The following is a 56,946-nucleotide window of genomic DNA, read 5'->3' on the forward strand; positions in this document are numbered from 1 at the left end:
GCTTTTGGGATAGATAGTGGTTTGGCGATTACTATCAGATCAAATTCAGAGCATGTTTTCAAGTTTTATTCCTTAAGATCCAACCTATGAATAATGCTTAAATACAAAAAAGGCTCGTAAAAACGAGCCTTTAAAAATTATTCCAATCTAAATTGGTTTAATTTGTACTTATACGTTGAACAGGAAGTTCATTACATCGCCATCTTTAACAATGTACTCTTTACCTTCTTGACGCATTTTACCTGCTTCTTTTGCGCCACTCTCACCTTTAAAGGCAACGAAGTCGTCAAAAGCGATAGTTTGCGCACGAATAAAGCCACGCTCGAAGTCTGTATGGATTTTACCTGCGGCTTGCGGTGCTGTTGCACCTACAGGGATTGTCCATGCACGTACTTCTTTTACGCCAGCTGTAAAGTATGTTTGTAATTGCAGTAATTCATAACCACCACGAATAACAAGGTTAAGACCCGGCTCTTCTAAACCAAGATCAGCCATAAATTCAAGCTTGTCTTCTTCATCTAGTTCAGAAAGCTCAGATTCAATAGCGGCACATACGGGTACTACAATAGCATCTTCTGCTGCGGCAATAGCACGTACGCGGTCAAGGTAAGGGTTATTTTCAAAGCCATCTTCTGCAACGTTAGCAATATACATAGTTGGTTTGATAGTTAAGAAGTTAACAGAGCTGATAGCTGCTTTTTCTTCTTTAGTTAAATCTAAAGAACGTAAAGTTAAGCCTTCATCAAGATGCACTTTTACTTTTTCAAGTACGGCATTTTGCTCTTTAGCGTCTTTATCGCCACCTTTTGCTTTTTTCGCGTTACGGAAAAGAGCTTTTTCAGCACTATCCATATCAGAAAGTACTAACTCGGTGTTAATTACGTCAATATCGTCTGCAGGGTCAATTGTACCCGCTACGTGAATGATGTTTTCGTCTTCAAAACAGCGAACTACGTGACCAATAGCATCAGTTTCGCGAATGTTAGCTAAAAACTGATTACCAAGACCTTCACCTTTAGATGCGCCTTTTACTAAACCTGCAATATCCACAAATTCCATACTTGTTGTAAGGATGCGTTGCGGATTTACAATTTTAGCGAGCTCGTCTAAGCGAGGATCTGGCACAGGCACCACACCTGTATTAGGCTCTATGGTACAAAAAGGAAAGTTAGCGGCTTCAATACCCGCTTTGGTTAATGCATTGAAAAGCGTCGATTTACCCACGTTAGGCAAGCCAACGATGCCACATTTAAAACCCATAGTAAGATACCTTAGTTTAGAATTCGTTTAAACGGTGTACTTGGACCCAAGTTACTAGGGTTTAAACGAATGTAGTCTGTTTTGTGCTTTTAACACACCATCTTTTGCAAGTATTTCCATACAACGAACTGCTTCATCAACAGCGGCATCCATTTTTTCTTGATCGTCTTTGGCTGCTTTACCAAGCACCCAACCGGTGACCATTTCACGATGCCCTGGATGACCTACACCTATACGTAAACGCATAAAGTCTTTTTGATTTGCCATTTTTGCAATAATGTCTTTTAAACCATTATGACCGCCATGCCCGCCGCCTTTTTTTAATTTGGCAACGCCTGGGTCTAAATCCAACTCATCATGGGCAACTAAAATGTCTTCCACTGGGATTTTGAAAAAATTAGCTAAACTACTGACCGCTTTACCACTTAAATTCATGTAAGTAGTGGGGATCAATAATTTGAATTCTTGGCCTTGAATGATCACTTTACCTGTAAGGCCGTGATATTTAGGATCGTATTTTAGAGTGCAGTTGTAGCGTGCAGCGATTTGCTCGATGAACCAAGCACCTGCATTGTGACGTGTGTTTGCGTATTCGGGGCCTGGATTAGCCAGACCCACAAGCATTTGAATAGAATTCAAGGTTGCGAGACCTTAAATATTATTCTGCAGCGTCTGAAGCGTCGTCTTCAGTTGGAGCTGCTTTGTTTGCTTTGATAGTCAGGATAGACTGATCATGGCCTTCGCCTTTACCTAAATCTACAGAGCTAACGCCTTTAGGGAAAGTAAGGTCAGAAATATGAACCGAATCGCCAACTACAAAGTTAGACACATCAACTTCGATAAATTCTGGAAGTGCTTTTGGAAGACATGAAATTTCAACTTCAGTTAACTGGTGAACAACAGTTGCACCTAGTTTTGTCACGATATCTTCACCGATGAAGTGAAGAGGAACTTTAGTTTGGAATGTATGAGTAGCATCTACACGTTGGAAATCAAGGTGAGTAAGCTTAGGCTTGAATGGGTGACGTTGAATATCTTTTAAGATAGCTTCAACAGACTCGCCGCCTATGTTTAGTGTAATGATGTGAGTGTAAAAACCTTCATCTTCTTGCGCTTTGATCATATCTTTATGAGCAAAAGTAAGAGATAGAGCTTCTTTATCTGCTCCGTAAAGGATTGCAGGTACTTTGTCTTCGCGACGTAGGCGGCGGCTCGCACCAGTACCAGTTTCTACGCGAAGTTCAGCGTTATAAGTGTAAGTTTTGTTAGACATGATGTCTCCAATAATTATAAGTGTAGGGCCTTTGCGACCAAGGACCCCAGCCAAAAGGCGCGCTATCATACCACCGCGTACTTGTAAAATATACATCGCTTACAAAAAAAGCGCCAAAAGGCGCTTTTATATTCAGAAATGTTTGATTTTAGTGTTCGAACATCGCTGAAATAGATTCTTCGTTACTAATACGACGAATAGTCTCTGCTAGCATATCTGCAAGAGTAAGTACTTTAACTATATCAAGCGCTTTAAGTTCTTCAGATAGAGGTATTGAGTCAGTTACAATCACTTCGTCAATTACTGAATTACGTAAGTTTTCTGCAGCTTTACCAGAAAGAATAGGATGCGTAGCGTAAGCAAATACACGCTTTGCGCCATGTTCTTTAAGTGCTTCAGCAGCTTTACACAATGTACCACCGGTATCAATCATATCATCTACGATAATACAATCACGACCTTCAACATCACCAATAATATGCATTACTTGAGAAACGTTTGCTTGTGGGCGACGTTTATCAATAATAGCTAAATCGGTATCGTTTAATAGTTTTGCTATAGCACGAGCACGTACAACACCACCAATATCAGGAGATACAACAACAACGTCATCAAAATGACGGGCTTTCATATCTTCAAGTAATACAGGGCTGCCAAATACGTTATCTACTGGTACATCAAAGAAGCCTTGAATTTGCTCAGCGTGTAAATCAACCGTAAGTACACGGTCAACACCTACGCTTGATAGGAAGTCAGCAACAACTTTAGCAGTAATTGGTACACGGGCAGAACGTACACGACGATCTTGACGGGCATAACCGAAATAAGGAATAACGGCAGTAATACGACCTGCAGATGCACGACGTAAAGCATCAACCATAACGATAAGTTCCATTAAGTTATCGTTTGTAGGGGCACAGGTTGATTGCAATATAAAAACATCCGAGCCACGAACATTTTCATTTATTTGAACACTGATCTCACCGTCACTAAAACGGCCTACAACAGCATCGCCTAATTCAATATATAAACGTTTTGCAACTTTTTGAGCTAACTCAGGTGTTGCGTTACCAGCGAAGAGCTTCATGTCAGGCACGGTTGGGTTCCTCAGGCACTGAAATTTTGGACTAACGGGCAATGATAAATACCACTGCGGGTTAACTTATGATTACTTTTACGTTACTTCATTGATCGAATATAGCGGCTAACTCCGTATGAGCAGGGGAGACATTAACGCTTGAGGCGATAAATCCCTGCCAAGTATGGGGGAGGTTAGCAAGTACATCTTGTGCTTGAACTTGACTAGCAAATTCTACAAAACAACATGAACCTGTTCCGGTCATCTTCGACGGGGCGTATTTTAGCAACCACTGGAGGGTTTTTTCAACCTCGGGACAAAGCTTTTTAACTAAAGGCTCACAATCATTAGTCAAAATATGCTGTTTCCAGTCGCCTAATATTTTAGGTGTGTCACGTTTTAGCTCAGGATGAGTAAATATTTTAGCGGTACTTACATGCTGATTTGGATGTACTACACAGTACCATTTTTGTTCTAGTTCTACTTGGTGCAGTTTTTCGCCAATGCCGTGTGCTATGGCGCTTTGACCATGTATGAACACGGGAACATCTGCTCCTAATTGTAAGCCTAAATGAGCAAGTTCATCCAAACTTAACTGTGTTTTCCAAAGTTTATTGAGCGCTAATAATGTAGTTGCGGCATCTGATGAACCACCTCCAACACCGCCTCCCATTGGTAGGCGTTTAATTAAATTTATTTTTACACCAAGCTCCGTTTTGCTCTTAGTTTGTAATAATAAGGCAGCTTTATAGATGAGGTTGTCTATTAAAGGGATATCTTTAGTATCACCCTCTACTGAAATTGTGGATGTGTGCACTAGTTCAAAACTAAGTTCATCTCCAAAATTCAAAAAAGTAAATAAAGTTTCTAGCTCATGATAGCCATCTTCACGACGCCCGTTAATGTGTAAAAATAAGTTGAGTTTTGCCGGAGCAATTAAAGAAAAAGACGTTTTGGTATTCATATTAATTAAATTGCCAGTCATAGAGTTGAATTTTGATTCTAATGCTTTGGTGTTTGAGCGTTAGTTTGGTTGGAACCCAATAACCTTTAGTTTGCATATATGCACTGTAATCTATTTGCCATTTTTTACCGGTGTTATCAAACCAAAGTACTTGTTTAGCGCGACCGAGTTGATCAACTATTAAGCTTTGATCGTCAATAGTACCTTTTAACCAACTATCGGCATTATTTACAGGTAAAGTAAAACCAGTTAAACGTTTAAGAAGTCGCGCAGCATCAGTATCAAAATACTCTTCGCCATCAAATTCTAGCTCAGCACCTTTTTCGGTTTGTTTAAGCGACAAAATGCGCGTACCAATAAAAGTAGTCAGTACTAAATTGTTACTATTTTCCCTTTGTTGCCAATTTAAATTTGCAGATTGGCGCTCATCAGGGCTTATAAAAGCAAGTTTTCCTTCTACTTGCCAAGTTTTTTGAGCTGCAAGGCGAGGTTTCCAATCATCGTAAGTTGTTGTTATTTTGTTTGTTTGTTGCGTGCAACCACCTAAAAATAAAAAAAAGGTAAATAAAATTAAATATTGTCGAATCAAATGTCGTTCCTTACTTTCCATATTCCGCTGATTTTTGGTAAAATTGCCGCCTTTAAAGTAGGGCTCAGCAATATTTGGCAAATATGACCATAATAGCACTTGGTATAAATCACAAAACCGCATCCGTAGACTTACGTGAAAAAGTGGCTTTTTCGCCTGAGCAAATATCAGAGGCGTTGCAACAATTAAGTGGTCACGCTGCGTTTAGTGAAGCGGTGATCGTTTCTACCTGTAATCGAACCGAAATCTATTGTAGCCTTGCTCAGCAAAAATCCCAAACACTGTTGCATTGGTTAGCCAGTTTCCATGGTTTAGATGAACAAGAACTGAGTAGCAATATTTATTGTTACGAAGGTAATGATGCAATAAATCATTTAATGCGTGTTGCCTGTGGTTTGGATTCTTTAGTATTAGGTGAACCACAAATATTAGGGCAAATAAAGCAAGCTTATAATAGTGCTAAAACACATGATGCCATTGGTGTTACGTTTGATCGGTTATTTCAAAAAACTTTTTCGGTTGCAAAAGAAGTCAGAACCGAAACAAACATTGGTGCAAGTGCTGTGTCGGTCGCGTTTGCGGCAGTTAATTTAGCAAAACATATTTATGGCAAGCTTGATCAGACCAATGTGTTATTAATTGGTGCAGGCGAGACCATTGAGCTGGTAGCTAAGCATTTATATCAAAATGAGCCTAAAAAAATAACGGTAGCTAATAGAACAATTGAACGTGCGCGCAGCCTTGCTGATGAAGTGTCGGCAGATGTGATTGCGCTTGCACAGTTGCCAGAGCGTTTACATGAAGCCGATATAGTGATTAGTTCTACAGCCAGTACGCTTCCTATTATAGGTAAGGGTGTGGTTGAACAGGCTCTCAAACAGCGTAGAAATAAACCGATGTTGTTTATAGATATCGCTGTACCACGCGATATAGAAAGCCAAGTAGGCGAGCTCGATGCAGCCTATTTATATTCAGTTGATGACTTACAAACTATTGTAAGCGAAAATATGGCAGCGCGAGAGCAAGCTGCTGAACAAGCACAAATTATTATAATTGAACGCACTAAAGAATTTGCAATGTGGATGCGTTCACTCGATTCGGTAGATTTAATCCGCCATTATCGAAATGATGTACAAACAATAAAGTCTGAATTAGTAGAGAAGGCGGTTAGCCAACTCTCTAGTGGTAAAGATGCAGAAAAAGTAATTTTAGAGTTGGCCAATAAATTAACCAATCGCTTAATGCACGCGCCTACACGTGCTATACAAGATGCAGCGAAAAAAGGTGAAGTGGCGCAGCTAAACCAGTTGAAAAAAATGTTAGGTATTGATCAGGAATAACCGTTAAATGAAAGAGTCTGTTTATAATAAATTAGAAACCTTAGTAGAACGCTACGAAGAAGTACAAGCGCTGCTAAGTGACCCGTCGGTCATTAGTGATCAAAATCGTTTTCGTGGGCTTTCAAAAGAATATTCTGAGCTTGAAGAGATTGTAAAAACGTTTTTAGTTTATAAAGAAACGCAAGATGATTTAGCCAGTGCAGAAGAGATGCTTAAAGATTCGGATCCTGAAATGCGTGAAATGGCGCAAGAAGAATACAAAGAAGCTAAAGCACAAATTCTAGCAATTGAAGATCAAATTCAAGTATTGATGTTGCCAAAAGATCCACGCGATAACAATAACGTGTTTGTTGAAGTTCGTGCTGGAACGGGCGGCGATGAAGCGGCGATTTTTGCCGGCGATTTATTTCGTATGTACAGCCGTTACGCAGAAACTAAAAAATGGAAAGTAGAAGTTGTGAGCACCAATGAAGGTGAGCACGGTGGTTACAAAGAAGTGATTGCGAATATTAGTGGCGAAGGTGTTTACGGGCAATTAAAGTTTGAATCAGGCGTACACCGCGTACAACGTGTGCCAGAAACTGAGTCACAGGGGCGTGTTCATACCTCTGCTTGTACCGTTGCGGTAATGGCAGAAGTACCAGAAGCAGAAGCGATACAAATTAATACTGCAGATTTAAAGGTTGATACATTTCGTGCATCAGGCGCAGGTGGTCAGCACGTTAATAAAACAGACTCTGCTATTCGACTTACACATATACCTACCGGTGTTGTGGTTGAGTGTCAGGATCAACGTTCACAGCATAAAAACCGTGCTAAAGCGATGTCAGTACTTGCAGCTCGACTGCAACAAGCTGAAGATGAAAAACGCCATGAAGCAGAGGCTTCTGAGCGTCGTGATTTAGTAGGTAGTGGTGACCGTTCTGAGCGTATTCGTACTTATAACTATCCTCAAGGTCGTATTACCGATCACCGTATTAACCTGACACTTTATCGTTTAAACGAAGTAGTAGCGGGTGATTTAAGCTGTGTGATCGATCCATTAATGCAAGAGCATCAAGCTGACTTATTAGCGGCTATGGGCGACGAGTAGTCGTGAGCCACACTCTTGAACAAGCAATTGCTGCAGGAGCTAATTTATTAGCTTCAAGCAGCGAAAGTGCTAAATTAGACGCACAAGTTTTGCTTCTACATATTCTTCAAAAACCACGCAGTTACCTTTTTACTTGGCCAGAGCATGAGCTTAACGCTGAGCAGCAACAGCAATTTGAACTGTTTTGTCAAAGGCGTTTAAATGGCGAACCCGTTGCGCATATTACTGGGCAGCGTGAATTTTGGAGTTTATTACTCGAAGTTAATGCAACAACTTTAATACCTCGACCAGATACTGAAACATTGGTAGAGCAAGCACTTGAAATGGCTGTACCTGCTACAGCAAAAGTACTTGATTTAGGCACTGGCACCGGTGCAATTGCCTTAGCGCTTGGAAGTGAAATGCCAAATTGGCAAATTACAGCTGTAGACAGAGTCAGTAATGCAGTAAATTTAGCAATGCGGAATCAACAACGCTTAGGTATTAATAATGTACACGTTAAGCAAAGTGACTGGTTTAGCGCTTTACTAGGCGAAAAATTTAATTTAATTGTAACTAACCCTCCTTATATTAAGCAAGATGATATACACCTTGTTCAGGGGGATGTTAGGTATGAGCCATTATCAGCATTAGTAGCAGATGATGCAGGAATGTCTGATATAAAACAAATAATTACACAATCGCGTGACTATTTGCTATCTAGTGGCTATCTTTTAATAGAACATGGTTTTGAGCAAGGCGAAGCTGTTCGTTATTTTTTTGAAAAAATGGCGTTTGTAAATATTAAAACAGTGAAAGACCTTGGTAACAATGACCGCGTAACACTTGCACAGTGGCCTTAGATAATAACAATTGCCTGCTCGTGCGTTAAATAATGCCATGAAGGAATTTTTATTATGATGGGTGATTTTTTATTTTCAGATGAGCCAGAAGAAGTAGTTAGCGATATAGAACAAGGCACATGGAAAGTATTAATCGTTGATGACGAGCCTGAAGTTCATGCTGTTACAAAGCTAGCATTGAGCGATTTTGAGTTTCAGAATAAGCGTTTAGAGTTTATAAGCGCTTATTCTGGTGCAGAAGCAAAACAGTTAATTGATGAGCATACTGATGCCGCAATTGTATTGCTTGATGTTGTTATGGAAACTGACGACGCAGGTTTGCAAGTTGCTAAATATATTCGTGAAACGGCTCAAAATAATCATATCCGTATTATTTTAAGAACGGGTCAACCAGGACAAGCTCCTGAGCGTCAAGTTATTGTTAATTACGATATTAATGATTATAAATCTAAAACCGAATTAACCGCACAAAAGCTATTTACAGTTATTATGTCGAGCCTTCGTTCATATCGCGATATTATTTCTATTGAACAATCGCGAGAAGGGTTAGAGAAAATAATTAAGGCATCAAGAGATATTTTCTCAGCGCATTCAATAGAGAGTTTTATTGAAGGTGTTATGCTGCAGTTATCTTCACTTTTAGGCATTGCTGATCAAGCAATGTATGCAACTACATTAGTTGCTCAAAACCCAGGGATAAATAATAATAAAAAACTAATAGTTTGCTCTGGCACAGGTGATTTTGAACAATGTGAAGGCAAAGAATTAGAAGAAGTACTAAAAGAAGATCAGTTAAGTGCTTGCGAACAAGCACTTAACAATAAATCTATTGTGTACAAAGATAATTATCTTTTTGCTTATTGCAGCAGTGAATATAATCATAACTCAATGTTATTTATATCAGGTATTCCAAAAAGCTTAACAGATACGCAGCGTCATTTAATTGAGATTTTTTCACAAAATGTACAACTAGCGTTTGAAAATGTGCAATTACAATCTGAAGTCGAAGCCACGCAGCAGGAGTTAGTTTACAGGTTAAGTGAAGCAGTAGAGCAGCGCTCTACTGAAACAGGTAATCATGTTAAACGTGTTGCACATATTTGTCATATATTGGCACAAGGGTACGGTTTATCAAAACACGATGCAGATTTAATTCGATTAGCATCGCCATTACATGATGTAGGTAAAGTGGGCATTCCTGATGCGGTTTTAAACAAACCAGCAAAGTTAGATGCTCAAGAGTGGGAAGTAATGAAGACCCATACAGATAAAGGGTATACTATTTTAAAAGGCTCACCGCATGAGATTGTTAGTACGGGTGCAATTATAGCTAAAGAACATCATGAAAAATGGGATGGTTCAGGTTATCCGCAAGGCTTAAAAGGAGAAGATATCAATGTTTTTGGACGAATAGTTGCATTAGCTGATGTATACGATGCACTTCGCCACAAACGCTGTTATAAAGAGCCTTGGACATTACAAAATGTAGTGGATGAAATTAATGAACAGAAAGGCTCTCATTTCGACCCTAAGCTTGTAGAAATATTTAACGATAAGCTTAATGAGTTAGAAGCGGTGCTTACCCGTTTTCCAGATTAATTTTAAAAAACAGAAGTATAGGGGCATATGGATTATTTAGCAGTAAAACACTCACACATGGCAATAGCTTTGTTAAGTGTTATTTTATTTTATGTTCGTGCATTTTCGCGAATGGGTAGTGGCAAAATAGCAAAAAATAAAGCGGTAATGATTGGCAGTCACAGTATAGATACGTTGTTATTAGTGTCTGCACTTACGCTTATATTTATGGCTAAAATAAACCCGTTTGAACAATATTGGCTATTAGAAAAAATAGTATTAGTAGTTATATATATTGGTATTGGGGCTAAAAGCGCCAGACAAACTAAAATGACAGCTAAAGTTGCTTACATTTTAGTTAATACCGCTGTTATTTTGGCTATAGGCTATTTAGCTACGTCTAAATCAGCTTTTTTATTGTAAGTAATATCTGACTATTTGAGTTTTATAATTCTTTTGTAAAGCTCAAATACGACTCCCTCTCAGAAAACATTCAAAAACACCTCTATATTGGTATATAGCTTTAAAGTTAGGTAAACTACGCTTTCGTTTTCTCAAAATGTTGCAGTATTGATGACCACCCTCGGGTTTGATGAACATGATGAATCTTATATTGATGATGCTTATGACGAATTTACGCCGCCGGTTATTTATCGTTGTATAAAAGCAGAGTCTAAATGGGACCCTCAAATAGACTTAACGACAAGTTTTGAAACTTTAACTGACTTTGAGCAGCAAATAGATGCGCTTTGTTTAAAAGCGAGTGATGAGCATGAGTGCCTTGATCAATTGTTAGATACTTTTTACAGTAATTGGTTATTTAGTGCATCTAGCCTAAAAGTACCTGAGCATAAACTAAATAGTTTAAGTTATACGTTAACTATGCGTAGCGGGTCTCCAACTACTTTAGCCATATTACTTTGTCACTTTTTACAACACGCTAAGCTAGATGCCAGTATGAGCCTAAACCAAGGTGAAATTGCTGTGCATGTGGCGATTAGTGATGAGGAAGGGTATGTAATTGAGCCAAGTACTGGTCAACAAAGCTGGTATATCATTCCTGAAAATGCTGATGAAGATGACGGTCAAGAACAAGAGCCATTAGAACTCATTTTTAATGATGAAGTGTATAAACTATTTTTAGCACAACAAAAGTGGTCTTTTATCAGCGAAAGCAAATTTGGTCATGCTTTGACCTGTGTGGAAATGCTTATGGAGTTAATTGGCGACGACCCGTACGAAAGACGCGACAGAGGTTACTTATTAAATCAACTTGATTGTCCTAAAATGGCACGTGATGATTTACAGTTTTTTGTTGATGAATGTCCGGATGATCCCGCTATTGAGATTATTCTGCATCAAATTGAAGAATTAGAAGATAATAATAAAACTCACCATTAAGGTACGTTTACTTTCAAGATTAATTTGAAATGTTGACGTGCCAAAATAATAGGAATAATTATGGTTGAAACCCAAAGTGCATTAATAACTAATGATGCCGTTGTGCTAGGTTTGCTTGCTGTTATTTTAGGATTTATTTTTAAAACCTCGAGCAGTGAACGACCAGCTTTAAAAACATTTTATAAATATGTACCTGCTTTATTGCTGTGTTACTTTTTGCCATCGTTATTGAATACATTTGGGATTGTTGATGGTAACAAATCTAATGTTTATTACGTTGCCTCACGTTATTTATTACCTGCCTGTTTAATACTTCTTACAATTAGTATTGATTTAAGAGCCATTATTAACTTGGGACCCAAAGCACTCATTATGTTTTTAGTAGGCACATTGGGTATTGTTATTGGTGGTCCGTTAGCTATTTTAGTTGTTAGCGCATTTGATCCAAGTATTGTTGGTGGTCATGGTCCTGATGCAGTTTGGCGTGGTATGACCACGGTTGCTGGTAGCTGGATTGGTGGTGGTGCTAATCAAGCATCAATGAAAGAAATGTTTGAAGTGGGTGGCGATATATTCTCGGTAATGATTACTGTTGATGTAATAGTCGCTAATATTTGGATGGCTGTTCTATTATTAATGGCAGCTAATCATAAAAAAATTGATGCAGCTACTGGTGCCGACACCAGCGCAATTGAAGATTTAAAAAAGCGTGTAGAAGCTTATCATGCAGAACATGCGCGAATTCCAACACTTAACGACTACATGATGCTACTTGCAATTGCATTTGGTATTACTGGTTTAGCACACTTTTGTGCTGACTTTTTAGGACCTTACTTTGGTAACACTTATGAGTGGGCAAAAGAATACAGCTTAAACAGTAAATTCTTCTGGCTGATTGTAATATCAACGACAATAGGTATAGGTTTATCGTTTACTAAAGTTAGGCAAATAGAGGCCTTTGGCGCTTCAAAAGTGGCTTCTAGCTTTTTATATATTTTAGTTGCATCGATTGGTTTACACATGAATGTAACTGCTATTTTTAATAACCCCGGGTTATTTTTAGTTGGTGCAATTTGGATGTTAGTTCATGCAAGTATAATGTTAGTAGTGGCGAAACTAATTAAAGCACCATTGTTTTATATGGCTGTGGGCTCACAAGCTAATGTAGGTGGTGCTGCATCAGCTCCGGTAGTTGCATCAGCATTTCATCCATCGCTTGCGCCTGTAGGTGTATTACTTGCGGTATTGGGTTATGGCGTAGGTACTTATATGGCCTATATTTGTGGATTAATGATGCAAGCAGTTGCACCATAAGGAATTAAAATGAAAGACCAAATTATTAAGATTAATGAGATTGAGCTGGCAAACAACAAACCATTTGTATTGTTTGGTGGTATTAACGTATTAGAATCTCGTGATTTAGCGATGCGTGTTGCAGAGCATTACGTAGAAGTAACAACTAAATTAAATATTCCTTATGTATTTAAAGCGTCATTTGATAAAGCAAATCGCTCATCAATTAATTCTTACCGTGGACCAGGAATGGAAGAAGGTTTAAAAATATTTGAAGAGATTAAAAATACTTTTAATATTCCACTTATCACCGATGTACACGAACCACATCAAGCAGCGCCAGTTGCTGAAGTAGTTGACGTAATACAGTTACCTGCTTTTTTAGCACGTCAAACTGATTTAGTTGTAGCAATGGCTAAAACAGGTGCAATTATTAATGTAAAAAAACCACAGTTTTTAGCTCCACACGAAATGCGCCATATCATTACTAAATTTAATGAAGCGGGTAATAATAATATTGCTTTGTGTGAGCGTGGTTCAAGCTTTGGTTACAACAATCTTGTTGTCGATATGCTAGGTATGGATGACATGAAGGCAATGGCACCTGTTATTTTTGATGCAACACATGCTTTACAACGCCCTGGTGGTCGTACTGATTCAGCAGATGGTCGTCGTGCACAAGCAGCAGAACTTGCTCGAAGTGGTATGGCATTAGGTATTGCAGGTTTATTCATTGAAGCGCACCCTAATCCAAATGAAGCCAAATGTGACGGTCCGTGCGCACTTGCACTTAGTAAATTAGAAGGTTATCTATCGCAAATGAAAGCGGTAGATGATTTAATCAAAAGCTTTGCACCTCTTGATACAAGTGCAAACGACTTATAATTAACTACCTATATACTTAGGTAACAGTAAAAGAGCGACTAAGGTCGCTTTTTTTACGCCTTAAATATACTCTTTCTTAGCATAGGTATATAATTCACCGCATAAGAAAAACTAATTCTAAGCTTGGTTATCATGTCAAGACGAGTACCTCCATTAAACGCACTAAAGGCTTTTGAAGCTGCAGCGCGCCATTTAAGTTTTACAAAAGCTGCCGAAGAGCTTTATGTAACGCAAGCGGCTGTAAGTCATCAAATAAAAACACTTGAAGAGCATTTAGGCTTGAAGCTGTTTTTACGAAAAAACCGCTCGTTATTGTTAACTGAAGAAGGGCAAGGCTACTTTCTCGATATTAAAGAGATTTTTACGCAGTTAATCGACGCGACAGAAAAGCTATTAGCGCGTGGTGCTAAGGGCTCGTTGACTGTAAGCCTAACGCCTAGTTTTGCGATTCAATGGCTTGTGCCACGCTTGAGTTTATTCAATGAATTACATCCAGAGATTGATGTGCGAATAAAAGCACAAGATCAGGATGAAAACTCATTAACTGATGACGTAGATATCGCTATTTATTATGGACGTGGTCATTGGAGTGGTGTGCAAACCTATAAACTGCACACTGAGTATTTAGTGCCATTGTGTAGTCCCATGCTTTTAGGAGGTCCCAAACCGCTTGATCAGCCAAGTGATTTAATTCATCACACTTTACTGCACGATACCACTCGTAAAAACTGGAAAACATGGATGAAAACAGCTGGTGTGCGTAACGTACAAGTAAACCAAGGACCTATTTTTAGTCACTCATCTATGGTGTTGCAAGCTGCAGTTCATGGTCAAGGTGTGGCAATTGGTAATAGTGTTTTAGCTAAACCTGATATAGACGCCGGACGATTAGTTATTCCTTTTAATCACAGTTTAGAAAGTAAAAATGCATATTATTTAGTGCTTCGCGAGTCGCAAACTGAGCTGGGTAAAATAGTGTCGTTTAAAGAATGGATGCTGAGTTTAGTAGAACAAGAGCAAGAGTATTAATATGATGGAATGGTTTAAAAGTAAAACGCAGCCAGCCATAGCCCAGTTTATTTTTGCTCATGGAGCAGGGGCGGGTAGCGACTCCGATTTTATGCAAAATATGGCAACCCTTTTAAGCGATCAAGGTATTGATGTTGGCTTATTTGATTTTGAATACATGCAAATAGCTAAGCAAACTAATAAACGCAGACCACCAGAGCGGGCGCCAAAGTTGTTAAGTTATTATGAGCAAGTACTTAGCCAGGCACAACCAAATTTACCGTTGTTTATTGGCGGTAAATCAATGGGAGGGCGAATGGCGTCAATGCTTGCCTGTTCAACAGAGCATCCTGTTTTAGGCGTACTGGCTTTTGGTTATCCGTTTCATCCTCCGGGTAAACCAGAAAAGCTACGCACAGATCACTTTGCCGATATAGTTTGTCCATTTTTAGTACTGCAAGGTGAGCGAGATACATTTGGTACTCGAGAAGAGCTAGCAACATTGCCTATGCCTAAACAACCTCAATATATATGGTTAACTGATGGTGACCACTCACTTAAGCCTCGTAAAAAAAGCGGTATTACTGAACAACAAAATAGAGAGACTGCTGCACTTGGCGCAGTTGAATTTATTAAAAAGTGTGTGAATTTAAATTTAGAAGGTAACCAATGATTAAATTATTTTTAATGACGGGCAGTATTTTTTGTATGCTTTCGGTCATGCTTGGGGCCTTTGCAGCCCATGGGTTAAAAAGTCGATTATCAGAGTATTCACTAGGCGTTTTTAAAACGGCAGCAGAGTATCAAATGATGCATGGACTTGCGCTTATTGCGGTTGCTGTTTTAATAAAATGGGGCATTAACCTCAGTTGGGCTGGTGGCTTTTTTATAGCAGGCACTGTCCTTTTTAGTGGTAGTTTATATTTGCTCGCGTTAACAGGTATGAAGTGGCTTGGTCCAATAACCCCGTTAGGTGGATTGTGCTTTATAATTGGTTGGATTGTTATTTTAGTGCAAGTTGCACGATTTAAGTTTTAAAGATTTTAAGGGTTAATATGTCTAGTGTTGTGATTTACTGTCGTAGTGGTTTTGAAAACGATGCCGCTGCTGAAATAACGTTTCACGCTGCGGAGCAAGGTTTTGCAGGCTATGTTAAAGCAAAACCAAATACGGGTTACGTTGTTTATGAGTGTTTTGAAGCGCATCACAGCGACGAAATAATCAAAAAAGTTGATTTTAAAGGTATGGTGTTTGCGCGCCAATGGTTTGCCGGTACATTATTAGAAAATATGCCAGTAGAAGACCGAGTTGGCGCAGTTGTAAATGCCGCAAAAGATTTTACATTGTGCTCAGAGCTACGCGTAGAAACCCCTGACACAAACGAAGGTAAAGAGCTTTTAACATTTTGTAAAAAAATCTCAACGCCACTTAAAAAAGCCCTCGAAAAACAAAATACTGTATTGCGAGAACCAAAAGCAAATCGTCCAGTAATGCATGTTATGTTTTTAACAAACAACACCGCGTATGTGGGTTACTCATACAGCTTTAATAACTCTCCATTTTTTATGGGTATTTTACGTCTTCGTATGCCAAGTGACGCACCGAGCCGTTCAACGTTAAAACTAGATGAAGCGTTTAATGTATTTATTCCTGAGCAACAGCGCGAGTCACGTGTTGCAGCTGGTATGCGTAGTGTTGATTTAGGTGCCTGCCCAGGAGGCTGGACTTATCAACTTGTTCGCCGTGGTATGTTTGTAAGTGCGATTGATAATGGGCCTATGAACGACGATTTAATGGAAACAGGGCAGGTTAAACATTTTAGAGCCGATGGCTTTAAATATCGCCCTGAAAAAAGAAATATTACATGGTTAGTGTGCGATATGGTGGAAAAACCAACCAAAGTGACTACGCTAATGATTGATTGGGCGGTAAATGCGTATGCAAAAGAGTTTATATTTAACTTAAAACTCCCTATGAAAAAACGTTTTGATAGTGTTTATGAATGTCTTTCTATGATCAGAAAAGAACTTGAAAAACAAGGTATTAATTACGAGTTGCAAGCTAAGCATTTGTACCATGACCGTGAAGAAATAACCGTTCATTTAAACGTTACCAAAGTACCCCAAAATTTATATAGTTAATAAATAGAAGCTCAAAAGTGGTAAAAAATAATTTGCAAAAATGATTTCGCTTAATTTTTTATCACTCGTATTGAATGGCTGCGGTGGAAGTGGAGAGAGGAAGGTGATTAAGTAGATACTTCAAACTCTCCACAAATAAAGCACCGGATTCAAATAAACCAACCAGAACTACACACCAATAAAAAATAGCATTGCAGCACAAAGTTATACAATTATAACTTTGGATGGTGAAACCTTTTTGGTAATTTGTAAATAAGTAGTAATAAGTTATATAACGTAGAAAGCTTGCAAACAATGAGCAATAAACTGATTAGTTACATAAAAGAGAATAAATCAAAAACAGCTATAATTGCCGAGCTTAAAATAATTAAAGAGTGGTAATGCCTGAGAGTCAAATTTTGTAAAGTAAGTATTATTTGCAGCCCACTCATTTTGCTTAATGCTTGCGCTGAAAAAGATGCAAATAAGCGGTGGTTAATAGATACACTTTATTATAATAGGTAAGTAACTAACTGGCTCGGTAAAAATACCATCATGAAAAAACGGTATTATTAAAAATACACTCTGGTTGCTCATGTTATTTATTAAATAAAGCGAATTGCTATAACTAGATTGTATTTAATTATTAACCATAAAAAACCAGCGCAATTTGCGCTGGTTTTTTGTTACTTGGTTAACACTAAGCTTATATTATTAAGCCGCATCTTCCTTTTTAGTTACGCTGTTACGTGCGGCTTTACCTGCTAATAAATCAGCAGGGTCAAAGTCGTCTACGTTAATTACATCTAAACGAGATTGTTCAACTGCAGCTAGTTTATCGGCTTCAGCCTGACTTAAAATGCCCGCTTCAAGACCCATTTGCGCTACTTTATCAAGCTGGAAGAATGGGAGTTTAAGACCTTTTTCCTTGCATACACGGTCAAATAATGGCTCAACAGCAAGTACGTCTTTAAGCGTTTGCTCTTGACGACCTACAAGGTTGAGTGGCTCATTTGTTAGGTATACGTAGCTTGCTAAACGGTTACGCGTTTCGCTAGGTACTTGTAGTAGCTGTGCAAGTTTATGCTCAAGTTGGTCTGTTGGTTTACGAACCGGGCGACCAAACGGGAATAACAATACTTTTAATACGGCGCGTAGTGGAGCCGAAGGCATGTTATTAATTAAATCAGCAAGTGCACGTTGGCAATGGTAAAGGTGATCTTGGCAACTCCATTTTACTAGGGCAAAATCTTCTTTTTTACGGCCTTCGTCGTTGTAACGCTTAAGCGTTGCAGACACTAAGTACAAGTAACTAAGTAAGTCACCTAAACGCGCTGAAATACGTTCTTTACGTTTTAGTGAACCACCAAATACTGCCATGCTAATGTCTGACATAAGAGCAAGTGATGCACTAAAGCGTGACGCTATACGGTAAAACTCAGCTGTTTCATCGTTGTATGGCACACTTGTAAAGCGAGCGCCCGTAAGTGCAAGCCACTTAGTACGTACTAGGTTCGACATGGTAAAACCAATATGACCCATTAGTGCTTTATCAAATACATTAAGCGCTTCTTCGCGGTCTTCAATTTCGCACGCACCTAGCTCGGTAAGTACAAATGGATGACAGCGAATAGCACCTTGACCATAAATAATCATATTACGGGTCAAGATGTTTGCACCTTCAACGGTAATGGCAATAGGTGCACCTTGATAGCCACGACCTAAATAGTTATTTGGCCCAAGCATGATGCCCTTACCGCCAAGTACATCCATTGCATGAATAGTTGCATCGCGCATTTGCTCTGTCAGGTGGTATTTAATAATGGCAGAAACAACCGATGGTTTTTCGCCTAAATCAACAGCACCCGTAGACATACTAACCGCCGCATCAGAGCTGTAAGCGTAACCCGCAAGTTTAGCTAGCGACTCTTCAACACCTTCCATTTTACCAATCGGTAAGCGGAACTGGCGACGAATTCGGCTATAAGCACCTGTCGCAATCGCAATCATTTTAATGCCACCGGCAGAGTTTGACGGCAATGTAATTGCGCGACCAACCGATAAACATTCAACCAGCATACGCCAGCCTTGACCAGCCATATCTGGACCACCAATAATATAATCAAGTGGTACGAAAATGTCTTTACCGCGAGTAGGACCATTTTGAAATGGAACGTTTAGTGGGAAGTGTCTTCGACCAATTTCTACTCCAGGAGTATCCGTTGGAATAAGTGCACATGTAATGCCTGGCTCTTTATTATCGCCAATTAAGCCATCTGGATCTTGTAATTTAAACGCAAGACCAAGTACCGTAGCAACTGGGGCAAGTGTAATGTAACGCTTGTTCCACGTTAAACTAACACCCACAACTTCTTCGCCATTCCATTGCCCTTTACACACCACACCGTAGTCTGGAATTGAGCTTGCATCAGAACCCGCTTCTGGCGACGTTAATGCAAAACATGGAATTTCTTGACCGCTCGCTAGGCGAGGTAAGTAATGATCTTTTTGCTCTTTTGTACCATAGTGTTGTAATAATTCACCTGGGCCTAAAGAGTTCGGTACACCAACAATTGACGAAAGTAATGTTGATTTACTTGTTAGTTTTTGAAGTACACATGACTGTGCAAATGCAGAAAACTCTAAACCGCCGTATTCTTTTTTGATGATCATGGCAAAGAATTTATTATCTTTTAGATATTGCCATACATCTTGAGGAAGGTCGGTTAGTTCGTGCGTTGCTTCCCAATCGTCCAACATGCTACAAACTACTTCAACAGGGCCATCAACAAAGGCTTGCTCTTCAATAGTAAGTTTAGGAACTGGGTATTGGTGAAGTTTTTTCCAATCTGGGTTACCGCAAAATAAGTCGGCTTCCCACCACGTTGTACCGGCATCAATAGCTGACTTTTCAGTATCAGACATGCTTGGCGTTACTTTTTTAAACGTAGCAAAAATTGGTTTTATAATATATTGCTGACGAATGCCAGTAACAGAAAGAGGAACCGCGATGATCAAAAAGATCAACCAGCTAATTAAACCAAAAGCACCTGCAAAGGTACCGATTAATAATGTTATAGCTGAAACACCAATTGCTGTGTTCCAACTTGCTCTGTGGTAAACCGCTGTGCAAAGCAGCGCGATTAATACCAGTGTAAATATGAGTGTCATTTTTATTCCTTAATAGAGGTCAGACCACCTCACTTAGAGTAGCGCTAGTAACAGTAATTTTCAAGTACATAAGAGAGTTAAATTGCAGTAGAAAGTAACTTAAATACGATATTTGATTACCTGACAAAGGAACACTTAATAACTACTGTATAGTCAAAGTATTAGGTGCCAGTATTGTTAACGTAAAAATAAATAAATCTAATAGCAAAATGACACTTTTTAAGTAAGTATAACTGTTATAGCGAGCTGCAAATTAGTGTACGCTTAATAAAAAATATAACGCTATTTATTTTAATGTATGGTTTTTAAGGGTTATTTTATTAATGTGTGAATTACTTGGTATGTCAGCGAATGTGCCTACCGATATCTGCTTTAGTTTTTCGGGTCTTTTAGAGCGTGGTGGTAATACAGGTCCTCATAAAGATGGCTGGGGTATTACGTTTTATGAAGGTAAAGGCTGTAGAACGTTTAAAGATCCTGAGCCGAGTTATCAATCTGAAATAGCAAAGCTGGTTAAAGCATACCCAATTAAAAGTGTGTCGGTAATTAGCCATATTCGCCAAGGTAACCGTGGACGAGTGTGCCTTGAAAATACTCACCCTTTTACGCGAGAGTTATGGGGGCGTGAAATCACTTACGCTCATAACGGGCAGCTATCTAATTATCATGATTTAAAACCGCAGTATTATCGACCAGTTGGTAACACCGATAGTGAACTCGCCTTTTGTTGGTTACTTGATAAAATTCGCGAAAAATACCCTAAACGCCCAAGTAATATAGCGTCAGTTTTTAGATACGCCGCTAAGCTTTCGCATACCCTTCGTGAAAAAGGCGTATTTAATATGCTGCTAACCGATGGGGTATTTGTATTAGCGTATTGCACTAATAACCTACATTACATAACTCGCCGCGCACCATTTGGTAAAGCAACGCTTATTGATGCAGATATGGTGGTCGATTTTCAAAAAGAAACCACACCAAACGATGTAGTGACGGTAATAACAACAAGACCTTTGACGAATGATGAGCGTTGGCAAAAAATGGAGCCGGGGGAGTTTGCATTGTTTAAAATGGGTGAGCTGATTTAGCCCACCTATTTTAAATATTAGCTTAACTTTGGTTTAATTAAACTTAGTTAGCTTCTTGAGGTTGTTGTGCTGTAGCTGGCGCAACGGCTGTTGGTGATGTAACTGTAAATGAGTTCATTTGAACTTCAAATTGTTCCATTCCTTTTTCGCCTTTCCACATGCGTACAAGCATGTAATCCATTTCGGGTGCAAACCAAGCAAGCGCTTGGCGTTTATCGTTATCGTACAAACGCTTCACTTTAATAGCTTCTACATTACCAATAGGAAGTGAAATCATTTCTTTGCCTACAACTTCAAAGTTGTAGTCGCGGCGATGACCCTTTTTATCAACTAAAGGATACGAAAAGCTCGTTTCACCCTTTTTTAACCCTTCACGGACTTGTACCTGATACGAAATTGCATCTTGAAAATCATCAGTCCATTCGCATTCTAGTGGGTATTCACTATTACTGCTGGTCACTACTTTATTTTCAGAATCAAAATCAATTTTATAATCTTTATCTGGACCAGTACCAGTGCGGATCATACTGTAATGATGCGGAGAAACCTTGCCATCTATAAACGTAAATTTTGATGTTTCTTGGCGAGAATCTGAAAAAATCATCCATTCAATATTGCTATGATAAGTAAGCTGGTATGAGTCATCGCTCAACTTTTTGAGTTCGCGTACAGCTTCACCATGATTTTTACCTTTACGCAAAATATCATAGTTGGCTTCATACTGCGTTAGTTCGCCTGCAATAAGGCTTGTAGGAAGTAAAGTGCCTACACATAATAGCAAGGCACTTATTTTTTTATTGTGGGTAGTGCGCGCCGTGTGCAGGAAGTTGTTTTTCGTCAAGAACTGCATAATCTGCTTCCATAGTAAGTCTGTGTTCACTGAACCATTTGACCACCAAAGGATAAATTACATGCTCTTGTTCATGCACGCGCTTTGCTAATGTATCTGCTGTATCGTCCTTGAGTACAGGTATTTGCGCCTGAAGAATAACGGGACCGCCGTCTAGCTCTTCAGTAACGAAATGTACACTTACGCCATGAATGTCATCTTTTGCATCAATTGCTCTTTGGTGGGTATTCAGCCCCTGGTACTTAGGCAACAAAGATGGATGAATGTTCAACATTTTTCCAATATATTTTTGCACTAAGCTAGGAGTAAGAATACGCATAAACCCAGCTAATACAACTAGATTTGGCATAAAAGAGTCGATAACGTTCATTAATTGCGCATCGTACGCTTCGCGCGAGTCAAAATCTTTATGACTCAGCACTTTTGTAGCAATACCTGCTTGTTTTGCACGCTCGAGGCCATAAGCGTCTGCTTTATTACTAATAACAGCCGCTATATGTCCGTTTATCTCGCCACGTTCGCAGGCATCTATGATGGCTTGTAAATTAGAGCCACTACCTGAGATTAAAACTACCAGACGAGTCGGTGCCATTACTTAGCACCACCTACAATTTCAACTTGCTCTTCGCCTGGTGCTGCATCTTGAATTTCACCAAGGTGCCATGCATTTTCGCCCAAGTCTTTTAGCATTGTTAAGCTTTGCTCAAGTTTGTCTGCAGGGACTACTAAAACCATGCCTACACCACAGTTAAATGTACGGTACATTTCGTGTGTAGTAATATTGCCGTTTTCTTGTAACCAATTAAAAATTGGTGGCCACTGCCAGCTATCACCTTTAACTACAGCTTTTGCTGAAGCGGGTAATACGCGTGGAATATTTTCCCAAAAACCGCCGCCAGTAATATGCGAAAGCGCATGTACGTCAACGTTTTTAAATAACTCAAGTAAAGGTTTTACGTAAATACGCGTAGGCTCAAGTAAGGTTTCGCCTAATGTTTTACCTTCAAAGTCAGCGCTTGTATCAGCATTTGACACTTCAAGTACTTTACGAATTAAAGAGAAGCCATTTGAATGAGGACCGCTTGAAGCAAGTGCAATAAGCTGATCGCCTGCCGCTACTTTTGTGCCATCAATAATTTTTGATTTTTCTACAACGCCGGTACAAAAGCCTGCCATGTCGTAGTCTTCACCATCATACATACCTGGCATTTCAGCTGTTTCGCCACCAATTAGGGCACAACCTGAAATTTCACAACCTTTGCCAATACCTGTAACTACGTCAGCTGCTGTGTCTATATCTAGTTTACCAGTTGCATAGTAATCTAGGAAAAACAGGGGTTCAGCACCTTGAACAATTAAGTCGTTTACACACATTGCAACTAAATCAATACCAACAGTATCGTGTTTTTTTAAGTCGATTGCTAAACGTAGTTTAGTACCAACGCCATCTGTGCCTGCAACTAATACTGGTTGCTTGTAGCCTTCAGGAATTTCGCAAAGTGCGCCAAAACCACCAATTCCGCCCATTACTTCAGGACGACGAGTTTTTTTAACTACGCCTTTAATACGCTCAACAAGTGCATTACCAGCGTCGATATCTACGCCCGCGTCTTTATAGCTTAGAGACTGTTTTTGTTCGCTCACAGGTTTTCCTCAAAATAGTTGTTTTGGGTTGCTTAGAAACGCGCGTATTTTACAACAATTGCAAGGTCGCGGCTAGCTCAAATGTAATTTTGAAATAATTAACAAGGACAGTTGTCCGCTGTCTGTTGTTTAAATAAACAAAAAAACGCCAGCAGGCGTTTTTTTAGTAATTAAAGACGTTAAATTAACAGCTATGCTTTTGCGGTTAATATGGCTCGAAGTGGAGCGGGGTAACCTTCAATTGTTTTACTTGTATCGTTTGGATCTAAAAAGTCTATTAACGATTCGTTTTCCATCCAATCGGTTTTGCGTTGTTCTTCAAGCGTGGTAATAGCGCAATCTTTTATTTGCACGTCTTTAAAGCCAACGCGTTCCATCCACAGTTTTAATGCTGCAGTACTTGGAATAAACCAAACGTTGCGCATTTTAGCGTAGCGGTCGGTAGGGACTAATACTGTGTTTTCATCACCTTCAATTACTAGCGTTTCAAGTACGAGTTCGCCGCCGGGGCGAAGCTGGGCTTTTAACTGTGCTAAAAAGTCGATAGGTGAGCGACGATGATAAAGTACGCCCATCGAAAAAACCGTATCAAACGCTTTAAGCTCAGGTAATGCTTCAACGCCTAGTGGTAGTAAATGCACGTTTTCGTCTGGGTTGTAGTGTTTAATTGCTTGAAACTGACATAAAAATAAATCAGACGGATCAATACCCACTACAAACTCTGCGCCTTCACCGCGCATACGCCATAAATGATAACCTGAGCCACAACCAATATCTAATACGGTGCGACCTTTTAATGGCTCAATATGAGGCAGGAGTCTGTCCCACTTCCAATCACTGCGCCACTCTGTGTCTATTTCAATACCGTGCACACTAAATGGACCTTTGCGCCATGGCATCATACGTTTTAATAAATGCATGGTTTGCTTTTGCTCGCCATCACTCATTTCGCCAGCGGCGCCAATTTCTACCTTAGTAGAAATATCAACGTGCGAAGTTGCCACCTCTGGTAAGTTTTTAAGTACTTTTTGCCATTTAGGTAAATCGCCATGGCTTGCCTCTAACTGCCAATGTTTTAATTGTGCAGGGAGGGTTTCTAGCCAGTGACTAAGTGGGCTTTGTGCGATAGATGCGTAAAATTGGTTAAACCATTGAGACATGGATGACTCTCTTTATTTAATTGCTACCATTGAGCAAAAATTAAAACATTGATACCACACTTGAGTTTGGCTAAAACCAATATCTTGTAAGCGAGTAAAGTGAGCGCTTAGTGTATCTGGGCGCATAACGTTTTCGATGGCGGTACGCTTTTGGCTTATTTCAAGCTCAGAGTAACCATTGTGTCGTTTAAAGTCGTGGTGCAAATCAATCAATAAATTGTCGCATTGCTCGTTTTGCGCTTTAATTTTTTCGCTTAACAGCAATACACCACCTGGTTTTAAATTAGCGTATATTTTTTCAAGTACGGCTTGGCGCTGAGCATGAGGAATAAACTGCAGCGTAAAGTTCATTGCTACTACTGAGGCGTTTTGAATTTCAAGCTCGTTAATATCGCCTAATGTAACAGTAACAGGCACGTCTGATTTAAAACCTTGTAAATGTACCTTACAACGCTCAACCATAGCTTGGGAGTTATCTACCGCTATTATATGGCAGTTATCGGTGCGAATATTACGGCGCATGCTAAGCGTTACTGCGCCAAGTGAGCAGCCTAAATCATAAAGATTTGAGTTACTTTGCGCGTATTCACCGGCAAGTTTACCCATTGTACTCACAATAGTTGCGTAGCCAGGTACCGAGCGCTGGATCATGTCTGGAAAAACTTCGACTACATTTTGGTCAAAGCTAAAATCTTTTACTTGTTGCTCAGAGGCATAAATACTGTCTTTTATGGTCACGAAGGCAGTCTCTTTATAAATAATGGCGCTATTTTAACATTTTATACTGGATAGTCAGTGATAAATTCAGTAGCTTGACTAGAATTATGAATAATAAGTATAAAAGAGAAGATTAAATGAGCAAAAGTAAGGTCATCAGCACAGACGATATATTAGCAACCCTTTGTCATTCAGTGACAGGCGTACTCACATCAGCCAGCGGTAACGGTATTAGCTACTCAGCTATGGTGCAAAAAATAACACGTACATGTATGCGACCAGATATTGGCTGCTTTGTTTTATTTGACGGCGGTTTTACTGGGCTCGTAATTACCAACTTTACTTCGCAAGCGGCGATGGAAATTTATGGCGATTACATGCGTAATATGGGTATGCCTGAGAATGAAATAGCGCATAGCCATTTATCAGACGACGTATCAAACGTATTAGGCGAGTTGATGAACCAAATTGTGGGCGACTTTACGTCTAAAGTGCGTGAGCAGCTTCATACTTCAATTACACAAAATCAGCCAAAAATGATGGCAATAAACAAGCAAGTGCAAATATCGGTAGATACCACGATGGATCGCCCGCAAGCCCGCCGCGTAACATTCACCACAAGTAAACAAAATATCTTTTACTTGGAATTAGCTATGGATAAAACAGAGTTTATTAAATTACACGACTTTGATATTGCAGAAGCACTAGACCCAGATGACATAATTGAAAACGAAGCGAAAAAGAAAGCTGAAAAAGAAAGCGCAAAGGCTAAAGACGTTGTGCAAGACGATGTAGATGACGATTTTATGGCAGGCTTAGGGCTGTAACGTTTTACGTAGGTTGGGTAGAGCGAAGCGAAACCCAACGTGCTTTTGAGTTGGCAGTTTGAAGCTATCAGCAGAAAAGTTACTTAAAAACGCGATTTGATATCGCGTTTTTTATTCTTACATTTCAATTTTTTAGGCCAAAGTGTTTTTCTCTATGGCAGTTAGGGCAAAGAGCTTGGGCATTTTTAACTGTATCACCACCACCATGCGCAAGTTGTACTATATGGTGCACCTCAAGGTAGGGAGTCATATCTTTTTTACGTTGAAACGGAGCTGCTTTACCACAGTATTCGCAATGTCCTTTTGCTCTAAGTAATACAGCCGCAACTACATGAGGATTGCGGTTAAAGACTTCAATTATGGCGAACTTTTTTTCTACTTTAACAGATGAAGCTAATATTTCATTTCTGCATTGCTCAGACAATAATGCTGACTTTTTTACTTGTTCCTCAAAAGCTATAGTATGGATAGAGTAATCAATCAGGTTCTCATATTGCTCAATGTTATTATATTTCGAAACAATTTGCCTTAATTTGATTACATTAGTATTACGGATAGCCTCATAATAGGTTATGTGTTTTCTAACTGATTTTATTGCATTATTGAAGTTAACTTCGCTTCCATCTTTTTTTATATTCGAAAGATAGTAATCAATACCTGTGGCACTGAGAGCACGCTTAAATACATTGCCTTCAATTATGCACTTATAGCTATTTATATAATCTTTTGCTGAACTATTATTGAAACCTTCTTCAGTAACTAAGTTAGCCACAGCATGATCAAGCTTCAAGTCATTATTATAAACCTGCTTTGCTAATTCATAAGCAGCTTGAATATTATCAATGGTTATTTTGTTAGACATATTGATCTAAAACTTTTTATTGTAATAGTACTACGTAGAGTGAACATAGCATGATTGATGATATTTAGTAATTTTGTTAGCTGCTTGCACTTTCTATTGATAATCCTAGGTTTATTTAATGAGTTAAATACGGATTCTCTCCCATCGCCACTACCACACAAAATATCCTTAAATCTAATTCCAATTGGTGATACTGCGGTTCCATATGGCAGCAAAGTTGATAAAAGCCTTTGTTATGGTCTTTTTCTTTAAAGTGGGCGAGCTCATGTACCACTAACGCTTTTAATAACGGCTCGGGAGCGCGGAGCAAGTCGCTGTTTATCGCTAAATCGTGCTTACGGGTTTTACCTTGCATTCGATACGTATGTGTACCGAGTGCATTGGTGACCATATCGCCTTGCTTTTTAAAAGCAGCGCGCCCAAATGGTGGCGCATTTTTTAAATATTGTTTTTTAAGCTCGGTTGCATAGCTATAAAGTAGTTTATCGCTGGTAATAGTGTGTGCTTGCGGATACTTTTTAAGTAAGTAGTCACATATATTTTTGTTATTTATAAGGCTTAATACTTGCTCAACAATGTTAGCTGGGTAACCGGTAAAGTAACGTGCGTATTCACTCATTATTATTTCTCTGTCGTTTTACTTTTAAAAAAGTGCTTGCTGGTGGGCTTCTTTTTCGCCAGTAAATGGGTTTAATGCTTTGTGATTATAACCAAGGTCTTTACAAAACTGCCTTGCTAATAATGGCGCTTCTCGGTTATCTGCCGTATGAAAAAACACATAGGGCGTTTTTCCTTCATCAAGCCATTGTTTTACTTTACTCAGCCACGGTTTATAAAAGGGTTTATAGTCGTTTTGTAAATCGGCGATAACAAAGCGCGCCATGGGTTGCGTGCTTGTAGCAATGGCATGCACGGGTAAATGCGGCTTTTTTTGTTGTGCGTCTATTAGCGCTTCGGTTGTTGGTTTTACCGCAAATAGGGCGCGAGTATCCATTGATATGCGATTTATGTTGTTTGCCATTAATAACTGATTAAGCGCTATTTCGGCTTCGCCCTTTTGAAAAAACGCAGTATGACGTACCTCTACACCGTAATTAACCTCTTTTGGTAATAGGCTAATAAATTGGGCGAGTTTGGGTAAGTCACCAGGACCAAATGCTTTAGGTAATTGCAGCATGATTTGCCCGGTTTTTTCTAAAATAGGGGTAAACAAGTTAAGCCAATCAGTAAGCTCGGTTTGAACATTAGTTAGGTGCAGCTCGTGGCTAAAGCGACGATTAAACTTAAAAGTAAATTTAAAATCGTCGGGTACGCTGTTTGCCCAGCGCAATACGGTGCTTGGCGAAGGATCAGCGTAAAAGCTGGTATTGCCTTCAACAGAATTAAAGTGTTGTGCGTATTGGCTAAGCATATCGGCGTTTTTACATTGGCTTGAAAATAAATTGCCTTTCCATGCATTACTCGACCACTGCGGGCATCCAATATATAACATACAAACTAGCGCCTTATTATAAAGTGGCGATAGTGTAGCAAATAACAAAACGAGCTGCTGTAAATTCAGGGGCAAAAGCGGCACACGCCCTAGCATCTTAATGTTAGTTGAGTATAATGCAGGGCTTAATTTGATTATTTTTAGATTGCTAGCGGCTTTATTTGTATTGTGGTGACCTGTTTTTTAAATCACACGCCTTAAAACAAATAAGTTTAGCCGTTTAAGCCTTTTATCTGACAGGAAAACTATGCGCTCTATATATTGCGGACAGCTAAATAAAACTCACGTAGATCAAGAAGTTGAACTATGTGGCTGGATCAACAAACGACGTGACCTTGGTGGACTTATCTTTGTCGATTTACGCGATAGAGAAGGTTTAGTACAAGTTGTATTCGACTCTGACATTGAAGAGTTAATGAGTTCGGCTAACACACTTCGCCAAGAATTTTGTGTTCAGTTAAAAGGTATTGTTCGCGCACGCCCAGACAGCCAAGTAAATAAAGACATGGCAACAGGGGAGATCGAAATTTTAGGTAAAGAGCTTAATATTATTAACCGCTCTGAGCCATTACCGCTTGATTTTAACCAAGTAAACTCTGAAGAGCGTCGTTTAAAATACCGCTACCTAGACCTACGTCGTCTAGAAATGAGTGACCGTATTAAATTACGTGCTAAAGCAAGCAGCTTTGTTCGTCGCTTTTTAGATGAAAACGGCTTTTTAGACATCGAAACACCAGTACTTACTAAAGCAACGCCAGAAGGCGCGCGCGATTACTTAGTGCCAAGCCGCGTTCATAAAGGTAGTTTTTACGCATTACCACAGTCTCCACAGTTGTTTAAGCAATTGCTGATGATGTCGGGTTTTGACCGTTACTACCAAATTGTAAAATGTTTCCGTGATGAAGATTTACGTGCCGATCGCCAACCAGAATTTACCCAAATAGATATAGAGACCTCTTTCATGAGCTCTGATCAAGTACGTGGTATGACTGAAAAAATGATCCGCGAGATGTGGCAAACATTGCTAAACGTTGATTTAGGCGATTTTCCAATCATGCCTTACAGCGAGGCAATGAGCCTTTACGGTTCTGATAAGCCAGATTTACGTAACCCAATGAAATTAGTTGATGTTGCAGATTTAGTTAAAGACGTAGAGTTTAATGTTTTCTCAGGTCCGGCTAACGACGAAAAAGGTCGCGTTGCTGTGTTAACTGTACCGGGTGGCGCTAAGCTTTCTCGTAAACAGCTTGACGATTACACTAAGTTTATTGGTATTTACGGCGCTAAAGGCATGGCGTGGATGAAAGTAAACGACCACACTGCAGGCGCTGAGGGTGTTCAATCACCAGTGGCTAAGTTTTTAAGCGAAGACGTAATTACTAAATTACTTGAGCGTACTAATGCACAGTCTGGCGATATCATTTTATTTGGTGCCGATAAGCGCAACACAGTAAATGAAGCAATGGGCGCACTGCGCGTTAAGATTGGTGTTGATTTAGAAATCACTAACCTTAATAGCTGGGCACCACTTTGGGTTGTAGACTTCCCAATGTTTGAAGAAGATGACGAAGGCACATTACATGCTGTACATCATCCATTCACTGCACCAAAAGACATTAACGCCAGTGAGCTTGAAGCAAACCCAGCCAGTGCTATTTCAGATGCCTACGATATGGTATTAAACGGCTACGAAGTTGGTGGCGGTTCGGTACGTATTCATAATGCAGATATGCAAGAAACTGCATTTAGAATTTTAGGTATTAACGAGCAAGAGCAACAAGACAAGTTTGGTTTTTTACTTGATGCACTTAAATACGGCACACCACCACATGCTGGTTTAGCATTTGGTCTTGACCGTTTAGCAATGCTTTTATGTGGTACCGATAACATTCGTGACGTTATTGCTTTCCCTAAAACAACACAAGCGTCGTGTTTATTAACTAACGCGCCAAGCAAACCTAACCTTGACTCGTTAGCTGAACTTGCAATAAGTGTTGTAGAAAAAGCGATACCTAACGAAGAGTAATCTTGTTTCGCTTTTTTGAGCTAAATTTAAAAACCCTTAAGTTATATGCTTAAGGGTTTTTTTATGGTTAAATTTATAGCAGAGTGTGTTTTAAACGAACAGATGAAAAGGAATTATTATGTCGATCAATGCAACCTTATTTGGTGAGTTTTTAGTTTTTATTATTGTGCTGTGTATTCCTATTTTTGCTGTAATTAGCTACAAAATAGGTAAGCGTAAAAGTACTATGCCAGGTGTTTTAGCTTTTGTGGGTGGCTGTTTAGCGCTATTTCCACTATTTGCTTTGATTTTTATTGCAGTGCTTACGCTTAAAAAAGATTTACCTAAAAGTAATGGCTACACGGGTTAAATTTAATAGGTGAATTGTGTTGTTAAGTAACAATAACCAGTATTTTGATGAGCAATTTAATGCTTTGCAGTACGCAGAGCAGCTAACTGAAAACTCTGAGTTTGAAGAGTGTATATTTATCGATTGCGACTTTTCAGGCGGGCAGTTTAAGCATTGCCGATTTATAGAATGCAGTTTTAAAAACTGTAATTTATCGTCACTAAACTGGAACTACAGTTCGCTTGAAAATGTAAGTTTTAGCCACTGTAAATTAAATAGTTTGCAATGGGCTGATGTAGATTGGCCAGCGCTTAGTATTAACGCACCGGTGAGTTTTAATTATTGTGAGCTCAGTCATAGTTCTTTTTTTGAATTAACTCTCAAAGCCCTCAAACTAACACACTGCTTTGCCAAAAATGTTGATTTTAGACACGCTGATTTAAGCGGTAGTGAATTTACAGGAACAGATTTTCGCGATAGTGAGTTTTTTCAAACCAATTTAACAAAATGTGATTTTGTAGGTGCTACAGCGTTTAATATAGATTTGAATAATAATATTTTAGCGAATGCTAAGTTTGATCGCTTCGAAGCACTTAATTTGCTTACCAGCCTTAATATAGAACTATGTGATTAACTAAATATCTAGAAGCGACAGCTTAGCTGGGCTTCTAGATACTGCGTGACTGCGTAATTAACGGCTTGGACCATTTTTATTACGTGCACTGGCAAGTTGTCTTGCGATTTCTAATAACGCAGGTGAAATATCTTCAGCGCCATCTTTAATTAGTTTTGTAACGTCACCTGACGAAAACAAACCGTCACGTGGTGATTTAATACCTAACTCGCGAACAAAATCCTTCGTTTTACCTGTGCTGCCTGTTTCGATGAACTTAAAAATAATACGTTCATTGTTGTTTTTAGCAGGTGCTTTTAGTGTTTCGATTTCGTCATGTATCTCGGTTAGTTTGTCTTCTAGGATTTCTATACGTTCTTGGATGCTATTGTATGATTTCATTTATTGGATCTTTTACTAAATATATTAAAACAATGGCGACTATTATCGCATAGTTTGACAATAGAGAACGCAAACCTATAAAGTAAAAGTTATTTTTAATTAAAAACAATAATTTATATAAGTTTAATCATGAAAAAAACACTTAAAAAGCTTTTTATATTAAGCACACTAACCTTAACCACATCAATAATAAGCACTACAAGCTATGCAAACGACGATGTTATAATCGATAAAAGCCGTAGCCGCGCTATTCCTATCAATATTACATTACCAAGTAATAATGCTAAGTGTACAGCGCAAGAAAAATGCCCTGTGGCGTTTATTAATGCGGGCTACGGTATCAGCCATAACGAATATACGTTTGCTAGTAATGTGTTTAATCAGCGCGGATACTTAACAGTAGCCGTTGCACATGAATTAAAAACCGACCCTGACCTTAATCGTGAGCAACCTTACTTAACCACTCGCGTGGAAAACTGGCACCGTGGCGTGGTAACGCTTAAGTTTTTAGTTAATGAGCTAGCGAGTAAATACCCAACGTATGATTTTACAAAACTCGCCTTATTTGGGCACTCAAACGGCGGTGATATTTCAGCGTTATACGGCTCTATTTATCCTAATGAAGTGAGCACTATTATTACGCTCGATCATCGCCGCATGTTGATCCCACGCAATAAAAATATTCGCGTGCTTACACTTCGCGGTAGTGATTACCCAGCAGATGCAAATGTATTGTTGAACGATTCAGAGCTGGATAAGTTTCCTGTTAAGCAAATACTCATAGAAAAATCGCGCCATAACGATATGTACGATGGCGGGCAAAAATGGCTGGTGGATAGAATGAGTAAAAATATCGAGATATTTTTAGGTAATTAGCCAAGATATAATCAAGCCAACTTTAAGCTGGCTTAATATAAAGGTTTAAGCTGACACAAAATTTTGAGTGGTATTAAACAAAGCATGTATATTATTGCAGGTTACCCTTGCGGCGTAGCAAACTGTTTTATTGGTCGTTCTTTTATTTCCATATCTTCAGTAGGCATAGCTAAAAGTGAATATCTGGTTCTTATGGTAATGATATCAGCAAATTTACCGTTAATGTACAAGTTGACGAACGGTGTAATCGTACTTACTAAGTATTTTTTTTCAGGGTTTAAAGCAAACTTTTCTTCCATGCCTTTTAGCTCAATAAACTTTACTTCAAGCGGTTCGAACTCTATAAAGGATAATTGCTTGTGAGCACGCCGCCGTCCTTGTATAGGTTGTTCAGGGACTTTTGCACCTGGATTTTTCGCTCTTAATGAGAAGTATTCATCCACTTCATATATAAACATTGAGTTTAAGTCGATTCCCTGCTTATCGAAAGCGAGAGAGCTTAGCTTAACTTGATAAGGCGTAGTATTCGCCAATCTTATACTAGTGATACATTTAGTATCTAGATGACAAAATGTATAAGAGGATGCAGCAATAGGACCTTCGATAATTTCTTCAGAGTTGGCAAAAGTAGAGTAACTAATTAAAAGAAATATAATATTTACTAAAATTTTCATTGGGCTGCTCGCACTGCATTTTCAAAAAGATATGCCGAATATAGTAAGGTATCTCTGTCTTCATTGGTTTGATAAATTTGTGCATTTTGAGCAATGAAATTAAGATCCTTTATAGCCGTTCTTGCGTTATAAGCTGTATCTTCAGAAGTCCAGACTGCGTGGCTAAACTCATGAACAACAGTATCTACTTTTCCATTTGTACCCGCTTTAAAAAAAACTATTACCAAACCCAATAATACCATATCTTTCATAATAAGTTGCATCACCATATACAGCGCATTTATAAAGTTTTTGTGGGGTCAAATGCATAGAACCGATAAGGTTAGCTACTTTACGGGCTTGGCGAATTAAAAAGGTTCTTGTTGCTTCAAAATTTGTAGGGTTTATATAACCATATTGCATCATAATGTTTTTGAATTTTTCTTTGTCCTTTTTATCTGCGTTAGCAGGGTTGTGCAATATATTAATAAAAGTTGTTAATGCTTTTGGAGTAATTAGCATAGCTAATTCAATTTGGTTCAGCTCAGATAGAGTTAACTCGATACCTGTTTTGTTTGTTGCTTCATAAATTGAAAAGTTATTGCGTTCGTAGTAAGTATTTTTATTCATACCTATCCTTGGTTGTTTAATATAATTGTAAGCTACTAAAACCGTACCTATTATTCAACCCCTTATATTTCATTTAGAGTTTAAGTCTGCTTTATTAACAACTTCATATAACGCAGTAATAACTGCGCTATATTAATTTTATGGTAGTTACTCTACCAGTTCACTTACAATAATAGGGTTGTTATGTAGTGTTTTATGCACCGGGCATTTGTCGGCTATTTCGAGTAAACGTTGGCGCTGTGGCTCAGTTAAATCGCCACGCAAAGTGATTTTACGGGTAATAGCTTCAAGGTTACCTGTTTGCTCACAATCGTCGCAATCTTTGTTGTAATCGCGAGTGTGATTAAGCTCTACTTTTACATGCTCTAGCGGTAAGTTTTTGCGTGTAGCATACATGCGTAGTGTCATTGCTGTACAGGCACCAAGCCCGGCTAATAGGTGATGATACGGATCTGGGCCTAAATTTTTACCGCCTACTTTTATTGGCTCATCTGCAAGCCAAGTATGATCTTTGGTGCTTACATGTTGTGTAAATACGTGATCTTTTTCTTCGACGAGTACGTTACCATCACTTAATTTTGCACTGTATTTTGTTTGATCATATTTAACGTAGCGATTTGCCCACGTAGCAATAATTTGCGCGGCGTAGTCTGCATCGTTTTTATTAGTTAAAAGGTGATCGGCGTTATCTAGGCTAATAAAGCTTTTAGGGTGTTTAGCTGACGCATAAATTTTTTCGGCTTCACTAATGTTTACAGTTGCATCAATAGGGGAGTGCATTACTAATAATGCGCGCTTAAGTTTACTGATGTGGCTTTTACCGTACTTGGCTATATCATCTATAAATTGTTTTTTGATGGTAAATTCGCGACCCGCTAAACTTACTTTAGCTTCGCCAGCTTCGTTAATTTCATCAAGGTGAGCTGCAAAGTTATGCGCTACGTGTTGCGCGTCAGATGGCGCACCAATTGTAGTTATAGCTGAAACCTCTGGTATGTGCTCAGCAGCAGCTAATACTGCAGCGCCACCTAAACTATGACCAATAAGTAGTTGTGGTGCTTCAAAATGATCACGCAGGTGATTGGCTGCTGAGACTAGATCTTGAATATTTGACGAAAAATTACTGTTGGCAAAGTCGCCATCGCTATTACCTAAACCAGTAAAGTCAAAACGCAGTACGGCAATCCCTTGTTGTGTTAATGCACGGCTTATACGTGTTGCAGCAGCAACATCTTTACCACAGGTAAAACAATGAGCAAATAACGCATAAAACTTTACGTCACCAGAGGGAAGTTCGAGTTGACCAGCAAGTTCTAAGTCGCCGCTTTTAAAAGATACTTTTTGTCGCATGGGTAGCCTTATTTATACTAATAAAATACATTACAATACTAGACCAGATATAAGTGCGAAACCTTACAAATACAACATTTTTTTATAAATTGATCTTGATCAAGCATAAAGCTGCTGGTGGCTCTTTGAGGACATATGTCCTTATGTTTTTGAGGCCATTTGTCTATCCTCACATAGCGCTATAATGAAGGCTTTGCTACTTTATATAATTAATATTAATTATATAAAAAAGATGATCATTCTATCGCATTAAATAGCTCATTCACTGCGTTAAAAATTATTTATATAGAACAGCTATATAAATAATTCGCCTTGATATCGCGCTATTTTCTTAGCGCTATAATAGATCACTAATTTATGCAATTGATATAATTTAGCACGATTAAAAGCAACTCACTTCACACAACCTATTCACTGGAACGTACAATGCAATTACCTACTGTTGATTATAAAGCTCCCGATGCGGCTGCACAATTTGTTGAATCGTTAAGAAATACTGGTTTTGGCGTTTTAAAAAACCACCCAATCCCACAGTCTTTAGTTGAGTCTATTTACAAAAACTGGCAAGACTTTTTTAACTCAGAGCAGAAGCAAGACTTTTTATTCTCTAAAGACACTCAAGATGGTTACTTTCCGCCTTCAGTATCTGAAGTAGCGAAAGGCTTTACAATAAAAGACATTAAAGAGTACTTTCATGTGTACCCTAAAGGACGTGTTCCTGCAGAGCTTGAGGCTGATGTGCGTGAATACTACCGTTTAGCGAGTGAGTTTGCTGGTACCTTGTTAAATTGGGTTCAGGCTGAATCTCCAGCTGATGTACGCGCTAAATTTTCGATTGATTTAAAAGACATGATTGCGGGTTCGGAACAAACATTGTTACGTATTTTGCATTATCCGCCAATGACAGGTGATGAAGAGCCAGGTGCTATTCGCGCAGCTGCTCATGGTGATATTAATTTATTAACTGTGTTACCTGCATCTAACGAACCTGGTTTACAAGTTCAAAAAACAGATGGTGGTTGGTTAGATGTTCCATGTGATTTTGGCAGCTTAATTATTAATATTGGTGACATGCTACAAGAAGCGTCGGGCGGGTATTTCCCATCTACAATTCACCGCGTGATTAACCCAACGGGTAAAGCATCGACTAAATCGCGAATCTCGTTACCGCTATTTTTACACCCTCATCCAGAGGTTGTGCTTTCAGAGCGCTACACCGCAGATAGCTACTTGCAAGAGCGTTTGCGTGAGTTAGGTGTTAAGTAACTATTATACTTAGAATTATTAAGTATAAACAAAAAGCGGCTTTAAGCCGTTTTTTGCATTTTTAAGCAACTTGATTGCACGTTTGATTTTATTGAACGGTGCTCAATTGCTTGCAACGTAAATAATGGCATGCATTCTTAGCTACTACAGGTATAATGCGCGCAACTGGCCACTTTGGCCTTATTTAAAAGAGAGTTTATATGAGTTTTGATGGTTTAGGTTTATCACAGTCTTTAGTTAATGCGGTTTTAGAAAAGGGCTATGAAACGCCAACACCAATTCAGGCTCAAGCTATTCCGGCAATTATTGAAGGCCGTGATGTTATGGCTGCAGCACAAACGGGTACTGGTAAAACAGCTGGTTTTACATTACCACTTATCGAACGTTTGTCTTCAGGTCCTAAAGCTAAAAGCAATCATGTACGTGCGTTAATTTTAACACCAACACGTGAACTTGCTTTGCAAGTGAGTGAAAATGTTGAAGAGTACGCAAAGCATTCTGATGTAAGCTCGTTTGTAGTTTACGGTGGCGTTAAAATTAACCCACAAATGCAGCGTCTTCGTAAGGGTGTTGATATTTTAGTTGCAACACCGGGTCGTTTAATTGACTTACATAACCAAAACGCAGTTAAATTTGATAGCGTAGAAGTACTTGTATTAGATGAAGCTGACCGTATGCTAGACATGGGCTTTATTCATGACATTAAACGTCTTATAGCTAAAATGCCTGCAAAACGTCAAAACTTAATGTTTTCGGCAACATTTTCAGATGACATTCGTGCATTAGCAAAAGGGTTAATAAACGACCCTGTCGAAATTTCTGTTGCAGCAAAAAATACGACAGCAAAAAGCGTTACTCAGTGTGTTTATGCAGTAGATAAGCCACGTAAAACTGCTTTATTAAGCCATTTGATTCGTAGTAACGATTGGCAGCAAGTTTTAGTATTTAGCCGTACAAAACATGGTGCTAACCGCTTAGTTAAGCAACTAGAACGTGATGATATTACAGGCGCTGCTATTCATGGTAATAAGTCACAAGGTGCACGTGTTAAAGCACTTGAAGGTTTTAAAAATGGTGATGTTCGAGTATTAGTAGCAACTGATATTGTTGCACGTGGTTTAGACATTGTTGAACTACCACATGTAGTTAACTACGACTTACCAAATGTATACGAAGATTATGTTCACCGTATTGGTCGTACTGGTCGTGCTGGTGCATCGGGTCATGCTATTTCGTTTGTAACCACTGAAGATGCTGTCGATTTATATGGTATTGAGCGTTTTATTGGTGAGCTTATTCCGCGTGCTGAAGAAGATGGTTTCGATCCGGTTAACCCTGTACCTGAGCGCGCATTAGATGCTCGCCCTATTGCACCTAAAAAACCTAAGAAAAAGCAGCCTTTTAATAAGCCTAAGTCTGATAGCAGCAAGCCTAACAGTAAAAAGCCAAACAATGGCGGCAATGGTACAGGTCCGCGCCGTGGTGGTTCTAAAAAGCCAGCAGCTAAAACAGATGATAGCGCGCAAAACCCATGGGCAAAGCGTGAGTCTGTTGGTGGTAATGGTCAACGCCGTCGCCGCACAACTAATAACGATTAGTCATTATTAATGAGTGTATTGGCGTTTAGTTAGTTTAATTAAACATTGATACAAAAAACGCGCTACTTTCTTAAATAGAAATAGCGCGTTTTTTATTGTCTATAATTTGTTATTTTAATAATACCAATTACATTTAATTAGCCTAACTAATTAAATAGTTAATACCTAAGCCTACAAATAAAGTAACACTCACACTAAGTAGTGTGCCAAGCATAACGTACTCGGTAAGCTTTTTATCTTTACTCGCACTTAAATCTCCAAACCTAAATACCGATTTAGCTGCTAATAAAAACCCAACGCCAGCAAATTGATCAAGCAATATAAAGCTCAACATAAGTATGCGTTCCAACATGCCAATACTTTGCCCTGCAAGTGGGAGGCTTCCATCGCTTGAAAAGTTACTCGTTAAACGCTCTAGCATCATTCTTATAAATACAGCGCTTGGATTCAAAATTATTAAATAACCACACACAATCCACAATACATTAGGGGTAGTAAGCATGGTATATATGTTTGCGATAAAGCTATTGTTATCAGTTAACCAAATACTTAGGGCTATTAGCACAGCAATATGGGCTATTTGGTCGAATAAAAATGGCACAACGCCTTTATTGGAATATGATTTAGCAATATCAATAAAGTAATGACTTATTACAATAGCGACAGTTGCTATTAGTGCATTACTTGCTTGTTGCCATCCAAAAGTATATTCCCATAAAGTTATAATTATAGCGCTGGTTATACCGTGCACTAGTACATGTAAGTAAAGTTTAGTGGCTTTAAAGTGTCGTGTGTTTCTGTCGTTTACCCAACTCATAGGTTGCCAGAAAAAATCAGCCAATATATGACCAATAATAAGCGCGGCTAGTAAAAGAGAAAAAGCCATTATTCACCTCCTTTTGTTATATTTTTTATTGTATTTTTAGTGTGCTTTATAAAACGCTCTATTAATTGGTAATGGGCTAAATTGAGTAGTTTAGTGACATTTTCACGGCTCGTTTTAAGCTCTTTTGCTAAAGCTGCATGGCTATTATCTGTTGAGGTTAAATATACATATAAAGCATTAGCTTGTTTTGCAGTGACTTTAGTTAATAGTACATCTACAAAAGCAAGATTAAGCAATAAGCTCTCATCAACGTGTTGTTCTGCAATATTAATAACAAAGCGTTGATTCGTTATTTTATCAAGCCCTTGACCTGATAGTGTGAATGCAGAGCCTGTGGCTGTTTTAATATCACTGCGTGGGTTATCTATTTGCCCAAGCGCCATACTTTGGCGTAATTCGTAACCCGACGATTTTAAGTGTAGGTATATTAATATAGCGGTTTCAAATAACATTTCTGGATTATTTAACTGTAATTGAAAGGCATCGCCTCTGTATATATTCCACAGTGTTTGTTTTTTAGAAATGCTACGCAAGCTTTGCTCTAATTGATAAAGCATGGCATCGTACTGTTGCTTAGGAATAGTTTGCGATTTAATGATATCGCCGCTGATCACACCAATCATATGAGTCTCTATTTATACCAATTGCTTGATGGAACTGATATTAGTTACTTTTTTAAATGTAACCATAAACGGTTACATAGTTATAAGTAACCAATTTAGGTTACTTGAATAATAATTGCAAGGTTCACTCATTTTATAACGTTACTTTGATAAGTAATGCTATTGCTATTAATCCTCATTAGGAGATTGAATGACTTCACAAAACGAATTGCAAAGTACTAAACCACGCGTAGGTATTTTTGTTGATGTACAAAATATTTACTATACATGTAGAGAAAGCTACCGTAAAAACTTTGACTACAATGCCTTTTGGCGACAAATGCAGGAGCAATACACGATTGAGTGCGCTTTTGCTTACGCTATTTATCGAGGCGATGAAAAACAGAATCAGTTTCAAAATATTTTGCGAGCGATTGGCTTTGATGTGAAGTTAAAACCATTTATACAGCGCCGTGATGGAAGTGCAAAAGGTGATTGGGATGTGGGGATAACAATTGATATGCTAGAACAAGGTAAAAACCTTGATAAGGTTATTTTGCTTTCTGGCGATGGCGATTTTGCCTTATTGCTTGGGCATTTAAAAAATCAATACAATGTGCCATGCGATGTTTATGGTGCTGATAGATTAACAGCAGAGGCATTAAAACAAAGCGCTGAGCAATTTCATTTAATCGATGATACCTTTTTATTATAAGTGGCTATACGCTAACTAAAACTCTTTAAAAGCGAAAGCTGAGTACTTGCAACATGAGAGATTTTAATACAAGAAGGTAATTGATTAATTTAGGCTTTTTTATTGCTGTAATAAATTGGGTTTGGTAAATGATTATGGTAATTTTAAAGTATAACGAGTTACCAAGGACTTACATGCTTCATTACAGCAACATGCCACTAGACAGAGGCTCAAATTTTCGTAAAGACCCATCGTGGCTTAAAGCGCAAATGTCGGCGCAAAGCAAATGGGTTTTAGTTAATAATAATCAAACACTATTTATTAAAGATACGCCAAAAGTTAGCTATTTAACTTATCAACAAGTGGCGCATTTAGACTTAACGAATGCTATTTTTGTTGGTTTAAATAACGCCAAAAATGGTGTGTTTGCACTTGATGTAACTGAACTCGATGAAAGCATATTAACGCCTTTGATAGATGGCGGACAGTTTTTTGACATTCGCCAGTATGGTCCACAAGTAACAATTAAATACGGTTCAATTGCGGCACTAGCACGAGGTTTATGTTATTGGCATGCAACACATCGATTTTGTGGTCGTTGTGGTAGCAAAAATAGCTCAGTGGAAGCTGGGCACTCTCGAGTGTGTGACAACGAAAGCTGTAAACATCCTACATTTCCGCGCACTGATCCTGCGGTGATTATGGTTGTAACTAAAATGTTTGATGATGGAATAGAGCGTTGTTTATTAGGCCGCCAAGCTTCGTGGCGTATTGGTATGTATTCTTCTTTGGCTGGATTTGTCGATCCAGGCGAAACACTTGAGCAAGCTGTTACGCGTGAAGTAAAAGAAGAAGCTGGTATTGATGTAGCAAATGTACGTTATGTTGTTTCTCAGCCGTGGCCGTTTCCTTCTTCAATTATGCTTGGTTTTTTTGCTGAAGCAGTAACCGACACCATTGATGTTGATAATGACGAGCTTGATGATGCAAAGTGGTTTAGCCGTGAAGAACTTGCACAGTTTGGTAATTGGGATGAAGAGGGCGATCATTTAAAACTACCTAGAACTGATTCTATCTCTCGTTATTTAATTGAACATTGGCGTACAAACGCTTAAGGATTAACAATGTCGAGTAAAAGTAATAAAAATACTCAGTTGGTGTCATCAGGGCGAAAAAAAGCGTACACACATGGAGTAGTTAATCCCGTTGTACAGCGTGCATCGACTATTGTATTTGATACCGTAGCAGATTTAAAAGAAGCGGCTAAAACCCGTGGCGATAAAACTTTATTTTATGGGCGCCGTGGTACAACTACACACTTTGCGTTGCAAGAAGCAATTACAGAGCTTGAAGGCGGTGAAGGCTGTGCATTATATCCATGCGGCGCAGCTGCGATTAGCCAAGTGCTGTTATCATTTTTAAAAACAGGTGACCATATTTTAATGGTCGATAACGTGTACGAACCAACCCGTGATTTTTGCGATAAAATTTTAGTGGGATTAGGTATTTCTACAACGTATTATCCGCCAACAATTGGTGCGGGAATTAAAGATTATATTAAGCCAAACACTAAGGTATTGTTTTTAGAGTCACCAGGCTCTATTACTATGGAAGTTCAAGATGTGCCAGCTATGGTAAAAGTAGCAAATGAGCATAACGTAATGACAATACTTGATAACACCTACGGTAATGGTTTGCACTATAGACCACTTGAGCACGGCGTAGATATTAGTATTCAAGCTGCAACTAAATACATTGTTGGTCATTCAGATGTAATGATGGGGGTTGCTGTTGCGAATAAAAAATACTGGCTTACGCTTCGCGAAAACTCATATTTACTGGGCCAGTGTACAAGTGCAGACGATGCTTACTTAGCACTTAGAGGTTTGCGCACTATGGGTGTACGTTTAAACCAGCACGAAAAAGCAGCCATAACAGTTGCTAAATGGCTTGAGCAGCACGAGCTTGTGGATCATATTAGACACCCTGCTTTTGAAACATGCCCTGGGCATGAATTTTTTAAGCGAGATTTTGATGGTAGTAATGGTTTGTTTTCATTTGTAATGAAAACCGGTAACCAAAAAGCAATTGATGCATTTTTAGATAGCCTTGAGCATATTAAGATGGGGTTTTCGTGGGGCGGTTTTGAAAGTTTAGTAACTGCTAATTTAACCATGAAAGGTTTGCGTTCTGATACTGGGTGGGATTTAGGACCCGTTATTCGTTTGCATATTGGTCTTGAAGATGTTGAAGATTTAATTGATGATTTAAGCCAAGCGCTAGAGGTTTATAAGCAGCATTTATAATTTTTAATGCAATTTATGCTGTTACATTCAAATATATTGTTACAAAGCTCGCCATTGGTGAGCTTTTTTTTGCTGGTAATTCAAGGTGTTTACACTTAGTGTTGCTAGATAGTGCTTTATTTTAAAGCGAGTTTAACGTCATTAAGGATAGACAATGGCAACACCATTACCAATAAACGTAGGGCGATTAACGCAAATAGCGGGATTTGAGCTTGTACGTATGTTTTTAACTAAACGTGGGCTAATAGCTTTGGCTGCATTTGCGCTTGTTTGGATAATAATTTTACGTTACCCAATAGGGCAAGCTGTTAGCATAGTAAGCGCTCCCGATTTTGAACAAATCGCGCGAGATATTTCTGGCTCTATTGGGTTGAGTAAGCTACTTGATTGGCCTGAAGCTGAGTTTGCTATGTATTGGCTTATAGCCCTTTATAGCTTTCCTATTTTTAGTTTATTTATTTGCAGCGACCAAACTGTAGGTGACAGAGAGCGCGGCACACTTCGATTTTTATCACTGCGTTCAACCCGTTTTGAAATACTCTTTGGTCGTTTTTTAGGACAATTAGCAGTATTGGCTTGTTTAGTTGGTATTACGCTTGTAGCAACATTCGCTGTGCTCGCTTTTAGAGATCCTAGCTTACTTGCTGGTGGGCTTGTTCGTGCTGTGTCCATATTTTTAATATTGGTTGTTACTTTATGCCCATTTGTAGCACTAATGACGTTAATTAATACCTTTGCTCGCTCATCACGTTTATCTATTGTGTTAGCAATTTTATACTTTGCTGCAGGCGGTATTGTTGTTGGTATATTGCAATGGCAAATATCGGCGTTAAACATCCTCGATTATTTATTTCCAGGTGTGCAAATTGAGCAACTAGCAGGACAAAATTTGTCTTTGTTAAGCGCATTGGCTATTCCACTTGTACAAACTGTAGTGTTGCTAGGCGTTGCTCAACGTATTTTTGCAAGGAGTTCATTATGAGACCATTAATTACAGGCAGTGGTTTGAGTAAATCGTATGGTACTAAACTTGCGCTTAATGATGTGAACTTTGAAATTCAAAAAGGTGCGCCAGTGGCGCTTGTTGGACCAAACGGTGCAGGTAAAACAACATTATTTAGTTTGCTATGTGGTTATATAGCACCAAGTAAAGGAAGCCTTGAAATATTAGGGCATAAGCCAGGGAGCGCTGCTTTATTTAATAAGGTAAGTGCATTGCCACAAGATGCGCAACTTGATCCTCGTTTTAATATAGATAAGCAACTAGCCTTTTATGCAAAGCTACAAGGTATGGGTGCTAAGCAAAGCCAAACAGAAGCATTGCGTGTGCTTGATTTAGTCGGTCTTAAAGAGATTGCAAAGCAGCGCGCAGGAGATTTATCTCACGGTATGCGTAAACGCGTCACTATAGCGCAAGCGCTTATTGGCTCGCCGCAAATTGTAATGCTTGATGAAGCAACCGCAGGGCTCGATCCAATTCATGCCAGAGAAGTACGTGAACTAGTATCATCACTTAGCGAGCAAGCTACTTTTATTTTAAGCTCCCATGATTTAACAGAGCTTGAACGACTATGCTCACAGGTACTTCATTTAGATAAAGGTGTATTAAGCGAACATCAAACTAAAACAAATAATACGGATAAACACTTTTACACGCTAATGCTTAGCGAGACTTATCAAAATGTTGAGCAGCAGCTTCAAGCAATTGCAGGGGTGAGCCATGTATATATGAGTCAACATAAAGAATATGTTGTTGAGTATCAACCAACGAGCGACCCACTTGATATAGCACTACTGAACTTTTGTCATCAACAAAACTGGCAGTACAGGCAGTTAGTTAATGGTCATACGTTAGAAAATCAAATATTCAAACAGGAGAAAGTATAATGGGTTTATTAAGCGGGCTAATGGGTAACGCAAGCGAAGTTGATGATTCAGATTTAGAAAAAGTTCTCAGCAATACATTGATTGACGGTGAGCAAGTAGAAAAAGCATACAAAGTAGTACGCGATATGTTTATTTTTACTAATAAACGCTTAATTTTAATTGATAAGCAAGGTATGACCGGCTCTAAAATGGAGATGGTGAGCATTGCTTATTCTAAAATAACTAAATTTAGTAAAGAAAGTGCAGGTCATTTTGATTTAGATGCAGAGCTAAAAATATGGGTGGGTTCAGATCCTACTCCAATTAGTAAAGAGTTTAAGTCTGGTGACAATATTAACGACGTATATCGTATAATTAGTCAGCATGCACTTTAATATTTAGTACATATATTAAGTAGTTGTTGACTAGATGTTGCAACTACTTTAACTTTACGGTTTGTTACACTTTATTACAGTTATTCTAACAAATACAGGAAGTTAGTTAAGTTTTCATTCAGTTTCTTCACGTTAGCATGTGCCCCGACTTTAGCTACACAGCTATAGCATAAAAAGCAATGTTCATAGGGAAGTATCATAATGAAAAAATTAGCAATTATTATTTCAAGCATTTTGTTATCAGGCGCTGCAACCACTGCAATGGCAGCAGACAGCTATAATTCAATAAGTAATTTAGGTTACCAATTTACAGACAGTAATAATGATGACCAGTTTAGTATCGATTCTACTTATTATTTCTCTCCTAAAAAGACATTAGGTCCTTACGACCAGTTTGAGTACATCAATAAGCAAACTAATGTTTTTGGTTCGTACACAGATAACGACGCAAGCGATGTAACATCGGTTGGCGGCGAATATTTTTATAAAGATGTTGTTTTTGGTGCTTCTTACGAAAACAGTGACTTTGGTTCAAATGATGAATCTTACGCGTTTACAGCTGGTTACTTTTTCAACCCAGATTTACTTGCAAAAGCAAAATTTGTTGAAAATGATGACGGCGAAGACTACGCGTTATTCTCTTTAGCATATAATTACATGCTTAATGGCACTGACTATGTTGGTGTAACTGTTGAGTCTGATGATGATTTTGATTACCGCTCAGTAGCAGCTAAGTACTTTGTTGATTTACAAGAAGGTAACTTTTTAACTGTTGAAGGTACATTCGAAAGCATCTCTGAAGCTGACGATCAGTGGAACTTAGAAACAAATTACTACTTCAGCAAAGCAACATCTGTATTTGCTTCTTACAATAAAGAAGATGCTTATACTTTTGGTGCTCAACACTTCTTTAACCAAAACCTTGGTTTAAAAGTAGGTTACGGTAACAATGCTGATGACTCTGACAACGATGCTTACTTTGCTAACATGCGTTATCAGTTTTAATTAGAGAATATACATTCTCTAATTAATACAAAAATATAGTTTAAAGCCCGCTTATTTAAGCGGGCTTTTTGTTGTTTGATGCAAAATGAATAATGAAAATGGGCTATGAGCAAAGCTGCATCTTATCTTTGATAATGCATATTTATGTAATTTTGATGCCGAAGCTAAGTTTTTATTAGCTCGAAAAATAGTAAAGCTAGGTGATTAACAGTACCTAATTTAAAAATAAAATATTGAGGCGTTTTAGTCATCTTGCAATGATTGTATTTAAGTTAAGATGGGTCATAATTAAGGTACTATTTTCATTCAATGTATAAGGAATGTGCACATGTCAGTATTTATTATATTACTGGTTGTGGTTGTTGTTATTTTTGTAGTTAAGGACATACGCCTTAACTTAATTAGCCGACCTACTTTCAAAATGTTTAAGAAGGTGTTGCCACCATTATCGCAAACAGAACGCGAAGCAATGGAAGCGGGTGACGTTTGGTGGGATGGAGAGTTATTTAGCGGTAATCCTGATTGGAAAAAATTACATAGCTTTCCAAAACCAGAACTCAGTGATAAAGAAAATGCTTTTATGGCTGAGCAGGTAGAAACTTTATTGGCAATGCTTGATGATTATCAGATTGTACAAAAAGATAAAGACCTACCAAAAGAAGTGTGGGATTACTTAAAAACTGAAGGTTTTTTTGCGCTGATCATTCCTGAAAAGTTTGGCGGTCGTGAGTTTTCAGCAATAGCTAATTCAACGATAGTGTCGAAAATTTCGACTAAAAGCTTAACAGCAGCAGTAACTGTTATGGTCCCTAATAGCTTGGGACCAGGTGAACTACTCCTTCATTACGGTACTAAAGAGCAACAAGACCGTTGGCTACCAAGTTTAGCAAATGGTACAGATGTACCTTGCTTTGCGCTAACAGGACCAGAAGCTGGGTCTGATGCTGGCAGCATTCCTGATTCAGGCGTGGTGTGTATGGGGGAGCATAATGGTGAACAAGTGATGGGGCTGCGTTTAAACTGGTCAAAGCGTTACATTACACTTGCACCAGTGGCAACCGTACTCGGCCTAGCATTTAAAATGTATGACCCTGATGCTTTATTAGGTGATAAGAAAGAGTTAGGTATAACGTGTGCGCTAATTCCGACAGACCATCCGGGTGTTAAAACAGGTGAGCGTCATTATCCGCTTAATATGGCATTTATGAATGGTACAACTTACGGTAAAGATGTATTTATACCACTTGATTGGATTATTGGCGGTCAAGAATGTGCAGGGCGCGGTTGGAGAATGCTTGTTGAGTGTTTAAGTGCAGGGCGTGGTATATCACTGCCAGCATTAAGTGCAGCAACTGGGCATTTAGCTTCAAAAATGACATCTGCCTATGCAATGGTACGTCAACAATTTGGTGTCTCTATTGGGCAATTTGAAGGTGTTCAAGAAGCGCTTGCGCGTATTGGTGGTTTAACTTACGCACTTGAGTCGTGCAGACTCATGACCGCTGGCGCAATTGACTTAAAGCTAAGCCCATCGGTTGTAACGGCTATTGCTAAATACCATATGACTGAAATGGGTCGTACGGTAATGAACGATGCAATGGATATTCATTCAGGCAAAGGTATTCAAGTAGGACCTAACAACTATTTAGCGCATGGCTACATGGGTATTCCGGTATCAATTACGGTAGAAGGCGCTAATATTTTAACGCGTAATTTAATGATATTTGGTCAAGGTGCAACACGCTGCCATCCATTTGTTTTAAAAGAAATGGAAGCTGCTGCAATGGAAGATGACGATGCAGCACTTGAGCAGTTTGATGGTTTATTAATGAACCATATTATGTTTGCAACAAGTAATGCAGGCATGGCATTTGTACATGGGTTAACACGAAGCTACTTTGCTAAAGCACCTGTAGGCGGTGAAACGGCTGTCTATTATAAACAATTGAGCAGAATGAGCAGAGGTTTAGCTATTTGCACAGACGTGGCAATGTTAATGCTAGGCGGAGAGCTTAAACGTAAAGAAATGATATCGGCACGGTTAGGTGATGTACTGAGCCATTTGTATTTAGCATCAACCGTTTTAAAACGTTATGAAGATGAAGGGCGCCAACAAGCAGATTTACCATTTGTTAAATATGCAATTGAGAACTCCTTATTCGAAATCGGTCAAGCATTTGATGGTTTCTTTAAAAACTTTTCTAACCCGGCAGTTAATTTTACACTTAAACGCATTGTGTTCCCGCTTGGGAATCATTATCACAGACCAAGTGATGAAATAGCGCAAAATATTTGTGAACACATGACCCAACCAGGTGTATTTAGAAACCGCTTAACTCACTTATGCTATGTGGATGAAAATGCAGGCACAGGGATAATGGAAAATGCATTTTTAGCGATGCACGATATGCAAGCGCAGTTTAAAGATTTAAAACAATGGCAACGCAAGGGCAGTGTGCCAGCAACGCTTGATATTGAAGGCGCTATAAACTATGCACTTGAAAATAAGTTACTTGAGCAAGCAGACGCAGATGCAATGCACCATGCTAATAAGTTAAGAAAGCAGGCTATTGCGGTTGATAACTTTCAACCAGGTGAATTGTAATCAGCTTGATGGAATAACTAAAATAAAAAAGGCCTTACAAATGTAAGGCCTTTTACTTTAAATTTAGTTTACTTATCTGGCATAAGGGTCAGCAAGTATTTTATCTACATACCATCTGCCTTTTTTACGCAACATACTTACGCTACGCATTTCATCAATTTTTCCACCGTTCAAATAACCAGTAAAAATAAGATTTATTTTAGCGCTGTCGCCATATTGCTCACGCAAACTCATATTTGACATGTCAACTTCAATTACAACTTCATCGTATTGCATATTGACTAAGTTACGTGAAAATTGTTTTGCTGTACCGTAAGATTTCATTATACGAGTGAGGTTTGGCGTTGCTAAAGTAGAAGCTTTTTGAAGATCCTGCTGATTATATAATGCATCAAAGTAAGCGGCTGCTGTTTCGCCTGGAGTGTCGTTAAGTGATTTTACATTATCACCACAGGCTGCTAAAAAGAGACAAATAATTAGGCTTAATAAACTACTGATTTTTTTCATACTGATTATTATTAATTAATTTTTTAAAGTGTGTGATTAATCAGTGAGGATGTAAAGCTGGGATGAGTAATAAATATAAAATTAGACAATAAATAATAAAAAAGGATGCCTAAAGCATCCTTTTAAAGGTTACCAAAAATAATTATTGTACTAGTTCTTGATCGCTAAACTCTTCATCAAACATAGGGCTTGATAAGTAACGTTCAGTTGCACTAGGTAAAATAACAACAATATTTTTATCAGCATTTTCTGGTTTTTCAGCAATTCGCTTAGCTGCAACAACCGCTGCACCTGACGAAATACCCACTAAAATACCTTCTTTTTTCATTAACTGATGTGACATTGCAATTGCGTCTTCGTTAGAAACAAGTTCTGCGCCATCAATTAAATCCATATCTAGGTTGCCAGGAATAAAGCCTGCACCAATACCTTGGATTTTATGAGGACCTGGTTTAATTTCTTCACCAGCAAGCGTTTGACTAATAACTGGAGAGTTAGTTGGCTCAACAGCTATCGACTTAACGTTTAGACCTTTTTCTGTTTTAAGGTAACGACTAACACCTGTAATAGTACCACCAGTACCTACACCTGCTACAAAAAAGTCTACTTTGCCATCAAGCGCATCGTAAATTTCAGGACCCGTCGTTTCAAAGTGAATTTTAGGGTTTGCAGGGTTTTCGAATTGTTGTAATAAAATATATTTATCAGGTGCTGTTGCTTGAATCTCTTTTGCTTTTTCAATTGCACCATTCATACCTTTAGCACCGTCGGTAAGTACTAGATTTGCACCTAGCGCTTTTAATAGCTTGCGACGTTCTAAGCTCATGGTATTTGGCATTGTAAGTGTTAATTTATAACCACGTGCTGCAGCAACAAAGGCTAAAGCAATACCAGTATTACCTGAAGTTGGCTCGATAAGTTCTTTACCTTCAACAAGCTGACCTGATTTTTCAGCTTCCCAGATCATTGATGCACCAATACGGCATTTGATGCTAAAGCTAGGATTACGAGATTCAACTTTAGCGTATACATTCCCACCTGTAACACGGTTAAGTTTTACCAGCGGTGTATTACCGATGCTTAGTGAGTTATCTTCAAAAATAGTAGACATAATGTTCCTTTGGATACAATCGGATCAACGTGTTAATAGCTTTTGCTACTAACTATATAGTCACACTTTACTGAGAGTTTAAAAAAACTAAAGTAAAGTTTGGCTATAACATATATCTATTGAGCTTATAACTAAGTGAAATAAAAATCCACAATAGCCGGGGCTTTAGTTATTGAAGGAGTGCGATTAATTAAAAGTTAATTCGATCAAACTTTGTTTGAGTAAAGTCCTGTATTTATTTAATACATTTTATATACAAAAACGTTAAGGATTGTTGGTTATTTGTCCGAATGAACCACTGTTGAACAGTTTTATGACACAAGCTAAGTAAAACATGATAAAAACACGTATCTAAATTCAATTAAGCAATCACAATGAAGTTAATCTTAAAATTAATTGCCGGTATTGTGGCCGGTATTTTGGTCGGTCTCTACGTACCTTTAATTGGTGTTGAACTTTTATTTACCGTAAAAGAGTTTATCGGTCAAATTATCTCCTTTACCATCCCCCTTATTATTTTATTTTTTATTGCGTCGGGTATTGCCGGTTTACCAAAGGGATCTGGGCACTTATTAGGAAAAACAGTTGGTTTTGCTTATAGCTCTACGATTATTGCCGGAACACTCGCTTTTTTATTAGTAAGCGCTGTTATACCGTTTTTAAGTGGCGGCATTACATTTGAAGCTGAAGTGGCTACTGAAATTGGTAGCTTTATTGATTTAGAAATTCCCCCATTAATGGGTGTAATGACGGCATTGGTAACTGCTTTTGTGTTTGGTATTGGCATGAGCCAACTAGAACTTGATACGCTTAAAAAAGTATCTGATCAAGGTCGTGATGTAGTTGATGGTTTACTTTCGAAAGTAATTATTCCAGCTTTACCATTTTATATTGCTGGCGTATTTGCCGAAATGACGGTGGCAGGCACTGTGGTAGATACATTGCAAACATTTGGTGTTGTATTAATAGCGGCACTTGTTATGCATTGGCTATGGCTAAGCGTTTTATATATAGCTACTGGGGTGTTACTTAAGCGCAACCCAATAGAATTAGTTAAAAATATGCTACCAGCTTACTTTACTGCTTTGGGTACTATGTCGAGTGCGGCGACTATTCCAGTGTCATTACAATCAAGTAAAGCAAATAACGTTAAAGAAGATGTTGCTAACTTTACAGTGCCTCTTTGCGCGACTATTCATCTGTCAGGCTCTACGATTACAATCGTAACGTGTGCAATGGCTGTTATGTTTTTGTCACCAAGTATGGAAGTACCTTCATTAATGGGGATGCTACCGTTTATTATGATGTTAGGCGTAGTGATGATTGCTGCACCAGGTGCACCAGGTGGTGCGGTTATGTCAGCTCTTGGGTTATTAACGAGTATGCTTGGTTTTAATGAAGGGGCGGTTGCACTGATGATTGCACTTTATTTAGCACAAGATAGTTTTGGTACTGCGTGTAATGTAACAGGTGATGGTATCATTGCATTATGGGTTGACCGATTTAGTGAAAAATCGTCAGCTTAAAAGGTTATATTAAGCTGTCAGAGCGAAACAATAATATTAGTTATTGTTTCGCTCTATGTATGTTACTGTGGCAAATTAATTTTATTAAATTGCATGTTGTTAGGTAAGTGAGGATGTTCCATTGATTAATGTACTTTTAGTTGATGACCATGAACTTGTACGAACAGGTATCAAGCGTATTCTTGATGACGTACGAGGGTTTAAAGTAATTGGCGAAGCTAAAACTGGTGAAGAGGCGGTACAGTTTTGTCGTCAGCACGCGCCAAACATAGTATTAATGGATATGAATATGCCAGGTATGGGCGGATTAGAGGCGACTAAAAAAATCTGTCGCTATTGCCCTGATGTGAAAATCATTGTGCTTACTGTTAATTGCGAAGACCCGTTTCCGAGCAAAGTAATGCAGATTGGCGCGCATGGCTTTTTAACCAAAGGTGCGGGTTCTGACGAAATGGTACGTGCTATTCGCTGCGTTCATGCCGGTCAACGTTATATAGCGCCAGAAATTGCACAACAAATTGCATTAGCACAAGTAACGGGTCGCACAGACGAAAACCCATTTCAGAGTTTATCTGAGCGAGAGCTACAAATTATGCTTATGATCACTAAAGGTGAAAAAGCACAAGATATAGCTGAGCGTTTGAATCTAAGTTCTAAAACAGTAAATAGCTATCGCTACCGTATGTTTGAAAAGTTAAATGTAGGTGGTGATGTTGAGCTTACTCATTTAGCTATTCGCCATAAAATGATTGATATAGACGTTTCGTACTAACTATAATTTATGTCTGAATTTGATCACGTACATTTCCTTAAAACACTATCAAGCGAGCCGGGTGTTTACCGTATGCTTGATAGTAAAGACCAAGTTATTTATGTTGGTAAAGCCAAGCACCTAAAAAAACGGGTGAGTAGTTACTTTAGAAGTAACATTACCGACAGTAAAACGCGTGTTTTAGTGAGTAATATTTGTGATATTGAAGTCACGCTTACGAATACTGAAACCGAAGCGCTGTTGCTTGAAAATAATCTTATAAAAAAATATCAACCTCGTTACAACATATTATTACGCGATGACAAGTCGTACCCTTATATTTTACTCACTAGCCATAAACACCCACGTTTAGCGTTTCATCGTGGCAGTCGTAAAGTGAAAGGTGAGTACTTTGGACCATTTCCAAGCGCTGGAGCTGTCTCAGAAAGCTTGCGTTTAATGCAAAAAATATTCCCTGTCCGCCAATGTGAAGATGCATATTATCGCGCAAGAAGTCGTCCATGTTTACAATATCAGCTTAAACGCTGCTCAGCCCCATGTGTAAATAAAGTAACGGATGATGACTATAGTGAGCAAGTTGATTACGTTCGCAAATTTTTAACTGGAAAATCGCACGAAGTAATTGCCGACTTAATAAAAAAAATGGAAGGGGCGAGCAAGCAGTTAAACTTTGAATTAGCTGCAAAAGTACGCGACCAAATAATGCTACTTCGTAAAATGCAGGAGCAACAATCTATTTCAGGTAATTTTGCTGAAATGGATGTAGTGGGTTTTGCTCATTTGAATGGTTTAAACGGCATTCATTTATTAATGATCCGAGATCATAAAGTATTAGGTAGTAAAACATACTTTCCAAAAGTGCCTAAAGATTCTGGCGAACAAGAAATACTTACTTCATTTTTAGGTCAGTATTACTTAGCTCCCGGAGCGACAGGGCGTATTGCAAAAGAAATCATACTGCCATTCGAAATAGAAGAGAGCCAAGTATTGGGTGAAGCACTTACGCAAATAAGCGAACGTAAAGTAATACTTAAAGTTGTTACTCGAGGTGAGCGTGCTCAATACTTACAACTCGCAAATAAAAATGCATTAAATAGCATAGCAGTTAAACAAAGTACCCAAGACTCTATTAATAAACGTTATGCACAATTAAAAGCAACATTACGTCTTGATGATATAACCCGAATGGAATGTTTTGACATAAGTCACACCATGGGGGAGAACACAGTTGCAAGTTGTGTTGTATTTGATTCGCAAGGACCAAATACAAAAGAATACAGGCGATATAACGTAACGGGAATTACAGGTGGTGATGACTATGCTGCAATGGAGTTTGCACTTAACAAACGCTATAACAAATTAGTAGATGAAGATAAGATTCCTGATGTTATCTTTATTGATGGTGGTAAAGGGCAATTAGGGCGTGCTGAACAATATTTTTCTAATTGGCCGCATGCAAAAATGCCTTTATTAGTAGGTGTTGCAAAAGGGACCAGCCGTAAACCAGGTCTTGAAACACTATTAATTGACGGTGGTCGAAAAACTATCCCAATGGATTCTGATGCACCTGCACTACATTTAATACAGCATATACGCGATGAATCTCATCGATTTGCTATTGCTGGGCATCGAAATAAGCGCCAAAAACAACGAACACAATCATTGTTAGAAGAAATAAATGGAGTAGGTTCTACACGCCGCCAAACATTATTAAAATATTTAGGGGGCATGCAGGGAGTAAAAGCTGCTAATATAGAACAGTTAAAGAAAGTTCCTGGGATCAGCCCTGACATGGCTGAGAAGATATTTAACCATTTGCATGACAAGGGCTAGCCCTACATGCGAATATAGCAAAAAAGACATATCCAAGTAGTTATGTGGAATATTCCAAACACACTCACAACATTTAGACTTTTTCTTATCCCCGTATTTTTGGTGATATTTTACTTGCCTTATAGCTGGTCGCTTTTCGCTGCTGCTTTTATTTTTTGGCTTGCGTCAATTACCGATATACTTGATGGTTATTTAGCTCGAAAACTTGAGCAATCAACTCCATTTGGTGCCTTTTTAGATCCCGTTGCTGATAAAGTAATGGTGTGCGCTGCGTTAGTTGCACTATCGGATCATTATCAATCTATGTATATGACTATTCCTGCACTTATTATTATAAGTCGTGAGATAATTATATCAGCACTTCGTGAATGGATGGCTGAACAAGGTAAGCGCGGTAATGTGGCTGTATCCAATATGGGTAAAATAAAAACAGCTGCACAAATGCTAGCCATTATAGGTCTGATTTGGCAATACGATACTTGGATGAACTATCTAAGTTTTGGCTTATTGTATATAGCGACGTTTTTAACCTTGAGTTCTATGGTGCAATATTTGCGTGCAGCATGGGGTGAATTGACTAAAAATTAACTGTAAACGTATAATAACGCACCATTTTAGATAAAAAACAAGCAAACAGTTCAAAACTAGCATTTTTTGTATTGACGCGTTTAATAATCTCTGTAGAATGCGTCCGTGTTGAGAGGGCATAGCCCCCGAGATAAACAAAACGGTAATTAATCAGTTACCTGAATGTTCACATAAATCATCATGTGTTAATTCAACTAACTGATAAATAAAATGCGGTACTAGCTCAGTTGGTAGAGCGCGACCTTGCCAAGGTCGAGGTCACGAGTTCGAGCCTCGTGTACCGCTCCAAGTTTATCTTAAGGTTAATACCCCGTACTGGGGCGGAATGGCAGAGTGGCCATGCACCGGATTGCAAATCCGTTTACCTCGGTTCGACTCCGGGTTCCGCCTCCATTTCAACAGTCCACACGCTTTAATTAGCAAACTCGATGCCCGAGTGGTGGAATTGGTAGACACAAGGGATTTAAAATCCCTCGACTAACAAGTCGTGCCGGTTCAAGTCCGGCCTCGGGCACCATTTTGTGGTTTAATTGCATTGCCAAGTGTAATTTATAAAATAGTTAATTTAGAATTAATATGATGCGGTACTAGCTCAGTTGGTAGAGCGCGACCTTGCCAAGGTCGAGGTCACGAGTTCGAGCCTCGTGTACCGCTCCATATTAGTTTTATCCACTTGCTTTTAATAGCAAACTCGATGCCCGAGTGGTGGAATTGGTAGACACAAGGGATTTAAAATCCCTCGACTAACAAGTCGTGCCGGTTCAAGTCCGGCCTCGGGCACCACTTTAAATTATTTTACCAAGATAGTTTAAAGTCGATAAAACAATATTTTGCGGTACTAGCTCAGTTGGTAGAGCGCGACCTTGCCAAGGTCGAGGTCACGAGTTCGAGCCTCGTGTACCGCTCCAAATTATTTGGATACATTTAGGCGGAATGGCAGAGTGGCCATGCACCGGATTGCAAATCCGTTTACCTCGGTTCGACTCCGGGTTCCGCCTCCATATAATTTACTCCACACGCTTTAATTAGCAAACTCGATGCCCGAGTGGTGGAATTGGTAGACACAAGGGATTTAAAATCCCTCGACTAACAAGTCGTGCCGGTTCAAGTCCGGCCTCGGGCACCATCTTTATATTAAGCACTCTGCTTATAAAAAAACCTTCTAATAATTCTTTAATATCTATAAAAATTCACTAAAAACTTGATTTACCGTCTTTATATTAACCACAATTTATATCATTCTTGATATGCACTATCTTATGTATGATCTACCTAATAATAGCGCTACATGATATTTTAATAATGGTTTTTATTTCTATTGTTTTAAAAGATACGTTTAGGTAGCCCTATGTAAGATCTCTAAACCCAGTCCCAAACCCAGCCCTACAACAGCAAAAATAAACCAGCCATGTAAATCCTTAGTGCCACATTGTACCTAATACTAATGAGTTCACTTTGATTGAATTGGACTAAGTGTCATAGGTTTTAACAAATCCAAAACAGTAAACCAATCCACACTTCTAGATCAAACGATCTTGAAAGCAAATAGCACAAACTTGTACGCTACTAGCATAAGTAATTGTCGAATTGATTAGTAATGCATGCTTAGTGGAAGCTAAAGTTGCCGACAGCAGTAGGTTTAGAGCTAAGGTGAGAACTTCAAATAGAGTAACCAAGAAAGCGCTAATGCATAATTGTAGGCATTAAACACTTATTTTTGCAGGTTGTCTTACGTATCCTAATAATCAAACAATGTCTGTACAGTACATACCATTCATATCATCTGCCACCGCTTTTCATTTATAAAGAGTTGGGCGACTTAGTGCAGCACTTTTTATTTTTAGGACTAAAAAAGCGAGCCGTAGCTTAATGCCAGTTAGTTAACAGCTGACTGGCGTTTTTTATTGGGGTATTTACTGGGTTTTGGTTTCACACACCTCGGATACGCCCGCTCCCGTTTTATCGGCAATATG

At 38.7% G+C, this 56,946-nt stretch carries 56 protein-coding genes and 8 tRNA genes; 40 read left to right on the forward strand and 24 right to left on the reverse strand.

Features of this window, described 5'->3' with window-relative positions:
* Positions 1–168: 168 nt before the first annotated feature.
* From ychF to lolB, 6 genes are all read right to left on the reverse strand, one after another.
* Positions 169–1,260 (reverse strand): redox-regulated ATPase YchF, encoded by a 1,092-nt coding sequence (gene ychF, locus GQR56_RS15495; RefSeq protein ID WP_166113103.1) that lies wholly within the window; start codon positions 1,258–1,260, stop codon positions 169–171.
* 54 nt (positions 1,261–1,314) lie between these two features.
* On the reverse strand, positions 1,315–1,899 hold the full coding sequence (gene pth / locus GQR56_RS15500) for an aminoacyl-tRNA hydrolase (protein WP_024609885.1): 585 nt from the start codon (positions 1,897–1,899) through the stop codon (positions 1,315–1,317).
* Positions 1,900–1,918: 19 nt separating this feature from the next.
* Positions 1,919–2,533 (reverse strand): 50S ribosomal protein L25/general stress protein Ctc, encoded by a 615-nt coding sequence (locus GQR56_RS15505; RefSeq protein ID WP_024609884.1) that lies wholly within the window; start codon positions 2,531–2,533, stop codon positions 1,919–1,921.
* A gap of 148 nt (positions 2,534–2,681) precedes the next feature.
* The gene (locus GQR56_RS15510) at positions 2,682–3,629 is read right to left on the reverse strand and encodes a ribose-phosphate pyrophosphokinase (protein ID WP_024609883.1); all 948 of its coding nucleotides are present in this window, start codon (positions 3,627–3,629) and stop codon (positions 2,682–2,684) included.
* 88 nt (positions 3,630–3,717) lie between these two features.
* Complete coding sequence (ispE, locus tag GQR56_RS15515; protein ID WP_166113104.1) at positions 3,718–4,575, reverse strand: 4-(cytidine 5'-diphospho)-2-C-methyl-D-erythritol kinase; 858 nt, start codon at positions 4,573–4,575, stop codon at positions 3,718–3,720.
* Position 4,576: 1 nt separating this feature from the next.
* Entirely contained in the window at positions 4,577–5,164 is a 588-nt protein-coding gene (lolB, locus tag GQR56_RS15520) for a lipoprotein insertase outer membrane protein LolB (protein WP_166113105.1), read from the reverse strand.
* Between the two features lie 83 nt (positions 5,165–5,247).
* Here lolB and hemA point away from each other — a divergent pair, with 83 nt between their 5' ends.
* The 12 genes from hemA (at position 5,248) to rlmM (ending at position 16,745) form a co-directional block, all read left to right on the forward strand.
* Positions 5,248–6,504 carry a glutamyl-tRNA reductase gene (hemA, locus tag GQR56_RS15525; protein ID WP_024609880.1) on the forward strand — a complete coding sequence of 419 codons (1,257 nt, stop codon included), beginning with the start codon at positions 5,248–5,250 and terminating at the stop codon, positions 6,502–6,504.
* 7 nt (positions 6,505–6,511) lie between these two features.
* Complete coding sequence (prfA, locus tag GQR56_RS15530; protein ID WP_024609879.1) at positions 6,512–7,597, forward strand: peptide chain release factor 1; 1,086 nt, start codon at positions 6,512–6,514, stop codon at positions 7,595–7,597.
* Between the two features lie 2 nt (positions 7,598–7,599).
* Positions 7,600–8,439: a peptide chain release factor N(5)-glutamine methyltransferase gene (gene prmC / locus GQR56_RS15535; RefSeq protein WP_166113107.1), complete on the forward strand. Its 840-nt coding sequence runs from the start codon at positions 7,600–7,602 to the stop codon at positions 8,437–8,439.
* 54 nt (positions 8,440–8,493) lie between these two features.
* The gene (locus tag GQR56_RS15540; protein ID WP_206018188.1) at positions 8,494–10,038 is read left to right on the forward strand and encodes a response regulator; all 1,545 of its coding nucleotides are present in this window, start codon (positions 8,494–8,496) and stop codon (positions 10,036–10,038) included.
* Positions 10,039–10,065: 27 nt separating this feature from the next.
* The gene (locus GQR56_RS15545) at positions 10,066–10,440 is read left to right on the forward strand and encodes a SirB2 family protein (RefSeq protein ID WP_024609876.1); all 375 of its coding nucleotides are present in this window, start codon (positions 10,066–10,068) and stop codon (positions 10,438–10,440) included.
* Positions 10,441–10,590: 150 nt separating this feature from the next.
* A complete protein-coding gene (locus GQR56_RS15550) occupies positions 10,591–11,418 on the forward strand; it encodes a tetratricopeptide repeat protein (RefSeq protein WP_166113109.1) in 828 nt (275 codons plus the stop codon).
* A 60-nt stretch (positions 11,419–11,478) separates the two neighbouring features.
* Entirely contained in the window at positions 11,479–12,732 is a 1,254-nt protein-coding gene (locus GQR56_RS15555; RefSeq protein WP_166113111.1) for a DUF819 family protein, read from the forward strand.
* 9 nt (positions 12,733–12,741) lie between these two features.
* The gene (gene kdsA, locus GQR56_RS15560) at positions 12,742–13,596 is read left to right on the forward strand and encodes a 3-deoxy-8-phosphooctulonate synthase (protein ID WP_166113114.1); all 855 of its coding nucleotides are present in this window, start codon (positions 12,742–12,744) and stop codon (positions 13,594–13,596) included.
* A 132-nt stretch (positions 13,597–13,728) separates the two neighbouring features.
* Positions 13,729–14,625 carry a transcriptional regulator GcvA gene (locus GQR56_RS15565; RefSeq protein WP_166113117.1) on the forward strand — a complete coding sequence of 299 codons (897 nt, stop codon included), beginning with the start codon at positions 13,729–13,731 and terminating at the stop codon, positions 14,623–14,625.
* Position 14,626: 1 nt separating this feature from the next.
* Entirely contained in the window at positions 14,627–15,277 is a 651-nt protein-coding gene (locus GQR56_RS15570; protein WP_166113119.1) for an alpha/beta family hydrolase, read from the forward strand.
* The gene (locus GQR56_RS15575; RefSeq protein WP_024609870.1) at positions 15,274–15,642 is read left to right on the forward strand and encodes a DUF423 domain-containing protein; all 369 of its coding nucleotides are present in this window, start codon (positions 15,274–15,276) and stop codon (positions 15,640–15,642) included. Before GQR56_RS15570 ends, GQR56_RS15575 begins: the two co-directional genes overlap by 4 nt.
* Before the next feature lie 17 nt (positions 15,643–15,659).
* A complete protein-coding gene (rlmM, locus tag GQR56_RS15580; protein WP_024609869.1) occupies positions 15,660–16,745 on the forward strand; it encodes a 23S rRNA (cytidine(2498)-2'-O)-methyltransferase RlmM in 1,086 nt (361 codons plus the stop codon).
* 693 nt (positions 16,746–17,438) lie between these two features.
* Here rlmM and fadE read toward each other — a convergent pair.
* Positions 17,439–19,895, reverse strand: coding sequence for an acyl-CoA dehydrogenase FadE (gene fadE, locus GQR56_RS15585; RefSeq protein ID WP_166113122.1), 2,457 nt, complete (start codon positions 19,893–19,895; stop codon positions 17,439–17,441).
* Between the two features lie 323 nt (positions 19,896–20,218).
* Here fadE and GQR56_RS15590 point away from each other — a divergent pair, with 323 nt between their 5' ends.
* A complete protein-coding gene (locus GQR56_RS15590; protein ID WP_166113125.1) occupies positions 20,219–20,983 on the forward strand; it encodes a class II glutamine amidotransferase in 765 nt (254 codons plus the stop codon).
* Positions 20,984–21,026: 43 nt separating this feature from the next.
* Here GQR56_RS15590 and GQR56_RS15595 read toward each other — a convergent pair whose 3' ends face one another.
* The 5 genes from GQR56_RS15595 to cmoA form a co-directional block, all read right to left on the reverse strand.
* On the reverse strand, positions 21,027–21,833 hold the full coding sequence (locus tag GQR56_RS15595; protein WP_240920943.1) for a DUF3108 domain-containing protein: 807 nt from the start codon (positions 21,831–21,833) through the stop codon (positions 21,027–21,029).
* On the reverse strand, positions 21,778–22,425 hold the full coding sequence (gene purN, locus GQR56_RS15600; RefSeq protein ID WP_166113128.1) for a phosphoribosylglycinamide formyltransferase: 648 nt from the start codon (positions 22,423–22,425) through the stop codon (positions 21,778–21,780). Before purN ends, GQR56_RS15595 begins: the two co-directional genes overlap by 56 nt.
* A complete protein-coding gene (purM, locus tag GQR56_RS15605) occupies positions 22,425–23,477 on the reverse strand; it encodes a phosphoribosylformylglycinamidine cyclo-ligase (protein ID WP_024609408.1) in 1,053 nt (350 codons plus the stop codon). The genes purN and purM overlap by 1 nt, the downstream gene beginning before the upstream one ends.
* A 191-nt stretch (positions 23,478–23,668) precedes the next feature.
* Positions 23,669–24,637 carry a tRNA 5-methoxyuridine(34)/uridine 5-oxyacetic acid(34) synthase CmoB gene (gene cmoB, locus GQR56_RS15610; protein ID WP_166113131.1) on the reverse strand — a complete coding sequence of 323 codons (969 nt, stop codon included), beginning with the start codon at positions 24,635–24,637 and terminating at the stop codon, positions 23,669–23,671.
* A 12-nt stretch (positions 24,638–24,649) separates the two neighbouring features.
* Complete coding sequence (gene cmoA, locus GQR56_RS15615) at positions 24,650–25,375, reverse strand: carboxy-S-adenosyl-L-methionine synthase CmoA (RefSeq protein WP_008172562.1); 726 nt, start codon at positions 25,373–25,375, stop codon at positions 24,650–24,652.
* A 116-nt stretch (positions 25,376–25,491) separates the two neighbouring features.
* On the opposite strand from cmoA, the gene GQR56_RS15620 reads away from it, so the two are divergent.
* Positions 25,492–26,181 carry a DUF3334 family protein gene (locus GQR56_RS15620; protein ID WP_166113134.1) on the forward strand — a complete coding sequence of 230 codons (690 nt, stop codon included), beginning with the start codon at positions 25,492–25,494 and terminating at the stop codon, positions 26,179–26,181.
* 124 nt (positions 26,182–26,305) lie between these two features.
* Here GQR56_RS15620 and GQR56_RS15625 read toward each other — a convergent pair whose 3' ends face one another.
* The 3 genes from GQR56_RS15625 to GQR56_RS15635 all read right to left on the reverse strand — a co-directional run bounded on the left by GQR56_RS15625 (position 26,306) and on the right by GQR56_RS15635 (position 28,535).
* A complete protein-coding gene (locus tag GQR56_RS15625) occupies positions 26,306–27,043 on the reverse strand; it encodes an HNH endonuclease signature motif containing protein (protein ID WP_166113137.1) in 738 nt (245 codons plus the stop codon).
* 115 nt (positions 27,044–27,158) lie between these two features.
* A complete protein-coding gene (locus GQR56_RS15630; protein ID WP_166113140.1) occupies positions 27,159–27,662 on the reverse strand; it encodes a YgjP-like metallopeptidase domain-containing protein in 504 nt (167 codons plus the stop codon).
* 24 nt (positions 27,663–27,686) lie between these two features.
* A complete protein-coding gene (locus GQR56_RS15635; protein WP_166113143.1) occupies positions 27,687–28,535 on the reverse strand; it encodes a DUF72 domain-containing protein in 849 nt (282 codons plus the stop codon).
* A gap of 247 nt (positions 28,536–28,782) precedes the next feature.
* On the opposite strand from GQR56_RS15635, the gene aspS reads away from it, so the two are divergent.
* The 3 genes from aspS (at position 28,783) to GQR56_RS15650 (ending at position 31,523) form a co-directional block, all read left to right on the forward strand.
* A complete protein-coding gene (aspS, locus tag GQR56_RS15640; protein ID WP_166113146.1) occupies positions 28,783–30,561 on the forward strand; it encodes an aspartate--tRNA ligase in 1,779 nt (592 codons plus the stop codon).
* Between the two features lie 118 nt (positions 30,562–30,679).
* Positions 30,680–30,910, forward strand: a complete 231-nt coding sequence (locus GQR56_RS15645) for a hypothetical protein (RefSeq protein WP_166113149.1) — start codon at positions 30,680–30,682, stop codon at positions 30,908–30,910.
* A 16-nt stretch (positions 30,911–30,926) separates the two neighbouring features.
* Positions 30,927–31,523: a pentapeptide repeat-containing protein gene (locus GQR56_RS15650; RefSeq protein ID WP_166113152.1), complete on the forward strand. Its 597-nt coding sequence runs from the start codon at positions 30,927–30,929 to the stop codon at positions 31,521–31,523.
* 57 nt (positions 31,524–31,580) lie between these two features.
* On the opposite strand, the gene GQR56_RS15655 is transcribed toward GQR56_RS15650, so the two are convergent.
* Positions 31,581–31,904: a hypothetical protein gene (locus GQR56_RS15655; protein WP_007586981.1), complete on the reverse strand. Its 324-nt coding sequence runs from the start codon at positions 31,902–31,904 to the stop codon at positions 31,581–31,583.
* A 129-nt stretch (positions 31,905–32,033) separates the two neighbouring features.
* Between GQR56_RS15655 and GQR56_RS15660 the strand changes: the two genes are divergently transcribed.
* Positions 32,034–32,780: an alpha/beta hydrolase gene (locus GQR56_RS15660; protein WP_166113155.1), complete on the forward strand. Its 747-nt coding sequence runs from the start codon at positions 32,034–32,036 to the stop codon at positions 32,778–32,780.
* 101 nt (positions 32,781–32,881) lie between these two features.
* Here GQR56_RS15660 and GQR56_RS15665 read toward each other — a convergent pair whose 3' ends face one another.
* The 4 genes from GQR56_RS15665 to GQR56_RS15675 form a co-directional block, all read right to left on the reverse strand.
* The gene (locus GQR56_RS15665; protein WP_166113158.1) at positions 32,882–33,454 is read right to left on the reverse strand and encodes a hypothetical protein; all 573 of its coding nucleotides are present in this window, start codon (positions 33,452–33,454) and stop codon (positions 32,882–32,884) included.
* Positions 33,451–33,705 carry a hypothetical protein gene (locus GQR56_RS21530; RefSeq protein ID WP_240920944.1) on the reverse strand — a complete coding sequence of 85 codons (255 nt, stop codon included), beginning with the start codon at positions 33,703–33,705 and terminating at the stop codon, positions 33,451–33,453. Before GQR56_RS21530 ends, GQR56_RS15665 begins: the two co-directional genes overlap by 4 nt.
* Positions 33,662–34,063, reverse strand: a complete 402-nt coding sequence (locus GQR56_RS15670; protein ID WP_240920945.1) for a hypothetical protein — start codon at positions 34,061–34,063, stop codon at positions 33,662–33,664. The genes GQR56_RS21530 and GQR56_RS15670 overlap by 44 nt, the downstream gene beginning before the upstream one ends.
* A gap of 147 nt (positions 34,064–34,210) precedes the next feature.
* Entirely contained in the window at positions 34,211–35,413 is a 1,203-nt protein-coding gene (locus GQR56_RS15675; protein ID WP_166113161.1) for a bifunctional alpha/beta hydrolase/OsmC family protein, read from the reverse strand.
* 426 nt (positions 35,414–35,839) lie between these two features.
* On the opposite strand from GQR56_RS15675, the gene GQR56_RS15680 reads away from it, so the two are divergent.
* Together GQR56_RS15680 and GQR56_RS15685 are read left to right on the forward strand one after the other, a co-directional pair.
* Positions 35,840–36,679: an isopenicillin N synthase family oxygenase gene (locus GQR56_RS15680; RefSeq protein ID WP_166113164.1), complete on the forward strand. Its 840-nt coding sequence runs from the start codon at positions 35,840–35,842 to the stop codon at positions 36,677–36,679.
* Between the two features lie 200 nt (positions 36,680–36,879).
* Positions 36,880–38,277 carry a DEAD/DEAH box helicase gene (locus GQR56_RS15685; protein WP_024609892.1) on the forward strand — a complete coding sequence of 466 codons (1,398 nt, stop codon included), beginning with the start codon at positions 36,880–36,882 and terminating at the stop codon, positions 38,275–38,277.
* A gap of 142 nt (positions 38,278–38,419) precedes the next feature.
* Here the strand turns inward: GQR56_RS15685 and GQR56_RS15690 are convergent, their stop codons facing one another.
* Entirely contained in the window at positions 38,420–39,163 is a 744-nt protein-coding gene (locus GQR56_RS15690) for a DUF3307 domain-containing protein (RefSeq protein ID WP_166113167.1), read from the reverse strand.
* A complete protein-coding gene (locus GQR56_RS15695) occupies positions 39,163–39,786 on the reverse strand; it encodes a hypothetical protein (protein ID WP_166113170.1) in 624 nt (207 codons plus the stop codon). The genes GQR56_RS15690 and GQR56_RS15695 overlap by 1 nt, the downstream gene beginning before the upstream one ends.
* 190 nt (positions 39,787–39,976) lie before the next feature.
* Here GQR56_RS15695 and GQR56_RS15700 point away from each other — a divergent pair, with 190 nt between their 5' ends.
* From GQR56_RS15700 to GQR56_RS15735, 8 genes are all read left to right on the forward strand, one after another.
* Positions 39,977–40,480, forward strand: a complete 504-nt coding sequence (locus tag GQR56_RS15700) for an NYN domain-containing protein (protein WP_024609889.1) — start codon at positions 39,977–39,979, stop codon at positions 40,478–40,480.
* 173 nt (positions 40,481–40,653) lie between these two features.
* The gene (nudC, locus tag GQR56_RS15705) at positions 40,654–41,574 is read left to right on the forward strand and encodes an NAD(+) diphosphatase (RefSeq protein WP_166113173.1); all 921 of its coding nucleotides are present in this window, start codon (positions 40,654–40,656) and stop codon (positions 41,572–41,574) included.
* Between the two features lie 9 nt (positions 41,575–41,583).
* Positions 41,584–42,765 carry a cystathionine beta-lyase gene (locus GQR56_RS15710; RefSeq protein ID WP_166113176.1) on the forward strand — a complete coding sequence of 394 codons (1,182 nt, stop codon included), beginning with the start codon at positions 41,584–41,586 and terminating at the stop codon, positions 42,763–42,765.
* Between the two features lie 154 nt (positions 42,766–42,919).
* Complete coding sequence (locus GQR56_RS15715) at positions 42,920–43,747, forward strand: ABC transporter permease subunit (protein ID WP_024611311.1); 828 nt, start codon at positions 42,920–42,922, stop codon at positions 43,745–43,747.
* Positions 43,744–44,652 carry an ABC transporter ATP-binding protein gene (locus tag GQR56_RS15720; RefSeq protein WP_166113179.1) on the forward strand — a complete coding sequence of 303 codons (909 nt, stop codon included), beginning with the start codon at positions 43,744–43,746 and terminating at the stop codon, positions 44,650–44,652. Before GQR56_RS15715 ends, GQR56_RS15720 begins: the two co-directional genes overlap by 4 nt.
* Positions 44,652–45,026 carry a PH domain-containing protein gene (locus tag GQR56_RS15725; RefSeq protein WP_166113182.1) on the forward strand — a complete coding sequence of 125 codons (375 nt, stop codon included), beginning with the start codon at positions 44,652–44,654 and terminating at the stop codon, positions 45,024–45,026. The genes GQR56_RS15720 and GQR56_RS15725 overlap by 1 nt, the downstream gene beginning before the upstream one ends.
* A 201-nt stretch (positions 45,027–45,227) precedes the next feature.
* Complete coding sequence (locus GQR56_RS15730; RefSeq protein WP_024611314.1) at positions 45,228–46,031, forward strand: putative porin; 804 nt, start codon at positions 45,228–45,230, stop codon at positions 46,029–46,031.
* A 328-nt stretch (positions 46,032–46,359) separates the two neighbouring features.
* On the forward strand, positions 46,360–48,636 hold the full coding sequence (locus tag GQR56_RS15735; protein WP_166113185.1) for an acyl-CoA dehydrogenase: 2,277 nt from the start codon (positions 46,360–46,362) through the stop codon (positions 48,634–48,636).
* Between the two features lie 72 nt (positions 48,637–48,708).
* Here the strand turns inward: GQR56_RS15735 and GQR56_RS15740 are convergent, their stop codons facing one another.
* Positions 48,709–49,143 (reverse strand): hypothetical protein, encoded by a 435-nt coding sequence (locus GQR56_RS15740; protein WP_024611316.1) that lies wholly within the window; start codon positions 49,141–49,143, stop codon positions 48,709–48,711.
* A 142-nt stretch (positions 49,144–49,285) separates the two neighbouring features.
* Entirely contained in the window at positions 49,286–50,254 is a 969-nt protein-coding gene (gene cysK / locus GQR56_RS15745) for a cysteine synthase A (protein WP_024611317.1), read from the reverse strand.
* A gap of 374 nt (positions 50,255–50,628) precedes the next feature.
* Between cysK and GQR56_RS15750 the strand changes: the two genes are divergently transcribed.
* From GQR56_RS15750 to GQR56_RS15805, 12 genes are all read left to right on the forward strand, one after another.
* Positions 50,629–51,780: a dicarboxylate/amino acid:cation symporter gene (locus GQR56_RS15750; protein WP_024611318.1), complete on the forward strand. Its 1,152-nt coding sequence runs from the start codon at positions 50,629–50,631 to the stop codon at positions 51,778–51,780.
* A gap of 121 nt (positions 51,781–51,901) precedes the next feature.
* Entirely contained in the window at positions 51,902–52,552 is a 651-nt protein-coding gene (gene uvrY, locus GQR56_RS15755) for a UvrY/SirA/GacA family response regulator transcription factor (protein WP_007377972.1), read from the forward strand.
* A 9-nt stretch (positions 52,553–52,561) separates the two neighbouring features.
* Positions 52,562–54,385 (forward strand): excinuclease ABC subunit UvrC, encoded by a 1,824-nt coding sequence (gene uvrC, locus GQR56_RS15760; protein WP_166113188.1) that lies wholly within the window; start codon positions 52,562–52,564, stop codon positions 54,383–54,385.
* Between the two features lie 42 nt (positions 54,386–54,427).
* Positions 54,428–54,973: a CDP-diacylglycerol--glycerol-3-phosphate 3-phosphatidyltransferase gene (gene pgsA / locus GQR56_RS15765; RefSeq protein ID WP_033024409.1), complete on the forward strand. Its 546-nt coding sequence runs from the start codon at positions 54,428–54,430 to the stop codon at positions 54,971–54,973.
* Between the two features lie 212 nt (positions 54,974–55,185).
* Positions 55,186–55,261, forward strand: a tRNA-Gly gene (locus tag GQR56_RS15770).
* Positions 55,262–55,292: 31 nt separating this feature from the next.
* Positions 55,293–55,366: transfer RNA gene (locus tag GQR56_RS15775), tRNA-Cys, on the forward strand.
* 37 nt (positions 55,367–55,403) lie between these two features.
* A tRNA-Leu gene (locus tag GQR56_RS15780) sits at positions 55,404–55,490 on the forward strand.
* A 64-nt stretch (positions 55,491–55,554) separates the two neighbouring features.
* Positions 55,555–55,630 (forward strand) — tRNA-Gly (locus GQR56_RS15785).
* Positions 55,631–55,669: 39 nt separating this feature from the next.
* Positions 55,670–55,756, forward strand: a tRNA-Leu gene (locus tag GQR56_RS15790).
* 49 nt (positions 55,757–55,805) lie between these two features.
* Positions 55,806–55,881, forward strand: a tRNA-Gly gene (locus tag GQR56_RS15795).
* Positions 55,882–55,900: 19 nt separating this feature from the next.
* A tRNA-Cys gene (locus GQR56_RS15800) sits at positions 55,901–55,974 on the forward strand.
* 38 nt (positions 55,975–56,012) lie between these two features.
* A tRNA-Leu gene (locus GQR56_RS15805) sits at positions 56,013–56,099 on the forward strand.
* The last annotated feature ends 847 nt before the right edge of the window (positions 56,100–56,946 follow it).

The organism is Pseudoalteromonas sp. Z9A5 (assembly GCF_011378875.1).
Taxonomy (GTDB): domain Bacteria; phylum Pseudomonadota; class Gammaproteobacteria; order Enterobacterales; family Alteromonadaceae; genus Pseudoalteromonas.

Coding starts and splice junctions, on each gene's coding strand:
- GQR56_RS15740 (WP_024611316.1), bottom strand. CDS start 49,143: ATGAAAAAAATCAGTAGTTTATTAAGCCTAATTATTTGTCTCTTTTTA.
- GQR56_RS21530 (WP_240920944.1), bottom strand. CDS start 33,705: ATGAAAGATATGGTATTATTGGGTTTGGTAATAGTTTTTTTTAAAGCG.
- GQR56_RS15590 (WP_166113125.1), top strand. CDS start 20,219: ATGTGTGAATTACTTGGTATGTCAGCGAATGTGCCTACCGATATCTGC.
- GQR56_RS15735 (WP_166113185.1), top strand. CDS start 46,360: ATGTCAGTATTTATTATATTACTGGTTGTGGTTGTTGTTATTTTTGTA.
- GQR56_RS15635 (WP_166113143.1), bottom strand. CDS start 28,535: ATGTTATATATTGGATGCCCGCAGTGGTCGAGTAATGCATGGAAAGGC.
- GQR56_RS15630 (WP_166113140.1), bottom strand. CDS start 27,662: ATGAGTGAATACGCACGTTACTTTACCGGTTACCCAGCTAACATTGTT.
- GQR56_RS15660 (WP_166113155.1), top strand. CDS start 32,034: ATGAAAAAAACACTTAAAAAGCTTTTTATATTAAGCACACTAACCTTA.
- GQR56_RS15570 (WP_166113119.1), top strand. CDS start 14,627: ATGATGGAATGGTTTAAAAGTAAAACGCAGCCAGCCATAGCCCAGTTT.
- cmoB (WP_166113131.1), bottom strand. CDS start 24,637: ATGTCTCAATGGTTTAACCAATTTTACGCATCTATCGCACAAAGCCCA.
- hemA (WP_024609880.1), top strand. CDS start 5,248: ATGACCATAATAGCACTTGGTATAAATCACAAAACCGCATCCGTAGAC.
- GQR56_RS15695 (WP_166113170.1), bottom strand. CDS start 39,786: ATGATTGGTGTGATCAGCGGCGATATCATTAAATCGCAAACTATTCCT.
- GQR56_RS15665 (WP_166113158.1), bottom strand. CDS start 33,454: ATGAAAATTTTAGTAAATATTATATTTCTTTTAATTAGTTACTCTACT.
- fadE (WP_166113122.1), bottom strand. CDS start 19,895: ATGACACTCATATTTACACTGGTATTAATCGCGCTGCTTTGCACAGCG.
- ychF (WP_166113103.1), bottom strand. CDS start 1,260: ATGGGTTTTAAATGTGGCATCGTTGGCTTGCCTAACGTGGGTAAATCG.
- GQR56_RS15595 (WP_240920943.1), bottom strand. CDS start 21,833: ATGCAGTTCTTGACGAAAAACAACTTCCTGCACACGGCGCGCACTACC.
- GQR56_RS15715 (WP_024611311.1), top strand. CDS start 42,920: ATGGCAACACCATTACCAATAAACGTAGGGCGATTAACGCAAATAGCG.
- GQR56_RS15655 (WP_007586981.1), bottom strand. CDS start 31,904: ATGAAATCATACAATAGCATCCAAGAACGTATAGAAATCCTAGAAGAC.
- prfA (WP_024609879.1), top strand. CDS start 6,512: ATGAAAGAGTCTGTTTATAATAAATTAGAAACCTTAGTAGAACGCTAC.
- GQR56_RS15565 (WP_166113117.1), top strand. CDS start 13,729: ATGTCAAGACGAGTACCTCCATTAAACGCACTAAAGGCTTTTGAAGCT.
- GQR56_RS15730 (WP_024611314.1), top strand. CDS start 45,228: ATGAAAAAATTAGCAATTATTATTTCAAGCATTTTGTTATCAGGCGCT.
- aspS (WP_166113146.1), top strand. CDS start 28,783: ATGCGCTCTATATATTGCGGACAGCTAAATAAAACTCACGTAGATCAA.
- GQR56_RS15545 (WP_024609876.1), top strand. CDS start 10,066: ATGGATTATTTAGCAGTAAAACACTCACACATGGCAATAGCTTTGTTA.
- cysK (WP_024611317.1), bottom strand. CDS start 50,254: ATGTCTACTATTTTTGAAGATAACTCACTAAGCATCGGTAATACACCG.
- GQR56_RS15540 (WP_206018188.1), top strand. CDS start 8,494: ATGATGGGTGATTTTTTATTTTCAGATGAGCCAGAAGAAGTAGTTAGC.
- GQR56_RS15725 (WP_166113182.1), top strand. CDS start 44,652: ATGGGTTTATTAAGCGGGCTAATGGGTAACGCAAGCGAAGTTGATGAT.
- GQR56_RS15625 (WP_166113137.1), bottom strand. CDS start 27,043: ATGTCTAACAAAATAACCATTGATAATATTCAAGCTGCTTATGAATTA.
- GQR56_RS15575 (WP_024609870.1), top strand. CDS start 15,274: ATGATTAAATTATTTTTAATGACGGGCAGTATTTTTTGTATGCTTTCG.
- GQR56_RS15670 (WP_240920945.1), bottom strand. CDS start 34,063: ATGAATAAAAATACTTACTACGAACGCAATAACTTTTCAATTTATGAA.
- GQR56_RS15645 (WP_166113149.1), top strand. CDS start 30,680: ATGTCGATCAATGCAACCTTATTTGGTGAGTTTTTAGTTTTTATTATT.
- pgsA (WP_033024409.1), top strand. CDS start 54,428: ATGTGGAATATTCCAAACACACTCACAACATTTAGACTTTTTCTTATC.
- ispE (WP_166113104.1), bottom strand. CDS start 4,575: ATGAATACCAAAACGTCTTTTTCTTTAATTGCTCCGGCAAAACTCAAC.
- nudC (WP_166113173.1), top strand. CDS start 40,654: ATGCTTCATTACAGCAACATGCCACTAGACAGAGGCTCAAATTTTCGT.
- GQR56_RS15750 (WP_024611318.1), top strand. CDS start 50,629: ATGAAGTTAATCTTAAAATTAATTGCCGGTATTGTGGCCGGTATTTTG.
- GQR56_RS15675 (WP_166113161.1), bottom strand. CDS start 35,413: ATGCGACAAAAAGTATCTTTTAAAAGCGGCGACTTAGAACTTGCTGGT.
- rlmM (WP_024609869.1), top strand. CDS start 15,660: ATGTCTAGTGTTGTGATTTACTGTCGTAGTGGTTTTGAAAACGATGCC.
- purN (WP_166113128.1), bottom strand. CDS start 22,425: ATGGCACCGACTCGTCTGGTAGTTTTAATCTCAGGTAGTGGCTCTAAT.
- GQR56_RS15555 (WP_166113111.1), top strand. CDS start 11,479: ATGGTTGAAACCCAAAGTGCATTAATAACTAATGATGCCGTTGTGCTA.
- GQR56_RS15700 (WP_024609889.1), top strand. CDS start 39,977: ATGACTTCACAAAACGAATTGCAAAGTACTAAACCACGCGTAGGTATT.
- uvrC (WP_166113188.1), top strand. CDS start 52,562: ATGTCTGAATTTGATCACGTACATTTCCTTAAAACACTATCAAGCGAG.
- GQR56_RS15505 (WP_024609884.1), bottom strand. CDS start 2,533: ATGTCTAACAAAACTTACACTTATAACGCTGAACTTCGCGTAGAAACT.
- GQR56_RS15690 (WP_166113167.1), bottom strand. CDS start 39,163: ATGGCTTTTTCTCTTTTACTAGCCGCGCTTATTATTGGTCATATATTG.
- GQR56_RS15680 (WP_166113164.1), top strand. CDS start 35,840: ATGCAATTACCTACTGTTGATTATAAAGCTCCCGATGCGGCTGCACAA.
- GQR56_RS15710 (WP_166113176.1), top strand. CDS start 41,584: ATGTCGAGTAAAAGTAATAAAAATACTCAGTTGGTGTCATCAGGGCGA.
- GQR56_RS15620 (WP_166113134.1), top strand. CDS start 25,492: ATGAGCAAAAGTAAGGTCATCAGCACAGACGATATATTAGCAACCCTT.
- GQR56_RS15550 (WP_166113109.1), top strand. CDS start 10,591: ATGACCACCCTCGGGTTTGATGAACATGATGAATCTTATATTGATGAT.
- GQR56_RS15685 (WP_024609892.1), top strand. CDS start 36,880: ATGAGTTTTGATGGTTTAGGTTTATCACAGTCTTTAGTTAATGCGGTT.
- kdsA (WP_166113114.1), top strand. CDS start 12,742: ATGAAAGACCAAATTATTAAGATTAATGAGATTGAGCTGGCAAACAAC.
- GQR56_RS15720 (WP_166113179.1), top strand. CDS start 43,744: ATGAGACCATTAATTACAGGCAGTGGTTTGAGTAAATCGTATGGTACT.